The sequence below is a fragment of the Natrinema sp. H-ect4 genome (assembly GCF_041894845.1).
GTDB lineage: Archaea > Halobacteriota > Halobacteria > Halobacteriales > Natrialbaceae > Natrinema.
In genome coordinates this window covers 388630-443906 of the sequence record NZ_JBHDYC010000002.1, presented here as the reverse complement: position 1 = coordinate 443906, position 55277 = coordinate 388630, and the positions used below count along the sequence as shown (strand labels likewise).

General features: G+C 64.8%; 55 protein-coding genes and 1 pseudogene (2 of these 56 only partly in view). 29 read left to right on the top strand and 27 right to left on the bottom strand.

Features of this window, described 5'->3' with window-relative positions; all coding sequences use genetic code 11:
* A pseudogene (locus ACEWFR_RS05115) lies at positions 1-835 on the top strand (topoisomerase DNA-binding C4 zinc finger domain-containing protein); its annotated part reaches 164 nt to the left of the window's first position; the annotation flags it as partial.
* A gap of 72 nt (positions 836-907) precedes the next feature.
* Here ACEWFR_RS05115 and ACEWFR_RS05110 read toward each other — a convergent pair.
* Positions 908-1549, bottom strand: a complete 642-nt coding sequence (locus ACEWFR_RS05110; RefSeq protein ID WP_374060009.1) for a TlpA family protein disulfide reductase — start codon at positions 1547-1549, stop codon at positions 908-910.
* A 261-nt stretch (positions 1550-1810) separates the two neighbouring features.
* On the opposite strand from ACEWFR_RS05110, the gene ACEWFR_RS05105 reads away from it, so the two are divergent.
* Positions 1811-2491, top strand: a complete 681-nt coding sequence (locus ACEWFR_RS05105; RefSeq protein ID WP_374060008.1) for a LysE family translocator — start codon at positions 1811-1813, stop codon at positions 2489-2491.
* A gap of 6 nt (positions 2492-2497) precedes the next feature.
* Here ACEWFR_RS05105 and ACEWFR_RS05100 read toward each other — a convergent pair whose 3' ends face one another.
* Positions 2498-3172, bottom strand: a complete 675-nt coding sequence (locus ACEWFR_RS05100) for an HD domain-containing protein (RefSeq protein WP_098724186.1) — start codon at positions 3170-3172, stop codon at positions 2498-2500.
* A gap of 232 nt (positions 3173-3404) precedes the next feature.
* Between ACEWFR_RS05100 and ACEWFR_RS05095 the strand changes: the two genes are divergently transcribed.
* From ACEWFR_RS05095 to ACEWFR_RS05085, 3 genes are all read left to right on the top strand, one after another.
* Positions 3405-3821, top strand: coding sequence for a cobalamin B12-binding domain-containing protein (locus ACEWFR_RS05095; RefSeq protein WP_374060007.1), 417 nt, complete (start codon positions 3405-3407; stop codon positions 3819-3821).
* A complete protein-coding gene (gene meaB / locus ACEWFR_RS05090) occupies positions 3818-4912 on the top strand; it encodes a methylmalonyl Co-A mutase-associated GTPase MeaB (RefSeq protein WP_374060006.1) in 1095 nt (364 codons plus the stop codon). Before ACEWFR_RS05095 ends, meaB begins: the two co-directional genes overlap by 4 nt.
* A gap of 75 nt (positions 4913-4987) precedes the next feature.
* Positions 4988-5932, top strand: a complete 945-nt coding sequence (locus ACEWFR_RS05085; RefSeq protein WP_374060005.1) for an alpha/beta fold hydrolase — start codon at positions 4988-4990, stop codon at positions 5930-5932.
* 27 nt (positions 5933-5959) lie between these two features.
* On the opposite strand, the gene ACEWFR_RS05080 is transcribed toward ACEWFR_RS05085, so the two are convergent.
* The 3 genes from ACEWFR_RS05080 to ACEWFR_RS05070 form a co-directional block, all read right to left on the bottom strand.
* Positions 5960-6616, bottom strand: coding sequence for a DUF502 domain-containing protein (locus ACEWFR_RS05080; RefSeq protein WP_374060004.1), 657 nt, complete (start codon positions 6614-6616; stop codon positions 5960-5962).
* Positions 6617-6714: 98 nt separating this feature from the next.
* Complete coding sequence (locus ACEWFR_RS05075) at positions 6715-7107, bottom strand: Zn-ribbon domain-containing OB-fold protein (protein ID WP_374060003.1); 393 nt, start codon at positions 7105-7107, stop codon at positions 6715-6717.
* Positions 7104-8273 carry a beta-ketoacyl synthase N-terminal-like domain-containing protein gene (locus ACEWFR_RS05070; protein ID WP_374060002.1) on the bottom strand — a complete coding sequence of 390 codons (1170 nt, stop codon included), beginning with the start codon at positions 8271-8273 and terminating at the stop codon, positions 7104-7106. The genes ACEWFR_RS05075 and ACEWFR_RS05070 overlap by 4 nt, the downstream gene beginning before the upstream one ends.
* 131 nt (positions 8274-8404) lie before the next feature.
* On the opposite strand from ACEWFR_RS05070, the gene ACEWFR_RS05065 reads away from it, so the two are divergent.
* The 3 genes from ACEWFR_RS05065 (at position 8405) to ACEWFR_RS05055 (ending at position 11594) form a co-directional block, all read left to right on the top strand.
* Positions 8405-9472, top strand: a complete 1068-nt coding sequence (locus tag ACEWFR_RS05065; protein ID WP_374060001.1) for a M42 family metallopeptidase — start codon at positions 8405-8407, stop codon at positions 9470-9472.
* A gap of 189 nt (positions 9473-9661) precedes the next feature.
* Positions 9662-9907, top strand: coding sequence for a hypothetical protein (locus ACEWFR_RS05060; RefSeq protein ID WP_374060000.1), 246 nt, complete (start codon positions 9662-9664; stop codon positions 9905-9907).
* A 67-nt stretch (positions 9908-9974) separates the two neighbouring features.
* Complete coding sequence (locus ACEWFR_RS05055) at positions 9975-11594, top strand: SLC13 family permease (RefSeq protein ID WP_374059999.1); 1620 nt, start codon at positions 9975-9977, stop codon at positions 11592-11594.
* A 269-nt stretch (positions 11595-11863) separates the two neighbouring features.
* Here ACEWFR_RS05055 and dpsA (ACEWFR_RS05050) read toward each other — a convergent pair whose 3' ends face one another.
* From dpsA (ACEWFR_RS05050) to ACEWFR_RS05035, 4 genes are all read right to left on the bottom strand, one after another.
* Entirely contained in the window at positions 11864-12433 is a 570-nt protein-coding gene (gene dpsA, locus ACEWFR_RS05050; RefSeq protein WP_374059998.1) for a DNA starvation/stationary phase protection protein DpsA, read from the bottom strand.
* Positions 12430-13011 carry a DNA starvation/stationary phase protection protein DpsA gene (dpsA, locus tag ACEWFR_RS05045; RefSeq protein WP_374059997.1) on the bottom strand — a complete coding sequence of 194 codons (582 nt, stop codon included), beginning with the start codon at positions 13009-13011 and terminating at the stop codon, positions 12430-12432. The genes dpsA (ACEWFR_RS05050) and dpsA (ACEWFR_RS05045) overlap by 4 nt, the downstream gene beginning before the upstream one ends.
* 13 nt (positions 13012-13024) lie before the next feature.
* Positions 13025-13573, bottom strand: a complete 549-nt coding sequence (gene dpsA, locus ACEWFR_RS05040) for a DNA starvation/stationary phase protection protein DpsA (RefSeq protein ID WP_374059996.1) — start codon at positions 13571-13573, stop codon at positions 13025-13027.
* A 237-nt stretch (positions 13574-13810) separates the two neighbouring features.
* The gene (locus ACEWFR_RS05035; RefSeq protein WP_374059995.1) at positions 13811-15238 is read right to left on the bottom strand and encodes a heme o synthase; all 1428 of its coding nucleotides are present in this window, start codon (positions 15236-15238) and stop codon (positions 13811-13813) included.
* A gap of 187 nt (positions 15239-15425) precedes the next feature.
* Here ACEWFR_RS05035 and ACEWFR_RS05030 point away from each other — a divergent pair, with 187 nt between their 5' ends.
* Complete coding sequence (locus tag ACEWFR_RS05030; protein ID WP_374059994.1) at positions 15426-15749, top strand: hypothetical protein; 324 nt, start codon at positions 15426-15428, stop codon at positions 15747-15749.
* A 45-nt stretch (positions 15750-15794) separates the two neighbouring features.
* Here the strand turns inward: ACEWFR_RS05030 and ACEWFR_RS05025 are convergent, their stop codons facing one another.
* On the bottom strand, positions 15795-16094 hold the full coding sequence (locus tag ACEWFR_RS05025; protein ID WP_374059993.1) for a hypothetical protein: 300 nt from the start codon (positions 16092-16094) through the stop codon (positions 15795-15797).
* Between the two features lie 107 nt (positions 16095-16201).
* On the opposite strand from ACEWFR_RS05025, the gene ACEWFR_RS05020 reads away from it, so the two are divergent.
* Both ACEWFR_RS05020 and ACEWFR_RS05015 read left to right on the top strand, forming a co-directional pair.
* Positions 16202-17107, top strand: coding sequence for a DUF3267 domain-containing protein (locus tag ACEWFR_RS05020; protein ID WP_374059992.1), 906 nt, complete (start codon positions 16202-16204; stop codon positions 17105-17107).
* 64 nt (positions 17108-17171) lie between these two features.
* The gene (locus ACEWFR_RS05015; protein WP_374059991.1) at positions 17172-17474 is read left to right on the top strand and encodes a helix-turn-helix transcriptional regulator; all 303 of its coding nucleotides are present in this window, start codon (positions 17172-17174) and stop codon (positions 17472-17474) included.
* A gap of 20 nt (positions 17475-17494) precedes the next feature.
* Here the strand turns inward: ACEWFR_RS05015 and ACEWFR_RS05010 are convergent, their stop codons facing one another.
* The 3 genes from ACEWFR_RS05010 to ACEWFR_RS05000 form a co-directional block, all read right to left on the bottom strand.
* A complete protein-coding gene (locus ACEWFR_RS05010) occupies positions 17495-17665 on the bottom strand; it encodes a hypothetical protein (RefSeq protein WP_374059990.1) in 171 nt (56 codons plus the stop codon).
* A gap of 109 nt (positions 17666-17774) precedes the next feature.
* Positions 17775-18920 (bottom strand): acyl-CoA dehydrogenase, encoded by a 1146-nt coding sequence (locus ACEWFR_RS05005; RefSeq protein ID WP_374059989.1) that lies wholly within the window; start codon positions 18918-18920, stop codon positions 17775-17777.
* Positions 18921-19064: 144 nt separating this feature from the next.
* Positions 19065-19706 carry an SDR family oxidoreductase gene (locus ACEWFR_RS05000; protein WP_374059988.1) on the bottom strand — a complete coding sequence of 214 codons (642 nt, stop codon included), beginning with the start codon at positions 19704-19706 and terminating at the stop codon, positions 19065-19067.
* A 163-nt stretch (positions 19707-19869) separates the two neighbouring features.
* Between ACEWFR_RS05000 and ACEWFR_RS04995 the strand changes: the two genes are divergently transcribed.
* On the top strand, positions 19870-20916 hold the full coding sequence (locus tag ACEWFR_RS04995; RefSeq protein WP_374059987.1) for a phytoene/squalene synthase family protein: 1047 nt from the start codon (positions 19870-19872) through the stop codon (positions 20914-20916).
* A 73-nt stretch (positions 20917-20989) separates the two neighbouring features.
* Positions 20990-21409, top strand: a complete 420-nt coding sequence (locus ACEWFR_RS04990) for a thiol-disulfide oxidoreductase DCC family protein (protein ID WP_374059986.1) — start codon at positions 20990-20992, stop codon at positions 21407-21409.
* Positions 21410-21435: 26 nt separating this feature from the next.
* On the opposite strand, the gene ACEWFR_RS04985 is transcribed toward ACEWFR_RS04990, so the two are convergent.
* On the bottom strand, positions 21436-22725 hold the full coding sequence (locus tag ACEWFR_RS04985; RefSeq protein ID WP_374059985.1) for a hypothetical protein: 1290 nt from the start codon (positions 22723-22725) through the stop codon (positions 21436-21438).
* Between the two features lie 81 nt (positions 22726-22806).
* Positions 22807-23661, bottom strand: coding sequence for a 3-hydroxyacyl-CoA dehydrogenase family protein (locus tag ACEWFR_RS04980; RefSeq protein ID WP_374059984.1), 855 nt, complete (start codon positions 23659-23661; stop codon positions 22807-22809).
* Positions 23662-23818: 157 nt separating this feature from the next.
* Here ACEWFR_RS04980 and ACEWFR_RS04975 point away from each other — a divergent pair, with 157 nt between their 5' ends.
* The 3 genes from ACEWFR_RS04975 to ACEWFR_RS04965 all read left to right on the top strand — a co-directional run bounded on the left by ACEWFR_RS04975 (position 23819) and on the right by ACEWFR_RS04965 (position 26354).
* Positions 23819-24553, top strand: coding sequence for a hypothetical protein (locus ACEWFR_RS04975; RefSeq protein ID WP_374059983.1), 735 nt, complete (start codon positions 23819-23821; stop codon positions 24551-24553).
* A 144-nt stretch (positions 24554-24697) separates the two neighbouring features.
* The gene (locus ACEWFR_RS04970) at positions 24698-25492 is read left to right on the top strand and encodes a class I fructose-bisphosphate aldolase (RefSeq protein ID WP_374059982.1); all 795 of its coding nucleotides are present in this window, start codon (positions 24698-24700) and stop codon (positions 25490-25492) included.
* A 1-nt stretch (position 25493) separates the two neighbouring features.
* Positions 25494-26354 (top strand): class 1 fructose-bisphosphatase, encoded by an 861-nt coding sequence (locus ACEWFR_RS04965; RefSeq protein WP_374059981.1) that lies wholly within the window; start codon positions 25494-25496, stop codon positions 26352-26354.
* Between the two features lie 63 nt (positions 26355-26417).
* On the opposite strand, the gene ppsA is transcribed toward ACEWFR_RS04965, so the two are convergent.
* Complete coding sequence (ppsA, locus tag ACEWFR_RS04960) at positions 26418-28691, bottom strand: pyruvate, water dikinase (RefSeq protein WP_374059980.1); 2274 nt, start codon at positions 28689-28691, stop codon at positions 26418-26420.
* Between the two features lie 104 nt (positions 28692-28795).
* On the opposite strand from ppsA, the gene ACEWFR_RS04955 reads away from it, so the two are divergent.
* Positions 28796-30169 carry an ADP-dependent glucokinase/phosphofructokinase gene (locus tag ACEWFR_RS04955; protein ID WP_374059979.1) on the top strand — a complete coding sequence of 458 codons (1374 nt, stop codon included), beginning with the start codon at positions 28796-28798 and terminating at the stop codon, positions 30167-30169.
* A 12-nt stretch (positions 30170-30181) separates the two neighbouring features.
* Here ACEWFR_RS04955 and ACEWFR_RS04950 read toward each other — a convergent pair whose 3' ends face one another.
* Together ACEWFR_RS04950 and ACEWFR_RS04945 are read right to left on the bottom strand one after the other, a co-directional pair.
* The gene (locus tag ACEWFR_RS04950; RefSeq protein WP_374060061.1) at positions 30182-31075 is read right to left on the bottom strand and encodes a universal stress protein; all 894 of its coding nucleotides are present in this window, start codon (positions 31073-31075) and stop codon (positions 30182-30184) included.
* A 72-nt stretch (positions 31076-31147) separates the two neighbouring features.
* Complete coding sequence (locus ACEWFR_RS04945) at positions 31148-32392, bottom strand: glycosyltransferase (protein WP_374059978.1); 1245 nt, start codon at positions 32390-32392, stop codon at positions 31148-31150.
* A 140-nt stretch (positions 32393-32532) separates the two neighbouring features.
* Here ACEWFR_RS04945 and gap point away from each other — a divergent pair, with 140 nt between their 5' ends.
* The 3 genes from gap to ACEWFR_RS04930 are packed head-to-tail and all read left to right on the top strand — an operon-like array spanning position 32533 to position 35834.
* A complete protein-coding gene (gene gap, locus ACEWFR_RS04940) occupies positions 32533-33606 on the top strand; it encodes a type I glyceraldehyde-3-phosphate dehydrogenase (RefSeq protein WP_374059977.1) in 1074 nt (357 codons plus the stop codon).
* Positions 33607-33640: 34 nt separating this feature from the next.
* Entirely contained in the window at positions 33641-34852 is a 1212-nt protein-coding gene (gene pgk, locus ACEWFR_RS04935) for a phosphoglycerate kinase (RefSeq protein ID WP_374059976.1), read from the top strand.
* A gap of 1 nt (position 34853) precedes the next feature.
* Positions 34854-35834, top strand: a complete 981-nt coding sequence (locus ACEWFR_RS04930) for a sugar phosphate nucleotidyltransferase (protein WP_374059975.1) — start codon at positions 34854-34856, stop codon at positions 35832-35834.
* Between the two features lie 150 nt (positions 35835-35984).
* Here ACEWFR_RS04930 and ACEWFR_RS04925 read toward each other — a convergent pair whose 3' ends face one another.
* Complete coding sequence (locus ACEWFR_RS04925; RefSeq protein WP_374059974.1) at positions 35985-36239, bottom strand: hypothetical protein; 255 nt, start codon at positions 36237-36239, stop codon at positions 35985-35987.
* A gap of 44 nt (positions 36240-36283) precedes the next feature.
* Positions 36284-37456, bottom strand: coding sequence for a hypothetical protein (locus ACEWFR_RS04920; RefSeq protein ID WP_374060060.1), 1173 nt, complete (start codon positions 37454-37456; stop codon positions 36284-36286).
* A 498-nt stretch (positions 37457-37954) separates the two neighbouring features.
* On the opposite strand from ACEWFR_RS04920, the gene ACEWFR_RS04915 reads away from it, so the two are divergent.
* The 3 genes from ACEWFR_RS04915 (at position 37955) to ACEWFR_RS04905 (ending at position 41890) form a co-directional block, all read left to right on the top strand.
* Entirely contained in the window at positions 37955-39808 is a 1854-nt protein-coding gene (locus ACEWFR_RS04915) for an acyl-CoA carboxylase subunit beta (RefSeq protein ID WP_374059973.1), read from the top strand.
* 524 nt (positions 39809-40332) lie between these two features.
* Positions 40333-40683 carry a DUF5658 family protein gene (locus ACEWFR_RS04910; RefSeq protein WP_374059972.1) on the top strand — a complete coding sequence of 117 codons (351 nt, stop codon included), beginning with the start codon at positions 40333-40335 and terminating at the stop codon, positions 40681-40683.
* A gap of 109 nt (positions 40684-40792) precedes the next feature.
* Positions 40793-41890 carry a plastocyanin gene (locus ACEWFR_RS04905; RefSeq protein ID WP_374059971.1) on the top strand — a complete coding sequence of 366 codons (1098 nt, stop codon included), beginning with the start codon at positions 40793-40795 and terminating at the stop codon, positions 41888-41890.
* Between the two features lie 79 nt (positions 41891-41969).
* Here ACEWFR_RS04905 and ACEWFR_RS04900 read toward each other — a convergent pair whose 3' ends face one another.
* The 4 genes from ACEWFR_RS04900 to ACEWFR_RS04885 all read right to left on the bottom strand — a co-directional run bounded on the left by ACEWFR_RS04900 (position 41970) and on the right by ACEWFR_RS04885 (position 45262).
* Entirely contained in the window at positions 41970-42578 is a 609-nt protein-coding gene (locus ACEWFR_RS04900; protein ID WP_374059970.1) for a PH domain-containing protein, read from the bottom strand.
* A 4-nt stretch (positions 42579-42582) separates the two neighbouring features.
* Positions 42583-43275, bottom strand: coding sequence for a PH domain-containing protein (locus ACEWFR_RS04895; protein WP_374059969.1), 693 nt, complete (start codon positions 43273-43275; stop codon positions 42583-42585).
* Complete coding sequence (locus ACEWFR_RS04890) at positions 43272-43757, bottom strand: MaoC family dehydratase (RefSeq protein WP_374059968.1); 486 nt, start codon at positions 43755-43757, stop codon at positions 43272-43274. The genes ACEWFR_RS04895 and ACEWFR_RS04890 overlap by 4 nt, the downstream gene beginning before the upstream one ends.
* A 104-nt stretch (positions 43758-43861) precedes the next feature.
* Complete coding sequence (locus ACEWFR_RS04885; protein ID WP_374059967.1) at positions 43862-45262, bottom strand: NAD-dependent succinate-semialdehyde dehydrogenase; 1401 nt, start codon at positions 45260-45262, stop codon at positions 43862-43864.
* A gap of 119 nt (positions 45263-45381) precedes the next feature.
* On the opposite strand from ACEWFR_RS04885, the gene ACEWFR_RS04880 reads away from it, so the two are divergent.
* From ACEWFR_RS04880 to ACEWFR_RS04865, 4 genes are all read left to right on the top strand, one after another.
* The gene (locus ACEWFR_RS04880; protein ID WP_374059966.1) at positions 45382-45594 is read left to right on the top strand and encodes a hypothetical protein; all 213 of its coding nucleotides are present in this window, start codon (positions 45382-45384) and stop codon (positions 45592-45594) included.
* Between the two features lie 134 nt (positions 45595-45728).
* Positions 45729-46595, top strand: a complete 867-nt coding sequence (locus ACEWFR_RS04875; protein WP_374059965.1) for a CoA ester lyase — start codon at positions 45729-45731, stop codon at positions 46593-46595.
* Positions 46596-46718: 123 nt separating this feature from the next.
* Entirely contained in the window at positions 46719-47975 is a 1257-nt protein-coding gene (locus tag ACEWFR_RS04870) for a Glu/Leu/Phe/Val dehydrogenase (protein ID WP_374059964.1), read from the top strand.
* Positions 47976-48222: 247 nt separating this feature from the next.
* Positions 48223-48990, top strand: a complete 768-nt coding sequence (locus ACEWFR_RS04865) for a DUF6517 family protein (RefSeq protein ID WP_374060059.1) — start codon at positions 48223-48225, stop codon at positions 48988-48990.
* Between the two features lie 88 nt (positions 48991-49078).
* Here ACEWFR_RS04865 and ACEWFR_RS04860 read toward each other — a convergent pair whose 3' ends face one another.
* Both ACEWFR_RS04860 and ACEWFR_RS04855 read right to left on the bottom strand, forming a co-directional pair.
* Positions 49079-50221: an acyl-CoA dehydrogenase family protein gene (locus ACEWFR_RS04860; protein ID WP_374059963.1), complete on the bottom strand. Its 1143-nt coding sequence runs from the start codon at positions 50219-50221 to the stop codon at positions 49079-49081.
* A 58-nt stretch (positions 50222-50279) separates the two neighbouring features.
* On the bottom strand, positions 50280-51452 hold the full coding sequence (locus tag ACEWFR_RS04855; RefSeq protein WP_374059962.1) for a hypothetical protein: 1173 nt from the start codon (positions 51450-51452) through the stop codon (positions 50280-50282).
* A gap of 263 nt (positions 51453-51715) precedes the next feature.
* On the opposite strand from ACEWFR_RS04855, the gene ACEWFR_RS04850 reads away from it, so the two are divergent.
* A complete protein-coding gene (locus ACEWFR_RS04850) occupies positions 51716-52525 on the top strand; it encodes an RIO1 family regulatory kinase/ATPase (RefSeq protein WP_374059961.1) in 810 nt (269 codons plus the stop codon).
* Positions 52526-53129: 604 nt separating this feature from the next.
* On the opposite strand, the gene ACEWFR_RS04845 is transcribed toward ACEWFR_RS04850, so the two are convergent.
* Complete coding sequence (locus tag ACEWFR_RS04845; protein WP_374059960.1) at positions 53130-53564, bottom strand: SPW repeat protein; 435 nt, start codon at positions 53562-53564, stop codon at positions 53130-53132.
* 300 nt (positions 53565-53864) lie between these two features.
* Between ACEWFR_RS04845 and ACEWFR_RS04840 the strand changes: the two genes are divergently transcribed.
* A protein-coding gene (locus ACEWFR_RS04840) for an aldehyde dehydrogenase family protein (protein WP_374059959.1) crosses the window boundary here: on the top strand, positions 53865-55277 show its 5' portion. 273 nt of this gene lie beyond the right edge of the window; 1413 of the gene's 1686 nt are visible here — the first part of the coding sequence; its start codon is at positions 53865-53867; the stop codon falls past the right edge of the window.

The following is a 55277-nucleotide window of genomic DNA, read 5'->3' as shown; positions in this document are numbered from 1 at the left end:
CGCCATCGCGAACGGCGAAGCGACGCTGGCCGACGTGACCGACGAGTCTCGGGAGATGCTCGAGGAGATCTTCGAGAACCTCGCGGACTCGCGCGACGAGATCGGTGACCACCTTCGCAAGTCGCTGAAAGACGACAAGCGCCTTGGACCGTGCCCCGAGTGCGGTGAGGACCTGCTGGTTCGCCGGAGTCGCCACGGCTCGTACTTCATCGGCTGCGACGGCTACCCCGACTGCGAGAACACGCTGCCCCTGCCCTCGACGGGTAAGCCGCTCATCCTCGAAGAGGAGTGCGAGGAACACGGCCTGAACGAGGTCAAGATGCTCGCCGGTCGGCAGACGTTCGTCCACGGCTGTCCGCTCTGTAAGGCCGAAGACGCCGGCGAGGGACCGATTCTGGGCGAGTGTCCGGAATGTGGGGACGAGCACGGCGGCGAACTCGCCGTCAAAACGCTCCAGAGCGGCTCCCGACTGGTGGGCTGTACGCGCTACCCCGACTGCGAGTACTCGCTGCCCCTTCCCCGGCGCGGCGAGATCGAGGTCACTGACGAGTACTGCGACGAGCACGAGCTACCCGAACTCGTCGTCCACAGCGGCGACGAGCCCTGGGAACTGGGCTGTCCGATCTGTAACTACCAGGAGTTCCAGGCCCGCGAGAGCGAGACGGGTTCGGACCTCGAGGCGCTCGACGGGGTCGGCGCGAAGACCGTCGAGAAGCTCGCCGCGGCGGGGATCGAGGACCTCGAAGACCTGACCGACGCCGATCCCGACGCGGTCGCATCGGACGTCGAGGGCGTCAGCGCCGACCGGGTTCGGACCTGGCAGGCGAAGGCGTAGGACGAGACCCGTTTTTCGTCCATCAACCGTTTCAGACCCGCTTTTCGACCTGCTGGACGCCTTCAGCGCTTCTCACGCAGTCTGTGACTCGTTCGCTTCGGATGTAGTCGATTCGTTGGTTGCCGTCCCGTCGTTCGTCTCGAGAACGGGTTCGACGGCCTCGACGATGGTTTCGGGCGGCGCGCGGCCGAGTTCCTCCCAGCGTTTCTCGCCCCGTTCGTCGATGACCATGGTTACGGGATAGCCGACGGCGCCGTAGCGGGCCGAGATATCCCCCGTCGGATCGTAGCCGACGGGCCAGTTGCCGCCGTGACCACGCCACCAGTCCCGCAGTTCGGCCGGTGGCTTACTGTCGGTAGATTGGTAAGTGGCTCCCAGAAACGTGAGGCCGTTGCCATACTCCGCGGCGAGTCGAGAGTGTGCCTCGGCGAGGTTCCACATTTGCGCCTGACAGCTGCCACACCCGGTGACGAAGAGTTCGACGACCATGACGTCGCCGTTGGGGACGGTGACCGCGCTGGCCTCGCTCCCTCGAGCGTCGATCGTCTCGACCGTAACCGGCCCGTCGGAGCCGCCCTCGCGTTCCGATTCGGCGCTGTCGGCCTCGAACGAGGGAATGGCCTCGAACGAGGGAACGCCCTCGAGGAAGAGTCCCCCTGCGCCGGCGAGGACGCCGACGCTTCCAAGTCCGGCGATGATCTCTCGGCGTCTCATGGCCGTCCCACCGTTCGGACGGAACGCAATCGATACCGATAGTACTCCATACGAGACGTACGGGCGTCAGAAACTAAGATGTAACTAGTTATCGAACTGAATAGTACGGTGGTAGACACGGGCACAATAGTCTGTGAGGGCCGTCTACGGCCGTGTGAGAAGAAGGCCCGTTCGAGGTGAGGAGGATCGCAATTCGAGCGAATTCACCGACGGCAGTTCGCTGAGCTTTTGCGCCTGTATCGCTCACTCGAGATTGAAACCGTGACCTCACTCGTCGTCACAGTTCTGGCCGGCGTCTGCTTCGGGCTCGCGCTCGCTGCTCCGCCGGGACCGATGAACGCGATCATCGCAGAGGAGAGCGTCGTCCGCGGCTGGGGAGCCGGTTTCCGGGCCGGCCTCGGTGCGATGCTTGCGGACGCGATCTTCTTCGTCCTCACGCTGGCCGGAATCGTCGCCGTGATCGACCGCCTTTCGGGCGTCCGTCCCGCGCTGTATCTGGCCGGGGGTTGTCTCATGCTGTACTTCGCAATCGGCGCGATCGACGAGGCCAGAACCGCCACGTCGTTCACCGACGCCGGTCGAGCCGCCGCCTCGGGGTTCAGGAAGACGCTCGTACTGTCGTTGACCAACCCCTACCAGATCGGCTTCTGGCTCACTGTCGGCGTCGGCCTGCTCGAGCCCGGAACGCTGGACGTGCTCGCTCACGCCCCGGCGGTCGGGCAGGCGCTCGAGGGTGCGCTGGTCGTCCAGACCGGGTCACCGGCGCTGCTGGTCGGCTTCTTCGGCGGCGTCGCGTGCTGGATCGTCGCCTATCCGGCAGCGCTGGTCGCGGCGGGGCGCCGCGTCGACGCCTTCGCACCTGTAATCGCCGTGCTGAGCGCCGTCGTCCTCGTCGGGTTCGGACTGGTGTTTCTCGCGATGGGCGCGGTTCAACTCGTCTGAAGACGGTTACTCGCCTAGCGCGGCGATCTCGTCCTCGAGCCACTCGCTGAACCACTTGACGCGTTTCAGGCGCTGGTGGGCGATGCTCTCGGCGGTCTCGCTCTCGACCCGCGAGGCGGCGTCGTAGCCGCGCTCGAGGACGCGCTCGATCATCTCGTCGCACTCCATGTGCGTGCGGGCCTCATAGCCCATCCGGAGCAACATGAGGGCGGTGCCGTTCGCGCCGACCTTGTCGAGCAGGTCGGCTTCGATGAGACACTGCGTCTCCAGTGCGAGGTCGGTCAGATCGCCCTGATGGGAGTGGTGTTCGATGGCGCGACACACCTGCTGGACGAACGATTCGGGGTACTCCCCGCGCGACTCGAGGTACTCGCGGGCGACGCGAGCGCCGGCCTCCGCGTGGAGTTCCTGATCGGTCTCGAGTTTGGCGACGTCGTGAAAGAGGGCGGCGACGCGGGTGACGTCGGTGTCTGCGCCCTCCTTCTCGGCGATCTCGACCGCGAGATCGACCACGTTGAGGATGTGGTTGTGCCGGTATTCGGCGGAGTGCCAGGGATACCAGCGCATCCGACCGCCTTCCTCTTCTTTCTCGACGCTCGCGGCGAGATACTCGAAGACGAAGCCCTTCATTGCCTCGAACTCGGCGTCGGCCACTCGCGTTTCTTTTATTTCAACGCCCACGATAGATCCCTCCGCAGCAGACGAATGATAGTCATTACCGGAATGTTCGGTCGTTTCGCTCTTTAGCCTTTGGTTCGGAACGGTTTCGTGATAACGTGACAGTTACGACATGAAGAACGGTCGACCGACCTCGCACTCCCCGAATCGCTCCCGTCTCGAAATCCCATCGCTGCGCGTCGGATACGAACTATTTTCCGTTAAAGTCAAACGGTCGGCTCGGAAAGGTGTGGGTATGAGCAGCGAACAGGAAGCGGAGTCGATTCGGTGTCTCGTCGCCAAAGTCGGCCTCGACGGCCACGACCGCGGGGCTCACGTCATCGCCCGCGCGTTCCGAGACGCCGGCTTCGAGGTCATCTATTCCGGACTGCACAAAGCCCCCGACGAAATCGTCCAGGCCGCGGTGCAAGAGGACGTCGACGTCCTCGGCATCTCCATCCTCTCGGGGGCCCACGACACCCTCGTTCCGAAGATCATGGACGGCCTCGAAGAGTACGGTGCCAAAGACGACACGCTCGTCCTCGCCGGCGGCGTCATCCCCGACGAGGATCGGGAGGGACTCGAGGAAGCGGGCGTCTCGGCGATTTTCGGCCCCGGCACCTCGATCGAGGAGACCATCGAGTTCGTCCGCGAGAACGTGCCCCAGCGATGAGCGTGGACCCCGACGACCGGGCGCTGCTCGAGGCGCTGCTGGCGGGGGAACACCGCGCGCTCGCCCGGACCATTTCGAAAATCGAGAACCGTTCGCCGGGGTATCGCGATCTGGTCTCGGAACTGTACGCCCACACGGGGAGCGCCGACGTGATCGGCATCACTGGCTCGCCGGGCGCGGGGAAGTCCACCCTGGTCGACAAACTCGCCGAAGCCTACCGGGATCGGGGGGAAACCGTCGGGATCATCGCGATAGATCCCTCCTCGCCGTTTACCGGCGGGGCCGTACTGGGCGATCGGATCCGGATGGCCTCGACGGTGGGCGATATGGACGTTTTCGTCCGGTCGATGAGCGCCCGCGGCACGCTCGGGGGTCTCTCGACGGCCACCGCGGACGCCGTGAAGGCGATGGACGCCTTCGGCAAGGACAAGATCATCATCGAGACCGTCGGCGCGGGGCAAAACGAAATCGACATCGTCCGCACCGCCGACACCGTCGCCGTGCTCGTGCCACCTGGCTCCGGCGACGACATCCAGACGCTGAAAGCCGGCATCCTTGAGATCGCCGACATTTTCGTCGTCAACAAGGCCGACCGCGACGGGGCCGACCGAACCGTTCAGGAACTGCGAGAGATGATCCACCTCGGCGACGGGAGCGACCCCGCCGGTGGCGGTGGCCATCACAGCCAGGAAATCATCGACGCCCACGACGACTGGGATGGGGAGCCGGACGAGGACGACGAGACCGACGAGGGCTGGACGCCGCCGATCGTCGAGACCGTCGCCATCCACGGCACCGGTGTCGACGAGTTCATCGACGAACTCGCAGCCCACCGGGGCCACCTCGTCGACTCCGGCGAGCACGCCGAGCAGGTACGCACGCGCTACGCCGAGGAGATTCGCACTCTGCTGCGCGAGGATGTCCACTCGATGCTCGAGGAGGAGCTCGCCGCTGCCGGCGGGATCGACGGCCTCGCCGAGGCCGTCCGAAACGGCGAGACCGATCCGTACACGATCGCTAGCGACGTACTCGAGCCCGTCGAAGACTGCCTCGAGGACCTCGAGACCGACACGCACGTAAACTCACGATAGAGCGCTCGCTCGCATCACCGTCCCCAACACGTTCTGAACCCGAAGTCTAAGGCCGTCGCCGTCGTACGGTCCCCCATGAAAGCCCGAACAGTCCTCGGTGCAGCGCTCGGAACCGTCGGCGGGGCCGTCGTCGGTAATCACCTCCTGAAACGGCGCGCCGGCGACCTCGAGAGCCCGCTTCCCGGTATCGAACGAACGTATCGGTGGCGGGGAATCGAGTCGACCTACACCGTTGCCGGCGATCCGAACGACCCCGATATGCTCTTGCTCCACGGAATCTACGCGGGTGCGAGCAGCCGCGAGTTCGCGCCGATCATGGAACAGTTGGCCGACGACTACCACGTCTACGCGGTCGACCTCCCCGGCTTCGCCCGATCGGAGCGGCCGCCGCTGATCTACTCGGCATCCCTCTACGCCGAGTTTATCCGCGATTTTGCGGCCGACATCACCGACGAGCCGATCGTCGTCGCGTCCTCGGTGACCGGCGCGTTCGCCGCCGACGCCGCCGACGAGACCGATATTGAACGGTTGGTGTTGATCTGTCCGACCGAGGAGACGAGCGACGCGCGACCGTGGGTCCGTACCCTTCTGCGGACGCCCATCGTCGGAACGGCGCTGTATAACCTGCTCGCGAGCAAGCCGTCGATCCGGTACTTCTACGACCGCGACGGCTACTACGATTCCGACCGCATCGACGCCGACGAAGTCCAATACGCCTGGGACAGCGCCCACCAGCCCGGCGCGCGCTACGCCCCCGCTTCCTTCGCCGCGGGTACCCTCGACCCCGAGTTCGACCTCGCGACGGAACTGGCCGCCCTCGAGACGCCGACCACGCTCGTCTGGGGCCGCGATGCGGAACTCGTCCCGCTCCGGGAGGGCCGCGATCTCGCCGAGGCGGCCGACCTCGATCTGGTCGTCATCGATTATGCGACCCAACTACCACACGCCGAACACCCCGACACGTTCGTCGAGTACCTGAGCGCGGAACTCCCGCGGGCCGGTATCGGCGTCGACGAGTAGCCGGCCGTCTCCGCCGGCTTCGATCCCCTACTTCGGGACGTTCTCGATCGCCGTCGGTGTGACAGCTGCTTCCTCTCGTTCGTCGCCCATGCCGGTCGTGACGATAAGGCGCATCCCGCGGCGCACGCTCATGTCGATCTCGTGAACCTGATCTTCCGGAAGCAACACCAATCGGCCGGCGGTCGGGTTCGGGCTGTTCGGCAGGAAGACGTTGTAGGCGTCCTGCCCGGCCACGTCCTCGACCGTCCGCGGGCTTTCGCCCGTGACGAGACCGATCATGTAGACGCCCTCTCGAGGGTACTCGACCAGCACGACGCTCTCGTAGCCCGTCTTCCGCTCGACGAGCGAGTCGGCGACCTGACGAACGCTCCCGTAGATCGTGCTGACCAGCGGCACGACGTTGACGAGCCGACCGATGTTGCCGAACAGGTGGCGTCCGACGCTCTGCTGGGCGAGAAAGCCCAGCAGGACGATCGCAGCGACGATCAGGACGACGGCCAACAGTTGCGCGACGACTTCGACGTTTCTCGTGTACTGCGCCAACCCCGCGGCGCGAACGACCGGCGTGACGAACTGCAACGACCAGTTGACGAGAAATCGAAGAATGTACAACGTGACCGCGAGCGGCGCGACCAGAATCAGTCCCGCGACGAAGCTGCTCTTGATACGAGATGAGAGGGTCATAGCATGTCGTACTCGCCGAAGTAAAAATAGCCTCTGGCGACCGAAAGAAACCGCGCGTCAACCGATCGTCGCGACGCCCCCGATCGAACGGGAACCGGTTACACCGGCTGGAATCCGATGACTCGCTCGCCGGTCGTCTCGGAGACCGTGATCTCGAGTTCGACCGTCATGCCGGTCTCGACGTCTCCGGGGTCCACACCGACAACCTGTCCCGTGATCCCCACTGAGCCGAAGTCGGCAATGGCCGTCGCGTACGGAGCGTCCTCCTCGAAAGCCGGCGTCGGAACGTGCGTGACGGTGAACGTCTGGACCGCGCCGGTCTCGGGCAGTGCGACCTCCTCGAGGTCGGTCGAGCCGCAGTCGGGGCACACTCGTCGCGGCGGCAGGGAGCCGTGACCGTTGGCGCACTCGAGGGCGTAGGCCTCGCCGTCTTCGGCGGCGTCGAGCCACTCGTCAAAGCCGGCGTCGGCGGCGGATTCGGCGTCGCTCATCGATCCGTCACCTCCAGAACGTGAACGGTCGCGCTGGCGACCGTGCCGCCCGCGTTGTGGGCGACGCCAGTCGTCGCGCCGTCGACGTGTTCGCTGTTGGGATGCTCGCCGGCCAGGAGATCGGTGACTTCGGCGATCTGGGACGCGCCGGTCGCGCCGACGGGATGACCCTTGGCCTTGAGCCCGCCCGAGAGGTTGATCGGCGTCTCGCCGTCCGCCGTCGTCCGCCCGTCGCGGGCCGCCGAGATCCCCTCGCCGATCGGCTCGAGATCTAAGGCCTCGAGCGCAAGCACTTCGGCGATCGTAAAGCAGTCGTGGACCTCCGCGAGGTCCACGTCGCCCGCGTCGACACCGGCATCGGCGTAGGCCTCTTCGCCGGCCTCGCGCGCGGCGGGCGAGCGGGCGAGGTGTTCGCGGTCGTGCAGCGCCATCCGGTCGCCGCCCTGTCCGGTGCCCGTGATCGCAACGGGTGCCTCGAGATCGTGCTCTTCAGCGTAGGACTCGCTCGTGAGGACGAGCGCGGCCGCGCCGTCCGAAATCGGACAGGCGTCGTACAGTCCGAGCGGCTCGGAGACCGGCGGGGCCTCGAGGACGTCCGAGACCTCGATCGCGCTCTGGTACTGGGCCTTCTCGTTGGTTAGGGCGTTCGCGTGATTCTTGACGGCGATGTGGGCCAGATCCTCGTGTTCGCCGCCGAACCGGTCGAAGTAGGCCTGGGCCATCAGCGCGTACGCGCCGGGGAAGGTCACGCCGGCCCGCACCTCCCAGAGGTCGTCCGCGGCGATCGCGAGCGCTTCGGTCGCGCCCGCGGTACCGAGATTGGTCATCCGTTCCGCCCCGCCGACCAGCAAGACATCGTTCTCACCGTTTCGGATCCGTTTGACGGCCTCGCGGACGGCGGTGCCACTCGAGGCACACGCGGATTCGTAGCGGGTCGCGGGGGCCTGTACGCCCGCCGCTTCGGCCATCAGCGGTCCCTGATGGCCCTGATGTTCGGAGAGTTCGCCCATGAAGTTGCCGTAGAGGACGGCCTCGACGTCGTCTCGAGGGACGCCGCTCGCTTCGAAGGCCGTGATGCTCGCTTCGGCGAAGAGATCGCGGCCGGTCCGTTCGGGGCTGTTTCCGAACGGCGTCAGCCCTGTTCCTGCTACTCGTACGTCACTCATAGACACAGGTAGCAGTTGGATCCGTTAATACTCCGCGGTTACGGATCCCTCCTCACGTTCGGTGATACGTCAGATGGAGTGACGGTCGCTCTTTCCGCGGCCTTTTATGAGAAGCCGACGCAGTTCCGAGCATGACATCCGTTCCGTTCGATCTGGATCTCCTGACGGAACTCACCGAGACAAGCGGTGTCCCCGGCTACGAGGATCGCGTTCGCGACCTCGTCGTCCGAGAACTCGAGGAGTCCGTCGACCGCATCCGCACCGACGCGATGGGCAACGTCGTGGGAACACTCGAGGGCGAGCGCGACTATTCGGTGGCCGTCGCGGCTCACATGGACGAAGTGGGGTTCATGGTGCGCCACGTCCGCGGGAACGAGGACGGGTACGGCTTCGTCGAACTCGACGCGCTCGGCGGCTGGGACGCTCGCGTCCTCAAAGCCCAGCGGGTGACGATCCACGCCGAGGAGGAGGACATCCCCGCGGTCATCGGTTCGCCGCCGCCGCACACGTTGGACGAGGACGAACGCGAGAAAACGGCTGAAGTCGAGGACGTCGTCGTCGACCCCGGCCTGCCCTACGAGGATCTCGAAGAGCGCGTCTCCCCTGGCGACCTCGTCACGATGGCCCAGACCACCGAGCGCGTCGGCGAGACGATCACCGGCAAGGCGCTGGACGATCGGGTCTGTCTGTTCGCCATGCTCGAGGCCGCCCGCCGATTGACGGACCCGGACGTGACGATCCACTTCTGTGCGACCGTCCAGGAGGAAGTCGGCCTCCGGGGCGCTCGGACGTTGGGCGTCGATATCGACCCCGACCTCGCGCTCGCGCTGGACGTCACCGTCGCCAACGACATCCCCGGCTTCGACGCCGGCGAGCGCGTCACCGAACTCGGCGACGGCACCGCGATCAAACTCAAGGACTCGAGCGTCATCACGAACCCCAAACTCCACGGCCGGCTCCAGTCGATCGCCGACGAGGAGGGAATCGACTACCAACTCGAGATCCTCCCCGCGGGCGGTACCGACACGGCGGGCTTCCAGCAGGCGTCCGGCGCGAAACCGGTCGGTGCGATCTCGGTTCCGACCCGGTACCTCCACACCGTGACCGAGACCGCCCACGTCGACGACGTCGCAGCGACGATCGACCTGCTCGAGGCGTTTCTGGCGACCGAAGACGGGGAGTACGACTACACCCTCTGAGCCGGCTCGGGCGAAGTGATCGCGACGGCCCGTCCACTGCTGTCGTAGCTGGAGGTGGACGATGACCGGTGAGGGATCGACGGCTCGAGACGGTTCGGTCCGTTCGGCGCGACGAACGCGGCGAGTATCGGCAGTGCCTGACGAAGCACATTTCAACGACGCCTCTCATTTCACTCGTACCTGACTATCATGGACGTTTCCGACGGCCTGGATCCGGACGTGGTCTCTCCGCTCGCGTGGCGACTCCTCCGGGTCGCGGCCGGATACGACCAGCGGGCGGTCGAACGGGAAATCGACGAACTCGTGCAGGCTCATCTCTCGATGCTCGAGAGCGGGAGTCGGTCCCTGTCTCGCTCCCGCCGACGGACGCTCCTGGAACTCTACGGCTCCGAACTCACTGACGACCAGATACGAGCGATCGTCGACCACTTCTAGGTCACGGTACGGCGCGTTCGCGAATGAAAGCGCTTAAGAATACTAGTGATAATCTCCGTCTGTATCAATGATACATAGACTGTTGGGTGGCCCAAATGGCCGAATAACACAATTTCTCCTCGCAGTGATCGGGTTGGTGGCGATCGCGGCCGCACCCTCCCCGTCGGGGCTCTCGACGACGGGGCAGTACGCCATCGCGACGATGTTCTTCGCCGGCTTTCTCTGGGTGAGCGGCGCACTCCCGCTGGCGGTCACCGCACTGACGATTCCGGTGTTGTTGACCGGGACCGGCGTCTACGACACCATGGACGCCGCTCTCGTCGGGTTCGCCGATCACATTATCTTCCTATTTCTGGCCGGGTTCATGCTGGCGAACGGGATTCAAAAGTACGACATCGACCGACGAATCGCGCTGTACGCCATCGCCAGGATGGGAAGTTCACCGCGGCGATTGATCCTCGCGATCATGGTCGTGACCGCCGTGTTATCGATGTGGGTCTCGAACACCGCGACAGCCGCGATGATGACGCCCATCGCGATCGGCGTCCTCACGCAGGTGCTCGACCGGGACGATCTCGTGTCGGCGGGGGAATCGGCCCGAGATCCCGAGGCGGCCGAAACGGCCGCCGACGGCGGGGCCGTCGAACGGACGGCCGAGTTCACAAATCTCCAGATCGGGATGCTCCTCGGCACCGCCTACGCCGCGAGCGTCGGCGGCGTCGGAACGATCATCGGCACGCCGCCGAACGCCATCCTTGTCGGCCAACTCAACGCGATTCTGGACTACGAAATCGGATTCGCCGACTGGTTCCTCATCGGCTTCCCGGTCGTCGTCGTGACGCTCCCGCTCGTCTGGTTCGTCCTGACGTACGTGCTGTATCCGCCGGAGATTCCGGAAGTCGAAGGGGCTCGAGCCACCGCCCGCGACCAACTCGAGGCCATGGGCGAACTCGATCCCCGCGGAAAACGGGTGGCAGCAATATTCGCCGTGACGGCCGGGCTCTGGATGCTCGGCGGCCTCGGCGAGTTCTTCGAGCCGTACCTCTCGAGCGTCTGGCTGACGACGCTGTTCGGCGGGGACGGAATGACGGTCTTCGGCGTCGAGGGCCACCAGGGGCTGCTCTACTACGTGATGGTCGGGGTCGCCGCGATTCCCGCGCTCGTGTTGGCCGATACGATGGAGTGGGACGAACTGGTCGACATCGACTGGGGAACGCTGTTGTTGTTCGGCGGCGGTATCTCGCTCGCAAACGCCCTCGCGGACACGGGCGCGACGGAGTGGATCGCGGATACGGTGTTCGGCGGTCTCGTCGGTGCCCCTATCGTACTCGTCATCGGTGCGGTTGTCCTGGTGGTCATCTTCCTGACCGAGATGACGTCGAACTCCGCGACGACCAGCATCATCGTTCCCATCCTGATCAGCCTGGGGAGCGTCTTCTCGGCAACGCTCGGGCTGACCGACTTCTCGACCGCGCTCTTTCTCTCGGTCGCCGGTGCGATCGCTGCCAGTTTCGCCTTCGCGCTCCCGGTTGCGACGCCGCCCAACGCCATCGTGTTCGGCAGCGGCTACGTCAAGCAGCGCCACATGCTCCGGACGGGGCTCGTTCTGAACGCAATTATGACCGTCGTCCTGACGGGGCTCATCTGGTTCCTCTTTACGTTCGTCTGGCCGCACTTGCTGTGGTAAGCGACCGAAGACGGTGGCACAGTCGCTCGGAATCGATCGAGCGCTCCTCGAGTAGTGGCCCAAAATGCGTGTTTTATTCTCCGGAAATAACGCCGTTGAAATCCCATCTCTCACACATTTGGATCAGCAAAAGACCGATACACGGGGGTGTATCAGGACGTGTTCTTTCGCACACCGAACCAACCGTCGGTGACCTCAGTCCCGAGTATCGGCGGGAACGGTATACTGGCTGATAACGCGAATGCCGTGGGGATTACCCCCGAACCGATTCACCCGGTCGCGTCGCGCAGAACGAGCGTCTCGTCGGCGAGGTATCGATCGAGGACGTGCGCGTCCGCTTCGAGTGTCTTCAGGTGACGGCGCAGGAGTTCGCTCGTTGCCACATCGCCGAACTGGTCCGCCAGTGCGATATGTTCACGCCACTGCACTGCGAGCGTCGCGTACCCATCGAGGTCACGCTCGAGCGACGAACGGATGTCGTAGTGATGGGCTTCTTCGATGAACATCGGCGCGTGTTGGCGGATACCCATCGGCCCACAGGCCGGAACACCGCCGAGCGCGGTGATCCGAATAGCGATATCGTCAGTCATCTCCGTGAGCCGGTCGGCAGCAGCCTCGAGGAAGTCACCGATTGGCCCCGATTCGGCTCCCTCGACGAGCCAGTAATGCTTGCGAACCTGATTGAAGAGGATGTACAGCCCCGATATTTCGCTGTTCAAGGCTGTGACCAACTGTTCAGCCACGTCCCGTTCGAGACGGAGCGCATTGTCGGCTACCGTCCCCCACTCCTGACGGACGTGAGACGGGTCCGGTTGTCGGAGGTGTGGTGTACTCGTCATCGTTCCCGCAGCACCGCCGCCCGAACGAGCGTCTCATCTTCGAGTAATTGCTCGATGACGTGGGCGTCCGCTTCGAGGTCTTCGAGGTGGTCACGGAGCAGTTCGGCCGTCCCCGGATCACCCCTTTTTTCCGCGAGAGCGATGTGTTCGCGCATACTGACGATCAGGGTCGCATACCCCTCGAGATCACCGTCCAAGGAGGGACGAAGGTCGTAGAGATCCTCGGCCTCGAGGTGGACTTCGGCCCGTTCCTGAATCGTCGGCGGCGTATTTGGCGGAATCCCCCCGAGTTCGACGATCCGAATTGCGAGATCGTCGGTAACCTCGCGAACGCGCTTGTAGGCATCCTCGAGGAAGGCAGCGACTTCCTCGTGTTCTGCACCTGCAGCGGTCCAGTAATGCTTGCGAAGCAGGTAGAACAGATTGAACGATCCTGCGTGGTCGATGCTCAAGGCGTCAACGATTACCTCGGCGTCGGCGCGGTCGACCCGGAGTGCGTTCTCCGCGATGGTACCCCACTCTTGACGGCGCTCGCTCGTCTCGGGCTCCCGAACGAGTCGGCCTTGTTTCTGTGCCATTTGGGTCACCCGTTCAGTGAGTGGCACTTTCGAGGACGAGCGTGTCGTCTTCGAGGTAGTGTTCGAAGTGGTGACCGTCTTCCTCGAGCGTGACGAGGATCTCGCGCAGCATCTCGCCGGTCGCGGGATCACCGAGGTTCTCGGCGAGTTCGATGCTGCCGCGCATCGACTCGATGATCTCGCCGTACATCTCGAGGTCGTTCTCGAACATCGTTCGGATGTCGTAGACGTCCTCGCCCTCGAACTCGACGGTCGCGCGCTCCTCGAGGTTCGCCGGGCCCGCGACGGGGACGCCGCCCAGCGCCTGCGCGCGCTCGGCGATCTCGTCGGCACCTTCTTCGACGTGTTCGTAGGCCTCCTCGAGGAACTCGTGAAGCGGCAGGAACTCCGCACCTTCGACGACCCAGTGGTGCTTTTTGAGTTGGTGGTAGAGGACGTACGAGTTCGCCAGTTCGGAGTTCAGTGTCTCGACGATCTGTTCGGCTTTGTCCTGATCGAGCCGGAGCGCGTTTTCGTCGACGGTGCCGGCCTGTTGACGGACGGTCGTCTCTTGGGAACTCATCACATGGGGGTAGTCGCTCGACAGCCTTATACCTTTCAGGCGTCGCACATTTTCGGGAGACCTAAATTCGTTTTGTAGACCCAGTGACATCAGTCTTTAAACCGACTCAACGGGACATTCGGCACAGCGGAACTGGAAGAACCGAACGCTCCGTACTGGAGCACCCCTCTGTACTCAGCAGACCACTTTTGGCAGTTATCACGGAGGCCGTTGGACACAACGGGAGAGACAGCCGGTTCAGAACGCGAGCGCGTCGACGAGGATCGCGACGAGCACGGCCCCGAGGAACGCATTCGAGGCGTGGAACGACCGGAACGCGGCGGCCTCGGTCCGCTCGAAGTGGAGGCGAACGGCGGCCCAGAGGAAGATTCCGCCGAAGACGACGACTGTTCCGGCGTACAGCGCGCCGAGTTCGGTGATCCACGCCAGGGCGATGGTGCTTACGAACGTCGCGGCGATGTAGTAGAGGATGTGTTTGCGGGTGACGGTCTCGCCCCGGACGACCGGCATCATGGGAAAGCCGCCGCGAGCGTAGTCGTCCTTGTAGGCCAGCGCGAGGTTGTAGAAGTGCGCCGGCGTCCAGAGGAAGATGACGCCCGCGAGCGCGAGTCCGGGCCAGCCGATCTCGTTCGTCACGGCGGCCCAGCCGATCAGCGCGGGCAGCGCGCCCGCAGCGCCGCCGATAACGGTGTTTTGCACCGTGTTCGGCTTGAGCACCAATGTGTAGACGACGCTGTAGAACATGATCGCGGCCAGGCCGAGCGCCGCCGCCAGCCGATTGATCGTCAGGAACGCCCCGAGTGACAGCGCGGTCAGCCCGAGTCCGAACGCGAGCGCGTTTCGGACCGGGATCAGGTCGACTGCCAGCGGTCGATCCGCGGTGCGGGACATCTTCTGATCGACGTCGCGCTCGAGGACGTGGTTGAAGGTCCCGCTCGCGCCGATCGCGAGGACGCCGCCGCCGAGCGTCGCGACGATGGTGTAGATCTCGAGTCCGGGGCCGGCGGCGAGCGCCATTCCGGCGGCGGCGACCAGACAGAGCAGCCACATCAGCCGCGGTTTCATCATTTTGAAGTACGCGAAGGCGGTGAGCCGTGCGCGGGCCAGGCGACTCGAGGGGAGCGTGCGCTCGGACGCGGCCGGGACTTCCTCATCGAGGTCCGCGAGCGGTTCTGGCGAGTCGCTGGCGTCATCGTCGCTCCCGGTCGCAATCTCGAGGTCCCACGCGAGCGCGAGGACGACCCCCGAGAAGATCACGAGGCCGAGCGCGAGGTGGAGTCCGGGGAGGATCGCGGCGGGCCCGATCGTCGCGGTGACAGCACCGACGCCGACCTGAACGATGTAGAGGAGGGCGGCGACGACCAGCACCGCTCGGACCTTACTCGAGGCGTCACCGAGGATCGCGGCGAGGGCCGTCGCGGTAACGAGCAGGCCGACGACGACAGCCGTGAGTCGGTGGGCCCACGCGATGGCGAGTTCGGTCTGGCTCAGCGGGTCGACGGGTGCGTGACAGGTCGGCCACGTCGAACACGACGCGGCCGCGTTCGTCAGCGACGTCGTCGCGCCGACGATCAACAGCAGGTAGACGCCCAGCGCGGTCGCTGTGAGCAGTGCGGAGAAGCGGCGTCGCGTGCCGATCGGGCGGGGAAACGACTCTGTTGCCACGGCTTTTCTCGTCTACACCCTTCGACTCCGCGTATTTATGGCTCCCGCTTCTTCCCGCTTGCAGCGATTTTTCCGCACATTGAACCGGTCACGAGGAGTGTACTGACAGCCATCGGTATCGCCGTCGGCGCCGCAGCAGTCGAGGGCCGCCCGAAGAGGGATTTGGCCGGCCCGCATAGTGGGCAGCGTGTCCGGTGACTCACAGGGGCAAGTCCCTGCGATCGATACTCTCTCCGGAGCGAGCACAGCCACTGGAGAGCCCGAACTCGACGTGCGTGATGAGCCGCCGGCCCGCTGTCCCTACTGCGACCGACCGTTTCGGCGAGCGCGCTACGAGTCGCTCCACCGCGGCCTCGAGCACCGCGACCGACTCTCGGAGCGCGAACGCGCGACCGTCGAGCGGGCCGTCCGCGAGGAACGCGCGGAGACGCGCCGCTTTCGGCTGTACGCGCTCGGCGTCCTGGTCCTGCTGTACTTCGGACTGCTGATCGTCGCCGCGTTCGTCGTCTAATACGGACTGTTGTACGTCATTCGAGTCTCGCATTTGTCGTCCAACTCACATCCCCATATCGTCGGCCGCGTCCGGAATCGGAAGGTCGTGTGGCGAGACGCCGAGCAACTCTCCGACGTGATCGAGGGCCATATCGAACCCGTAGTAGCGCTCGAGTTCGTCGCCTTCGGCCGTCGGCCGTACTTTCAACATCGCGTACCCGTCGCGGTTCTGGGCGATTGCAGCCGTAGAGCCGGTTCTGACGCCGTCGGACTCCATGCGCTCGAAGGAGAGGATGCGTTCCGTCTCGGTTTCGTCGTAGGTGGCCCTGATACCGTCGGCCTCGGCCGTTCGATCGTCGGTCATGCGGAAAACTCGCTGGGCGACCACCGGGAAGCTGTCGGTTCTGATCGGCAGCTCGTGGGACAGCGAACATCGACACCGATTTTTCGGTCGCCTTCGAGAGTCGCCACGTGAGCCGTTCCGAGCCCTCCACAGCCCGCCGACCGCTCGCGGCATTTCGACTCACGCGAGCGGTCACGCTCCAGTGGCTCGTCGTCTCCGCGGTCGGATTCTTCGGCTTCGCCTACTGCTTCGGGCACGTCCTCGCGTGGGTTCGTGGGACGTCGCTCGAGCCGATCGTGATCGCGCCGTCCTCGCCGCCGACGGTGGTCGGTCTGATCGCCGTCTCCCTCGGACTGCTCGTCTGCGTGGTCGTCCCCCACGAACTGCTCCACGGGGTGTTCATGGCTCGCTACGGCGACGCCCCGAGCTACGGCATCGGTCTCTCGTACTTCGTGTTGCCGTACGCCTACGCCGAAACGAGCGGCGCGAGCTACACCCGGAACCAGTTGCTCGTCGCCCTGCTCGCGCCGTTCGCGGTGATCACGACCCTCGGACTCGCCGCGATGGTCGTCGTTCCGTCACCCCTGTTGATCGTGCCGCTGGCCGCGAACGCGGCCGGCTCGATCGGCGACCTTTGGATGGCCGCCGTCCTCTGTCAGTACCCCGCCGACGTTCGCGTCGGGGACCCGCCCGGCGGCGTCCAGGGGTTCGGAATCTACGGCGCTGACGACCGCTCCGTCAGCCGGCTTCCGGGCGCGCCGCTCCTTGCACGGTTTCTGACCGGGAGCGTCGGAACCCTCGCCGCGATCGTGATCTACGCGCTGTTCGCCGTCCTCCTCTCGCTCGCGGTCGGCTCCGGCGATGTCGTCCTCGGCGATCCGGAGAGTGGCTGGCTGCTCTTCCGTCACGACCGCCACCCCGACGGTACTGCACTCCTCGAGATCGGCGACCGAGCGCTGCTCGCCGCGGCCGCGCTCGGTGGGATCGCGTGGACGATCGTCGCGACCGTCTGTCGGCAACTCGAGCGCAACTGAGTCGGGACGTGCGAGCGAGCACCGAAACCGTAACGCTCGAGCGTCTCTCGGACGCACCTCGAGTATGAGCAAGTGGCTCCGGAGCGGTCGCCGTCGGGACATCTGTTTCCTGCTCGTCGCGGCCGAGGAAGGCGAGCTACGCGGCCAGCAGTTGAAATCGCGCCTCGAGTCCCACTACGACGACCGGCTCGATCCGAAATCGTTCTACGGCTCGCTGTCGGCGCTGGTCGAGGCGGGCTTCGTCGAGAAACGAACCGAGGGACTGCACGACATCTACGCGCTGACCGAGGCGGGCGACCGACGGACGCGCGAGCACGGAGCGTGGGTTCGGGAGTGTCTCGAGGACGGCGACGAGTCCGTCAGGTAGGTCGTGGAGCACCGTATCGGTCACTCGAGGGATGGGTTTCTGATAAGGTGGACGGCCACGTACAGTGGGATGGCGAACAGCAGTCCGAAAAGTGGGACCATCGCAAAATCGACGTACTTCCCCTCAATTGCGAACGTCATCACGATCAGCGTATACGCGATGATCGCGAGGAACAGCTCAGTTCGGTCCATGCGCCCACTGTACGCTCTATTGGTGTAAGCGTACTGTACTAGGATTCCCGGAATAAACGCTGCCGGCAACGGATCGCGGCGGCCGGCGCTCGAAAGGCGGGCTGAGAGGCTATTCCTCGAGCAACTGGTCGCCGATCGTGTTGCGCAGCACCTCGCTGGTGCCCTCGTAGATCTCGTTGAGCTTGGCGTCGCGGTAGAAGCGCTGGGCGGCGAAGTCCTTGGTGTAGCCGTAGCCGCCGTGGATCTGGATCCCTTCGTTCGCGACCTCGCGGCTCACTTCGGAGGCGTAGAGCTTCGCCTGGGAGGCGTCCTTGATGTAGTCCTCGCCGCGGATCTTCTTGTCTGCGGCCTTGTGCATGAGCATTGATGCGGCCTGAATCTTCGTGTCCATGTCCGCCAGCTTGTGCTTGATCGACTGGAACTCGCCGATGGGCTGACCGAACTGCTCGCGCTCGTTCGCGTAGTCGCGGGCCTCCTCGAAGGCCGCGCGGGCGATGCCCACACCGCGGGCCGCGATCGTAATTCGGCCGCCGTTCAGGGTCTTCAGCGCGTGGACGAAGCCGTCGCCCTCCTCGCCGAGTCGGCGCGATTCCGGGATCCGGAGGTCGTCGAATCGGAGCTCTGCGGTCGGACAGCCCTTGTCGCCGAGCTTGTCCTCCGTCCCCTCGACGATGAAACCGTCGTCCTCCTCGGGCCGAACGATGAAGGAGGAGATTCCCTTGTTGCCCGCCTCCGGATCTGTTTTCGCGAAGAGCGTGACCGTATCGGCTACGGAGCCGTTCGAGATCCAGAGCTTGCCGCCGTTGATCACGTACTCGTTGCCCTCTCTCGTCGCGGTGGTGTCCATCGCGGGGACGTCGCTCCCCGCACCCGCCTCCGAGAGCGCGAACGCGCCGATGTCCTCGCCCGCCGCGACGGGGGTCAGGTACTCCTCCTTCTGGGACTCGTCGCCGAACTCGTAGAGCATGTTGCCCGCCAGCGAGGTGTGAGCGGCGACGATCGTTCCCAGCCCGCCCGAGCCCCGAGCGATCTCCTCGAGACCGATCGCGTAGGAGTGGTAGTCCAGCCCGGCACCGCCATACTCCTCGGGGAAGGGCATCCCCATCAGCCCGAGTTCGCCCATCTCGCTGACGAGATCGGCGGGGAACTCGTCCTCGTGGTCGATTTCCTCGGCGACGGGGATGACCTCCTCGTCGACGAACTCCGAGACCATATCTCGAATCTGTTGCTGCTCGGCCGAGAGTGCGAAATCCATATCACGGAATTCGAGACCTCCCTCCTTTATTGTTCTCTCTTCGATGAATTCGTCTCGAGACCCTGTCAAAAACGAGAGGATCGTAGCGGAGATCGGGACTACTCGTGACTCGGCTCCGATCCACCGTGTCTATCCGCTCGTCGCTCAACTCGAGCCGATCGCCTCGAGCGCGGCCTCGATCGACTCCTCGCCCGAGAGAATCTCGAACGTCTCGCCGAAGACGGGCTCGAAGTCGATCGCGGTCACGAGCGTTCGGGCGACGTCTTCGCGAGGAATAGCACCGTCACCCAGCTCGAGGCCCTCACCGGCTCGAATTTCGCCGGTGCCGGGTTCGTTGGTTAGCTCGCCCGGCCGCACGATCGTATAGTCGAGGCCGCTGTTGCGGAGATACTCGTCGGCCTCGGCCTTGGCGATCAGGTAGTCCCGAAGCGCCTCGGGTCCTGATTCCGGGTCGTCGGCACCCATCGAACTCAGCATGACGAAGCGGTCGACGCCCGCCGCGCTCGCCGCGTCGATCAGTTCGATCGCGCCGTCGCGGTCGACGCCGTAGACATCCTCGCCGCCCGAACCAGCCGCGAAGACGATGGCGTCACAGCCCTTGACTGCGTGGTCGACATCTCCGGTCAGGTCTGCCACGACCGGCTCTTCGCCCAGTTCAGCCATCTCGTCGGTCTGGGACTCGTCGCGAACCATCGCTCGAGCGGTGCGATCGCTCGCGCCGAGGAGTTCCGTCACGTGCTGTCCGACCTGCCCGTGCGCGCCGGCGATGAGTACGGATTCGGTCACGATCACGGCTTCGCGTCGTTCCGTGATACCGGTTTTGTCGGGAGTCGCCGGGTCGTAGTTGACCGCGTCCGCGGTCGATGGCTCCTTCGGTTGGCCACCGATCGGAAGAGCACGCCGCGACCGCGGTGTTTTTCCCCGATGGTCACCAAACTAACTCGAGTAGATGACCACGGGCCAGCCCGAACCCCCCACTGACGCCGATCTTGAGTGGTGTTACGACGCGGTTCACGGCGTTTCGCGGACCTTCTCGATTACGATCGACCGGCTCGAGGAGCCGATGTCGAGACACATCTGTGTCGGCTACCTTCTTTGTCGAATTGCCGACACGATCGAGGATGCGGGCCATATCCCGCCGGACGCACAGACCGAACTGCTCGCGACGTACGATCGACTGCTCGATCCGAACGCGGATGGCTCCGTCTCGGCGTTCATGGACGACGTCGAGCCGTGGATTCCCGAGGAGCGAACCGACGACTGGGACGTCGTCGCCGAGACACCTCGAGTCCTGCAAACGTTCGAATCGCTCGAAGAGGAGCCCCGCGAAATCATGCGCGAACCGGTCCGCGAACTCGTCGACGGAATGGCGATGTTCACCGACCGCTATGCGAGCGAGGGCGGGTTACGCCTCCAGACGATCGAGGAACTCGAGGAGTACTGCTGGTACGCCGCCGGCACCGTCGGCACCCTGATCACCGGACTGGTCGCCCGCGGCACGTCGCAGGAACGGGCCGACGAGATGCGGGGGAACGCGCGCTCGTTTGCGCTCCTCCTCCAGCTGGTCAACATCGCGAAGGACGTCGAGTCCGATTACCACGACGAGAACAACGTCTACCTCCCCGCCGAGTGGCTCGCGGCGGAGGACGTCGATATCGAATCGGTGACCGACGAGGACCACCACGGCGGCGTCACGAACGTCATCAAACGGGTGACGGGCCGCGCCGAACGCTACCTCGACGACGCCCACCGCTACCTCGAGGTCGTGCCCGAACACCACGGCAACCGGCTCTCGGCGTGGGCGATTCCCTACCTGCTCGCGGTTGGGACCCTCCGAGAACTGCGCGAACGCCCCGAAGACGTCGTTCGTGAGGGCGACGTCAAAGTGTCTCGAGCGGAGGTGTACGCGCTCCTCCAGCAGTTCGAGGATGGCGTCTCCCGCTCGCGACTGGACGAACTTCGCACCAAGATGGCCGAGCAACCGCTCCACCAGTAGCAGCGACCGATGCAACGCGAGCAGCCAGAGATCGACATGTTGACTTCGGACCAGTTCTAACGATCGAGTACCAATGAGTTCGGATATCCCGGACGGGCCGATCGTTCTTTTCGACGGCGTCTGCAACCTCTGTAACGGGTTCGTCCAGTTCATCCTGCCCCGGGATACCGACGGAACGTTTCACTTCGCTTCGCTCCAGTCCGATATCGGCACGGAGTTGCTCGCCGAACACGGGCTACCCACCGACGAACTCGAGTCGATCGTGCTGATCGAGGGCGACGACTGTTACGTGAAGTCGTCCGCAGTCATTCGCATCGCGCGGCTCCTCGGCGGCGTCTACGCGCTGCTCGGCCCGACTCGATTCCTGCCGCGCCGGCTCCGAGACCGGGTGTACGACTTCGTCGCCGCCCGCCGCTACCGCTGGTTCGGCAAGAAAGAGCAGTGTGCCATGCCGCCAGCGGACGTGGACGTGAACGCTCGGTTCCTCGAGTAAGACGGGGATGAGTCACGATTTGCGGGTCAATCGGTATCGATAGCCAGCCGCCGACCGAGCAGCGCGAGCGGGTAGCCGAACACGGCGACGCTGGCGACCCACGGGAGCAACAAGAGGCCGTAGACGGCCGGCCCGTATCCGAGGACGGAAACGGGAGCGACCGCCGCGATGGCGGCGATCGGCGTGAGTGCGGCGACTGCGATAAGCGCAACCGCCGTCCGCCCGCGTTCGGCGGCGTGCCCGATCGGGAGACAGAGCGCGGTCGCCAGGCCGAACAGCGCGGGAAACGCGTACACCGGCGGCCCAGCGAGCAGGAGGGTGACCCCTGCGGCGGCGACCGTCGCGAGCACCGACAGACCGACGAACCCGCGAGTCTCGAGTCGCCCGCCGACCCGCCCCGCCGCGCTCCCCAGCAGGGCGTACCCGATTCCGAGCGAAGCCAGCGCGACGGCTCCCGGCGCGAGTCCGTTACCGGTCGACACCGCGCCGACGACGAGGAAGCCGCCTGCGCCGAGGACGCCGACGACCACGATCAGCCGCTCGAGCGTCGTCGCATCGAAGTCGGTAACTCCCCAGTCGATGCGAGTGATCGCGATTCCCACGATTCCGATCAGTAGTCCGGGAACGAGCCCGCCGCTGACGCCGTGGGAGAGCGCCGTCGGGCCGGTATCGAGGCCGATCGTCGCGTAGCCACTCGCCGTCCCGAGGACGCCGCCGCTGCCGTAGGTGACGCGCGTCTGCCTGTCGAAGCCGCCGCCCCGAGTCCACGTCGCGGCGTTGCCGTCGACGCTGGCACGGGCTGGTCGGTTCGTCACGGTCGTCCCCTCGGGCGTGTGGATCGTTACTCGGTCGGCCGCCAGCCCGTAGCGGGCGTTCGACGTCCCGACGGCGAAGTAATCGACGAGCCAGGTATCGCCGACGCCCCGTCGAGCGACGCCGTCGACGGCGTAGTTCACGACGACGGTCTCGTTCTCGAGTACCGTCTCGACGGATCGAACGTCGCCGTCGGCGGCGTGATAGCGCGTCCACGCGTCGTCGACTGCGGCCTCGAGCGCGGTCGTATTAGTCCGGTAGCGCTCCGCGGCCGAGTCGGTGACCGGAACGCGCGCCTGCCAGCGCGAATCGCCGTCGTCGTCGACGTAGATGTCGAGCGTCCCGGGTTCGGTCGAACCGTCGATACCGCGCTCGCCCGCGAGTCCGTCCCCGCAGACGCCACAGAGTTGGGTCGGCGGGGGTGCGCCGGCAACGGTTGCGACGCCGGCGACTCCGAGGAGGGCACAGAGGAGCACAGCGGCGGCGAGTCGGACGGTTCGCATCGACTCGGGCTACGGATGTCTGGTGGAAATAAATTGCGTATAGTTGAGGTTTTCTCGTCCCGAACGAGCCCCGCGATTCGGCTACTCGTACTCGTAGAAGCCCTCGCCCGTCTTCTTCCCGAGGTCGCCGGCCTCAACCTTTCGTTTGAGGAGGTAGGCGGGTTTGTAGCGGTCGCCCAACTCATCGTGGAGCGTTTCGGTGGCGTGGAGGCAGACGTCCAGTCCGATGTGATCCGCGAGAGTGAGCGGCCCCATCGGCACGTTCGTTCCGAGTTCCATCCCCGCGTCGATATCGGCTTTCGTGGCGACGCCCTCGTCGTAGGCCCGAATCCCCTCGTTGATCCAGGGCATCAGGATACGGTTGGTGACGAAGCCCGGCTTGTCGTCGGCCTCCCAGGTCGTCTTCTCGAGGTCCTCCGCGAGGTCGTGGGCCAGCGCGGTCGCCGTCTCGGTCGTCTTCTCGCCGACCACGATCTCGACGCCCTCCATGATCGGGACGGGGTTCATGAAGTGCAGGCCGATCACGCGCTCGGGGTGCTCGAGGTCGGCCGCGATCGAGGTGATCGAGATCGTGCTCGTGTTCGTCGCCAGCAGGATGTCTTCGTCACAGATCCGCTCGAGGTCGGCGAAGATCTCCCGCTTGATGTCTAACTCCTCGAGTGCGGCCTCGACCACGAGGTCGCAGTCCGCGAGGTCCTCGAGGAGCGTCGTTCCCTCGATCCGGTCGCGGATCGTCTCGGGGTCCGATTCGAGGCTTTCTCGATTTGCGAGTCGCTCGAGGCTGTCGTCGATGGTGTCGAAGCCGTTCGCGACGAACTCCGATTCGATGTCGCGCATCACCACGTTGTAGCCGTGCGTGGCGGCGACCTGTGCGATACCGCTGCCCATCGTGCCTGCGCCGACGACGCCGATCCGGTCGATTCGTTCGCGAACCATACGGACGCTTCCCCCGTTGGAGCCGTAAGCGTGCCGGTGAACGGTACGTCGCACCGTGGAACACTCGGTCGGGACAGAACGAACGGGTATCGGGTCAACGGGCCGAGGATAAGTTTCAAGATGCGAGAGTGTGAGCTACGGGTATCCGGTGGATCGCGTGAGCAAGAAAAACGTCGCCAGCGACGCGGGAACGGGGACAACGAGTGAGGACACGACCGACGAGACCGGTGTCGTCGATATCGGAATTACCGTTGACGTTAGCGGCGACGACTCGAGTATCGACGGCGACGCCGACGACGCCATCGAACTCGAGTTCGACGAGGGAGCGAGGGACGAGGCGGCTGAAGCGGCCCACGAGCCCGAGACGGCACCCGATTCCGTGCTCGAGCCCGCCGAGCGTGAGGCCCTCGAAACCGTCGATATCGACACCGACGCGGTCGCGGAAAAGGAATACTCCTATCGCCTGTTACTGGACGAAGGGGTCGACGAGTCGGTCGCCGATGCCCTCCGACGGCGGTTCTCGCTGCCGTGGTCGTTCGAATCCGACGGCGACCTCGAGCGCCGCTCGAGCGAAGTCCGCGGGCTCGGCGACGCCGAGCGCGAGTGGATCGCCGTCAGCGGCGACGAGGACTGGCAGGCCTTCGAATACGACCACACGGAGCCGATCTCGGTTGGACGGGAGCGACCGACGGAGCGTCCGTATCCGGAGCCGACGCCCGTCACGGCGGTGGCGGGTGTCGGTCCCGACGACGCCGACGCACTGGCTGAGGCCGGCGTCCGCTCGGCGGAACGACTGGCGACGGTGGACGCGATGACGGTCGCACGCCTCCTGGATCTGAAGGTGTTACACGTCCGAACGTGGCGTCACAACGCGCGCGAACTACTCAAGTAGTTACTTTCGACGGGGGAGTCGAAACGAATTGTCCGTTTTTGACACGACTGGTAGACGATGCGGGCTAAAATTACTACTTTTGTATGCAATTTCTATAACCCGGATCATCAGAGATTTATAGCGGCCTGTTGGACCGTCTAACAGATGATTCCGATCGACGACTCTCCGATCGTTCGCGACGGCAAGTCACTGATTCTGGCGATGGACCACGGGCTCGAGCACGGCCCCGTCGACTTCGAGGCAGTCCCGGAGAAACTCGATCCGTCGACGGTCTTCGAGACGGCGACGCACGACGCCGTCTCCGCGATGGCCGTCCAGAAGGGGGTCGCCGAGGGCTACTACCCCAGCTACGAGGACGATGTCAACCTCCTGCTGAAGCTAAACGGCACGTCGAACCTCTGGATGGGCGAGCCCGACTCGGCAGTCAACTGTTCGGTCGACTACGCTGCCGAACTGGGTGCTGACGCCCTCGGCTTTACCGTCTACGGCGGCTCGAATCACGAGATCGAGATGGTCGAGGAGTTCCGCGACGCCCAGGAGAAGGGCCGCGAGTACGACCTCCCGATGGTCATGTGGTCGTACCCGCGCGGACAGGGAGTGAAAAACGATACCAAACCCTCGACGATCTCCTATGCGACCCGACTGGCCCTCGAGCTCGGCGCAGACATCGCGAAGGTCAAGTACCCCGGCAGCAAGGACGCGATGGCCCACGCCGTCAAGTGCGCCGGCGACATGAACGTCGTCATGTCCGGCGGCTCCAAAACGTCGGACTACGAGTTCCTCTCGCAGGTCGAGGCGGTCATCGACGCCGGCGCGAAGGGGCTGGCCGTCGGCCGCAACGTCTGGCAGCGCGAGGACCCGACACGGCTACTCGACGCGCTCGAGGAGGTCATCTACGAGGAGGCAACCGCCGACGCCGCGCTCGAGGCTACCGAATAGGATGACGGTGTCCGATCCAGCCGTCGAAGACGTCGTAGCAACGATCGGCCGCTCAGCGACCGAGATCCGACAGGGGCTGATCGGTCGCCGCGGGACGGTCGACGAGGAGAACCCCAGCGGCGAGATCCAGGCCGAAGCCGACGTCTGGGCAGACGAACTGCTCGGCGATCGGCTGTCGTCGATCGACGGCGTCGGCCAGTACGCGAGCGAGGAGCGGTCCGAGATCATCGATACCGGCGACGAACGGGTCTACGTCGCCGTCGATCCCCTCGACGGCTCGTCGAACCTGAAATCGAACAACACGATGGGGACGGTGTTTGGCATCTACGACGAACCCCTCCCCGCTCCGGGCTCTGCGCTCGTCGCGTCCGGCTGGGTCCTTTACGGCCCGATTACGACGATGGCGTGTGCCCAGGACGGCTCGGTCACGAAGTACGAACTCACCGGCGGCGAACGAACGGTCGTCGAGGAAGACGTCACCCTGCCCGACGATCCGCTCGTTTACGGCTTCGGCGGCCGGGTTCCCCACTGGCACGACGACTTCCGGGAGTACGTCCGCGTGATCGAGTCGAACCCCGATCACAAACTCCGGTACGGCGGTGCGATGATCGGCGATGTCAATCAGGTGCTGACCTACGGCGGAATCTTCGCCTACCCCGCCCTCGAGGACAACCCCCGTGGAAAACTCCGCCTGCAGTTCGAGGGGAACCCGATCGCGTACCTCATCGAAGCGGCCGGCGGTCGCTCTTCCGATGGGAGTCAGTCGATTCTCGAGGTCGAACCGACCGACCTCCACGACAGGGTGCCGCTACACGTCGGCAACGCCGAGTTTATCGATCAGCTCGAGGACGCGCTCGAGTGAACGACGGCTGCGAATCAGCATTTTCGAGGTGGAGCCTCCGGTAAACCGTTACAGCGGACCGTATCAGCTTTCGTGTTCCGCGACCGTCAGAATCGTCTCTACCGCGACGTCCGGCGAGACCGAGATCGAGTCGATGTCGGCCTCGAGCAGGAACTCGGTGTACTCGGGAATCGTCGAAGGAGCGTCGCCGCAGATACCGACCGGACGGTCGTGGCGGTGGGCCGCCTCGATCACCGAACTGATCGACCTCGTCACAGAGTCGTCGGTCTCGTCGAATAGTGGCGCGAGTTTCTCCGAGTTCCGATCGACGCCGAGCGTGAGCTGCGTGAGGTCGTTCGACCCGATCGAGAACCCGTCGAACAGTTCCGCGAACTGATCCGCGAGAACGATGTTCGAGGGCAGTTCTGCCATCACGTAGACATCCATCTCGTCGGTCGAGAGTCCGTACTCGTCCATCAGTTCGAGGACGCGCTCGCCTTCCTCGGGCGTTCGACAGAACGGCACCATCGCGATCACGTTGTCCAGTCCCACCACCTCCTGGACTTGGCGAAGCGCCTCACACTCGAGCCGAAACGCCTCCCGGAACTCCTCGTCGTAGTACCGAGAGGCGCCACGCCAGCCGAGCATCGGGTTGGCCTCCTCGGGTTCGTACTTCCAGCCACCCTCGAGATTGCGATACTCGTCGGTCTTGAAGTCGCTGAGCCGGAAGACGACATCGTTCGGGTAGAACGCGGCGCCGATCTTCGCGATTCCCGTCCGAAGGGCGTCGATGAACCGCTCTTCCTCGCCGCGCTCGAGCAACTCGAGCGGGTGGTAGCCGACGTGAGAGGTGACGATGAACTCCTCGCGCGCTAGACCGACGCCGTCGACGGGGAGGGTCGCGAGCGCGAACGCCCGACCGGGATCGCCGAGGATCAGGTTGACGTCGGTGTCGGTCTCGGGGAGGTCGTCCACGGCCTCCTCGTGGATTTCGTACTCGAGTTCGCCTTCGTACACCCGGCCGGTGTCCGTCGAACAATCGACGGTCACGGCATCGCCGTTCGACAGCGCGTCGGTCGCCGTCCCGGTGCGAACGATTGCGGGAATGCCCAGTTCCCGGGAGACGATCGCGGCGTGGGACGTCTTTCCCCCTCTGTCGGTGACGATAGCGCTCGCTCGCTTCATGACCGGCACCCAGTCGGGGTCGGTCATCTCGGTGACGAGCACGTTGCCCTCCTCAACCTGATCCATCTCCCGCTGGTCGGAGAGAACGCGGACTGTCCCGCTCGCGATCGCGTTCCCGATCGCGACGCCCTCGAGGAGTGGTTCGTCGGTTCCCTCGAGACTGTACGTGCGGAGGACGTTCCCCTCGGCCGCCCCGTGGACCGTCTCGGGTCTGGCCTGGACGACGAACAGTTCGTCGAGGTCGCCGTCGACCAGCCACTCGACGTCCTGTGGCTTCCCGAAGTGTTCCTCGATCCGCGTCGCGTACGTCGCCAGCTCCTCGATTCGGTCGTCTGAGAGCGCGAACTGTTCCCGCTTTTCTTCCGGCACCGACTCGAGTTTGGTGCCGCCGTTTCGGCGAACCATCCGCTGGGACTTCCCGCCGAGTTCCTTCTCGATGATCCCGGTGGTGGGTTTGAAGACGACGTACCGGTCCGGGTCAACGACGCCTTGGACGATCGGTTCGCCGAAGCCATAGGCAGCCTCGATCGTGACGACCTCGTCGAATCCGGTGTCGGGATCGAGCGTGAATAGGACGCCCGACGAGGCCAGGTCGGCCCGCCCCATCTTCTGGACTGCACAGGCCAGTTTGACGTCGAAGTGGTCGAAGTCGTTGTTCTCGCGATAGGCGATCGCACGATCGGTAAACAGCGAAGCGAAGCAGTGTTTGATCGACTCGATCAACTCCGTCTCGCCAGCGACGTTCAGGAACGTCTCCTGCTGGCCGGCGAACGACGCCTCGGGGAGGTCCTCGGCCGTCGCGGAGCTCCTGACGGCGACCTCCGGGTCGGCGATCCCGAATTCGTCGCCCAGTTTGGCGTACCGCTCGAGGATCGCCGACTCGAGTTGCGGCGGCATGGACGCCTCCGAAATCGTGCGCCTGATCCACTCCCCGCGACGCTGGAGGTCCGCAATGTCGTCGACATCGAGTCCGTCGAGTTCCGACTCGATTGCCGCGTGTATCCCCGTCTCTTCGACGTAGTAGTCGTACGCCGACGCAGTCGTCGTGAAGCCGGGCAGGACGGGCACGTCGAGGTTGGCGAGTTCGCCGAGGTTCGCACTCTTTCCGCCGACGGCGTCCGTGTTGTCACCGCGTAACTCTTCCAGCCACCGGACGAACGTCTCTCGTGACATCGGTTCGTCACTCGGACGACGAGCACGGCAATAAGTTCGCAGGGGACGACGGACGGCACAGGCACCCCAGGATTATCCCGCTGCGTCTGGGAGAGAACCGTACCATGCAGGACGCCCACGCCCAACTGGAGGCGGACATCGCCGTGCTCGAGGATCTTCCGGTGTTTGTCGCGTACAATGCGAACGTCGACGCGATCGTTCGGGTCGACGAGGACCTGGAGTCGTTCCTCGACCGACCCTCCGATCCCGGGGTGGACGTTCCCCCGAGTCCGCTGAAGTCGAAACGAGAGCTCGCGGCGGCGATCGCACACACAATGGCGGCCGGCCAGGGCGACGAGATCGCGATGACCGATTCGTTCGCGACGATCCTCGAGTCCGAACTCCCCCCGGACAGCCAGCAGATGGGCGGCCAGGCGGGGATCATGACCAACCTGCTCACCGCGCTGGGAACGGCCCCGATCACGTACACGTACCTACTTTCCGAGCGACAGTCGTCGATGTTCGAACACCCCGAAGAGGTTCGGTATCCGACCGTCGAGGACGGCCAGGTGAGCTACGTCCCACTGCCCGAGGCCGTCAACACGGATCGAACGAAGCTCAACTGGGTGTTCGAGTTCAGGGAGGGTGACGAATGCTTCGGCGTGACTGCGACGGAAGACACCCGCTTCATCGCCGCCTCGAGACCACCGGAGTTCGACCTGACTGCCGGCGAACTCGACGAGGCGATCGACCAGGTCGGCGAGGACGTCGACGGAGCCCTCCTCGCCGGGTATCACAACCTCACGCCCGACCACGTAGCGGACGGGTACGAGGAGACACACCGCCACGCACGTGAGGTCATCAACCGACTCCGGTCGGGGAACGACGTCGACGTCCACATCGAGTACGCCGTCACCCACGACGACGACCTCAGGGAGAGCATGTACAATTTGATCTTGCCGGAGGCGAACGTCGTGGGTGCTGATACGCACGAGCTGACGATGCTCCACGACGACGCGAGCCTAGCGGTTGTGGCGGCCCCTCCGTCGGAGGCGACGACGTTCGAACCGGACGAGATACTCGATCACTACCGGATGCTCGAGGCGGTTCGCGAGGAACTCGGCATCGACTGCGTTCAGTTACACGCCATGGAGTATCACCTCGCCGTGATGGAGTCGTACCACTCGCCGGAGGCCCTTCGACGGGGCCTCGAGTTCGCCGCCGTCAACGCTGCGGCCAAAGCGGCCCGCGGGGAAATCACGTCGCCCGACGACCTCGAGATCGGGCTGGAGTACGAGCCCTCGGCGATGGGCTGCGAGGCGATTGAATTGCTGGCGGATCACCTCGACGAGACGACAGAGGACGGGGTCCTCGAGGCCCCCACGGTCGCCGCCTGCCCCAATCGCGTCGTCGACGAGCCGGCGGGCACGGTCGGCATCGGCGACATCGTCTCGTCCTCGAGTTTCATCCTGGAACTCGCCGTAACCACCGACCGGTAGTCGGCGACGGCATCACGGCGGCTCGGCGCTCACCGGCACGCAAAACACCGGCACCTCCGCCTGACGCACGACGTTTTCGGTGACGCTCCCGAGGAACCACTGACCGATCCCCGTCCGGCCGTGGGTTCCCATGACGATCAGGTCGACGTCGTGTTCGGTCGCGGACGCGGGAATCTCGATCACCGGAGAGCCGGTCACGGTCGATCCGGAGACGCTCACACCGGCGTCCTCGCCGCGCTGCCGTACCTCGTCGATCGCCGCTTCGCCCCTGTGCTCGACGGACTCGAGAAGATCGTCGAACTCTCGGGTGTCAGCGAAGCGGTCCGTGTCGATCGAGTAGAGCGTGTGTACCGACGACTCGAGTCGACTTGCGAGTTCAATCCCCCACTCGGTCGCGATCGTTGCCCCGTCGCTGCCGTCCGTCGGCAAGAGGAGTCGGTCGAACGTGACGTCGTTGATATCGGGTTCGCCGGCAGTCGGTGGGACCGCAAGCACGGGCGTTCGCGCCGTTCGGAGGACGTTCTCGGTCACGCTTCCGAGAAGAACCCTATCGAGCCCCGTGCGGCCTTTCGTCCCCATCGCGATGACGTCGATCTCGCGCCGGTTGGCGTACTCCCTGATCGACTGGAACGGCGTTCCCTCCCTGATCCGCGTCGTGACGTCGAGGTCGGCGTCGTACTCCGCGGCCAGCCCTGCGATTTCCTCGACCGCTTCCTCGGCCTCCTCCTCGAGCGGTGGCCGTCCTGACTCGTCGAAATCCGCCGTCGAGAGTCGGGATTCGACGACCGACAGGATGTGGAGGTCCGAATCCGTCCGCGACGCGAGCGCGATCCCGCGTTTCGCACCTGTGAGCGCCCCGTCGCTGCCGTCGGTCGGTATCAGTATCGATTCGATAAACCGGCTCATTGGAGAGTCCTGCATCGCTTCACCGGCTCGGCGGTTAATTGTGTGGGGGTGGTCGGCCGGTCGGTATCGCTATCAGCGGTCACGTTTCAGCGTCTCGACAAAAACCTCGAGGAGAGCCACGAGTTGACGAGGGAGCAAGAAGCGTTTGCGAACGTGTTCCCGGGCGTTCGCGCCGAACTCCGTTCGTCGTTCATCGTCCTTGAGGAGCGCGACGATCCGGTCGCCGGCGGCCGCCGCGTCGTCCGGCTCGACGAGGTAGCCGTTCCGGCCGTCCTCGACCTGCAGCGGGATACCGCCGACCGTTGATCCGACGACCGGCGTGCGCTTCCAGAGTGCTTCCGAGACGACGAGTCCGAACCCCTCGCGTAGGGATTTCTGGACGACAACGTCCGATAGCCGCTGGAGGGCATTGACCGTCGTGTCCGGGAGATCCGTCAGGACGTGGACGTTCGGATCGTCGACCGCCTCGTTGGCGACCTGCTCGTATAGCTCCAGCCCCTCCGGATCGTCGCCGGCCATCCCACCAGCAAGCACCAACTGGAGCTCCGGAACGTCCTCGTGGGCACTTCGATACGCCTCGAGCGTTCCGAACTGATCCTTCCAGGGATCGAAGCGCGACACCTGTGTTACGATCGGCGCGTCGAACGAGAGCGGATCCAGTCGGTCCCGTTCGGTCGCTAGCTCCTCTTCGTCGAGTGATCGGTTCTTCTCCGTCACCGGATCGATCGACGGGTAGACGATGCTCGTCTCCGGAACGTCGATTGCCTCCGCGTACGCGGAGCGGCTGAAAATCCCGTGATCGATCCGATCCACGTACGCCGACACGAACGTGCGGTACTCGTCGGCCGGGTCGGTGAGATCGACGTGACACCGCCAGACGATCGGCGCGTCCGGCAGCCGCTCCGCGAGTCGCTCGAGCATGCCGAGCGGCTGTGGATCGTGAGCGACGACAAGGTCGTATTCGTCCTCGATCTCGGCCGCGTTCCGTGCTGTCACCTCTCGATAGGTCGCTTTCATCTCGTCGGTCAACGGCTCGCCGCTCCCCTGGAGGCCGTTGTGTATCGCCTTGGTGACCTCGAAGAAGTCGTCGTCGGCGTCCATGACGAGCCAGTCGGTGTCGATACCGAGGTCGTTGCAGACCGGCACGATCGAACGGAGCAGTTCCGCGACCCCGCCGCCGGTCGCCGTCGAATTGACGTGGAGGATCCGGACATCCGAAAGCGCCTCGGCGAGCGAACGAAGTCGCTCGAGGCGGTCACGTTCCGTTACGGCGGCGTACGCGTCGATCGATCGGTCCGGTAACGAGGGAGCGTGCATCGTCCGTACCCGTTCGGACGACGACGACGCTCGTATCAGTTGGGGATCCTTCGGGCCGAAGCGGTAGTTAGAAGTTCTGTACCTCTCGATTCCTGACGTTCGGGGGGAACAAATTTACCCGGACGTGGTGACGTCCGACCATGAAATTAGATACCAATAGCGGCGGTTCGGAAGGCGACGAAACGCTTCGAATCGGGCTCAACGGCTTCGGACGAGTCGGACGGAGCCTCCTGCGCGCGTCGCTGACGGACAACGACGTCGACATCGTGGCGATCAACGACGTAATGGACGACGACGACATGGAGTATCTGCTCCGATACGACTCGGTCCACGGCCGGCTCGAGGGGGGTTCCCGTCGTGGCGACACCCTCTTCGTAAACGACCAGGAGTTCCAGCTCCGCTCCGAGCGCGAGCCGTCGGAGATTCCGTGGGACGAGTTTGAGGTCGACGTTGTCTTCGAAGCGACCGGGCTGTTCCGGACCCGCGAGGAGGCCGCCCAGCATCTCGAAGCCGGCGCCGACAAGGTGATCATCTCGGCGCCGCCGAAAGGCGAGAAGGAGGTCCCGATGTTCGTCTACGGCGTCAACCACGAGGAGTACGACGGGGACGACGTCGTCTCGAACGCCTCCTGTACGACGAACTCCGTCGCGCCGGTTCTACAGGTCCTCAACGACGAGTTCCACGTCGTCTCCGGCCTCCTGATGACCGTCCACGCCTACACCGGCAGCCAGGGACTCGTGGACGGCCCCATGGACAAGCGACGGCGCGGCCGTGCCGCCGCCGAGAACATCGTCCCGACGACGACCGGAGCTGCGGGCGCGACAAGCGAGGTTCTGCCCGCCTTCGAAGGGAAGCTTGAGGGGATGGCGATGCGGGTTCCGGTCCCGAACGGCTCGATCACCGACATCACTGTCAACATCGAAGAAGAGGTGGAGCGAGACGAAGTGCTCGACGCGATCCGAGCAGCGGCCGACGACAGGTTGGCCGGCGTCCTCGGCTACACTGACGAAGAGATCGTCTCACGGGACATCATCGGGCTGCCGTTCGCCTCGTACGTCGATCTCGAGTCCGTGATGGTCGCGGCGAACGATACGGTGAAAGTGCTGGCCTGGTACGACAACGAGTACGGCTTCTCGAATCAGATGATCGAACTCGCGAAGCACGTCGCGAGGGCATCACGGAGCATCGACACCGGACGGACCGTCGTCCACTGACGGGAACGAGACACGCGAGCACCAGACCCCAGACATGACCACGTTTCGACCAATCGACGACCTCGAGCCCGGCCAACGACTCCTCGTCCGGATCGACGTCAACGCCGCCGTCGAGGACGGTACCGTACAGGACAGTCGTCGCTTCGCCCGCCACGCCGAAACGATCCGCGAACTGCTCGCGGACGACCACGCCATCGCCGTGCTGGCCCACCAGGGCCGGCCTGGCGAGGACACGTTCGTCTCGCTCGAGGAACACGCAGAGATCTTCGCCGACCACCTCGACCATCCCGTCGCGTTCGTCTCCGATACCTGCGGCGAGGAGGCGCTTTCGGCGATCGACGACCTCGAACCGGGCGACGTGCTCCTCCTCGAGAACGTCCGGATGTGCGACGGGGAACTCCCCGAAGAAGAGCCGGAGACGAAGGCCAAGACGGACCTCGTCCGGACGCTCGCCCCGGAGTTCGACGCCTACGTCGGGGACGCGTACTCGACCGCGCACCGCTCACACGCCTCGATCGTCGGTTTTCCACACGTTATGGACGCCTACGCGGGTCGTGTAATGGAACAGGAGTACACGGCGATCACGGCCGTCCGCAACCGGGCGTTCGATGGCCCGGTCACGATGGTCCTCGGCGGGACGAAGGCCGAAGACACGATCCCGATTGTCGAGCAACTCGACGACACCGTCGACCGGTTCTGCCTCGGTGGCGTCGTCGGGGAACTCTTCTTACGGGCCGACGGCCATACTGTGGGCTACGACGTCGCGGATACCTCGCTCTTCGATCACCAGTGGGACGACTATCGAGATGACCTCGAGCGCATCCTCGAGGCCTATCGCGACCGGTTGCGCCTCCCAACCGATCTCGCCTGCGAGGACGATGACGGCGAGCGCGCGGAGGTGGCAGTCGAGGGAACGACCAAGGAACGACCGTTCCTCGATGTCGGTGCCGAGACGGCCGAGCGCTACGCCGACGTTGTCGCCGACTCCGCGGCGGTGTTCATCAAGGGGTCGCTCGGCGTGTTCGAGGACGAGCGGTTCGCCGATGGGACCGTCATGGTCCTCTCCGCGACGGCCGAGGCCGACTGCTTTTCGGTCGTCGGCGGCGGCGACACCGCCCGCGCCGTCGAACTTTACGATTTCGACGAGAACGACTTCTCGCGCATCACGATCGCCGGCGGGGCATACGTTCGCGCGCTCACCGGCGATCCGCTCGTCGGCGTCGACGTACTCAAATCCCATCACTGAGATGACTGGACCCACCACAGCCGTCGTCCTGGCCGGCGGCTACGCGACCCGACTGTGGCCGATTACGAGGCATCGACCCAAGATGTTCCTCCCGCTCGGCGAGACGACCGTCATCGATCGGATCTACGCCGAACTCGAGGGCCTCGATCGGATCGACGAGGTCTACGTGAGCACGAACGAGCGGTTCGCCACTGACTTCGAGAATCACCTCGAGGACACCCCGTACGACAAGCCCCGCCTGTCCGTCGAGGAAACGGCACACGAGGACGAGAAACTCGGCGTCGTCGGGGCGCTCGAGCAGTTGATCGACCGGGAGGGGCTTGACGAGGATCTGCTGGTGATCGCGGGGGACAACCTCTTCGACTTCGCCATCGAGGATTTCCTCCACTATTTCGACCGACGGGACGGGCCGGCGATCGCCGCCTACGACATCGGCTCTCGGGAGCGGGCAACGTCCTACGGCGTGATCGAACTGGACGACGAGCGCGTCGTCGGCTTTCAGGAAAAGCCCGCCGAGCCGGAGGGTTCCCTCGTCTCGATCGGCTGTTACGCGTTCCCCGGGGAGACGCTGTCGCTGTTCACCCCCTACCTCGAAGCGGGGAACGATCCGGACGAACCCGGCTGGTTCGTCCAGTGGCTCCAAGACCGGGTGCCGACCTACGCCTACACCTTCGAAACCGCGTGGTTCGACATCGGTACCAGGGGGAGTTACCTCGACGCCGTTTCTTGGTACCTCGGCGGTGAGTCCCGTGTCGCCGATTCGGCGACCGTTCGGGAGAGCGCCGTCAGCGATGACGTCCACGTGATGCCGGGCGCGACCCTCGTCGACACCGACGTCGAACGGTCGGTGATCTTCCCGGACGCGGAACTCGAGTGCACGACCGTTTGCGATTCTATCGTCGACGAGGGAGCCAGAATCAGCGGGTTCGACCTGGAGCGCGCCCTAATCGGTGCCCACACTCGGATTCCCGACGACCGGTAAGGGACGAGGCCTCGAGTCACGTCCCCCGCGGAACGCTCCTTATACTGTCGGACAAAACGGATCACACATCGATCGAACTCGAGACACTGCCGCCAGCGGCGACAGGCGTCAAGACACGATCGAGTGTTCCCGTACTGTTGTCCGACAGTATTACGCTCCATCGTCGGCGGTCGTCGACGCCCACCAACCGCTCGTGATCGACACGTAGACGCTGACGCCGAGCAGTAGTGCTCCGTAAAACGCCCACCGCGGCCAGGCGGTCTCGAGGAACCACAGCGTCAGGAACAGGACCCACAGCGAGACGACGAGCAGGTCGACGAGAATGCGCAGGCCACCGCTCGTGACGGCGGTGATGACCCGTCGAGCGCGTCCGGTTCTCGAGGTACGAGGGGTATCGTTACTCATGCTGCGTCGGTCGGTCGTATCGGCGCGGTGTGGTTTGTCGGCGATCAGAAGTGGTAGCCATGTTGTTCGGTCAGTCGATAGGCCCCGACACCCCAGACGTAGCTCTGTCCGGGCCACCAGGTGCGGGCGTTGTTGAAGCCCGCAATGAGAACGTCCTCGTCCTCGCCCTCCGGATCGCGGTGATAGCTCACGGAGCCGCTGTCGCCGTCGGTCAGGTCCATCTCGCCGCCCCAGCGGATCTGTCCGCGGCGACAGAACTCGTCGGTGAAACAGGTCACCGCGTCGATCCCCTGAATCTTCCCCGTCGTGTGGCCGGACAGCGCGCCGACTTTCTCGAGTTCCGCGTCCCGGGCGACGAGATCGGCGAGGCCGAACTTGGTAAACTGACCGCGAACGCGGGGTTGCCTCGGCGCCTCGATCCGGCTGGTGGGCTCGACTCGGCCGGTCGGCTCGACGGCGGCGACGTCCTCGGCGGGATGAAAGTGTGCGACGGTGCCCAGTTCGATGGCGTCTCGCTCCTCGCGAGGAAGGTGGAGTGTGCCGTCGGTTGCGTCGTGGTCGTCCATGAACGCGTGTTCAGCCGTCACGAAAAACTGGCGCTGCCCGTCGGGGTGATACAGCGCCGGCCCGAGCGTCGCCATGCTTGAGGGGGTTTCGCAGGCGACGCCGCTCGGGACTCCGCCGTCCGGGATGGTATCGGCGAGTCGCGGTTCGCGGTGCTCCGGACCGTTCTGAATATCGTCGACATCGATGATCGTTTCGGCCTTGATATCGATTCCCGCGGCGAGTTCGCCGACCATCTCGGAGACGGAATGGCCGTCGCCCGAGACGCCGACGGAGACGGTGGCGGTCCCGCTCTCGTGGTCGCCGGGAACGACTGCGCTGCCGAGATAGCCGGTAAAGGCGATACGCGCCAGCCGTTGATTCAGTTCGAAGGCGGACTCGACGGCGGCGTACCACTCTGTGGGGACCGTCCGGGTTCGTTCCCGTATCGACCAGGGATCGTCGGGGTCCTCTCTGACGAGGGCCGTGACCACGGGCACCTCGCCGTCGTCGGCCGCGAGGAAGTCGTCGACGCCGAGCCACGCGGCCATCCCGAGGGCGTACCCGCCGCTGACGAGGGTCCGAAGGAACGAACGCCTGTCCATTCCGCGATCGATTCGGTCTCGAACCGTTGCGAGTCGCTGAGTTGACTGCTCGGTGTGCGCCTCGGACATGTCGCGATACTGATCCTCGCTACTGTCCCGTTCCGCCACTGCAACCCGTCGAACGGACCGATCGCAGGCGTCGCGCCCCGAATGGACCGATCGCAGGCGTTGCGGAACGGGATCGGTAACCGTCGAAATAAACGCCGAAATCGAGCAAAGGGGTTCTGCCTGCAGGTGCCGCCGACGGAACTGCAGTCACCGTCGGCGACGGCAGCCGGATATAATGACTGCACGACTGAACGCGAGCGTTCGTGACACGCGGCCGATCAGTATCGTCTGTCTCCGTGTTGGTGACCGCGGAGGCACGACGCACTCTCGATCGGTTCGCGCCGCGACCGCGACGCATCCTCCTCATCCGCTCGCGGTGACCTCCGGATCGGTGGCAATCGAGCCGGCGCGAACCGCTCTCTCCTCCGACTGTACCGTCAGCGTTCCCGAGCCGATCGGCCCGCAACTCGAGCACGCCGCGGCGAAAACGGTATCCCGCCGCCCGACACAGGTGGGAGCATGCGAGTTCGTATCGCGGCTGGTGCCGCCGACGACGAAGCGGTGGCGATCGCTACCGCTCTCGCCGAACACCTCGACGAATCGGTCTCGGTGTACGTCGGCGACGAGACGGAGCCCACGGCGGTCCACGACCTCGAGGAAGACGCGGTCGCACCGACCGACGGCGGTCCGACCGCGCGGAACGATGAGCGCGATCGACCCGACGCCGATCGTAGTGACGCCGATCTCGGACCGACCGAACGCGAGGAGCGCCTGTGGGACGAGATCGACGACATCCTCGAGGGTGGCCCCGAGAAGTACAAAGAGCAACTTCCCGAGCAGGGGAAGCTGTTCGTCCGCGACCGGCTCGAGCTGTGGTTCTCCGGCGATGACAGCGAGTTGCGCTTCGAGGACGGTACGTTCGCGGCGTTCGACGACTGGCATCCCAGCGGCGCGGGGACCGACGGAGTGGAAGACACCGATCGCAGGGATAGCGCTGACGGAAACGGCGACGACGGCGATCGACTACCGGCGGACGGGCTCATCACGGCCGCGGCGACGTTCGAGGGGCGGGACGTCCACGTCATGGCCAACGATTACACCGTCAAACGGGGCAGCATGGCTGCCAAGGGTGTCGAGAAGTTCCTTCGGATGCAACAGCGCGCGCTCAAGACGGGCAATCCGGTGTGCTACCTGATGGACTCCTCGGGCGGCCGGATCGATCAGCAGACCGGCTTCTTCGCGAACAGGGAGGGGATCGGGAAGTACTACTACAATCACTCGATGCTCTCCGGGCGGGTGCCACAGATCTGCGTGCTCTACGGTCCTTCGATCGCCGGTGCGGCCTACACGCCGGTCTTCGCGGACTTCACGATTATGGTCGAGGGGATGTCCGCGATGGCGATCGCGTCCCCGCGAATGGTACGGATGGTCACTGGCGAGGAGATCGACCTGCAGGAACTCGGCGGTCCGCAGGTCCACATGCGGGAGTCGGGCTCGGCGGACCTGATCGCGAGGGACGAGGAACACGCGCGCGAACTGGTGGCTCAACTGATCACCTACTTGCCGGACAACGCGGACGAGAAACCGCCGAAACGGGAGCCGACGGCACCCGAAAAATCTCCCGACGGAATCGATGCCATCGTCCCCCAACAGCCGAACAAGGGGTACGACATGACCGACGTGATCGACCGGCTCGTCGATGAGGGGTCGTACTTCGAGTTACGACCTGATTACGGCCCGGAGATCATCACGGCCTACGCTCGGATCGACGGCCGCCCGGTCGGTATCGTCGCCAATCAGCCCGCCCACCGCGCCGGCGCAATCTTCCCCGACGCAGCCGAGAAGGCAGCGGAGTTCGTCTGGAAGTCGGACGCGTTCAATATTCCCTTACTCTACCTCTGTGACACCCCCGGCTTTATGGCCGGCTCACAGGTCGAGAAAGAGGGCATTCTCGAGCAGGGAAAGAAGCTGATCTATGCGACCTCGTCGGCGACGGTCCCCAAACAGACTGTCGTCGTCCGCAAGGCCTACGGCGCGGGGATCTACGCGATGGGTGGCCCGGCCTACGATCCCGAGAGCGTCATCGGTCTCCCGTCGGGCGAGATCGCCATCATGGGTCCCGAAGCGGCGGTCAACGCGGTCTACGCCCGCAAGCTCGCCGAAATCGACGACCCCGAGGAGCGCCAGCGGATGGAAGAACGGCTCCGCGAGGAGTACCGCGAAGACATCGACGTCCATCGGATGGCGAGCGACGTGGTCATCGACGAACTCGTCCCACCGAGTCGGCTTCGCGAGGAGTTGGCCGCTCGCTTCGACTTCTACGCTGATGTCGAGAAATCTCTGCCGGACAAAAAACACGGGACGATCCTCTGATACGGACTGCCATCACTGTGTACTGGCGCGCCCACACAGCGGGTCACAGGTGCGCCGGAACCGACGGACAGTAGTCCATACGAGCGGTATCGACCGACTCGAGCCCGACGGGATTCGGCGGACGGCTCGAGGACTCCGCCGGTCGCGTTGCCTCCGCGGACGCGAAGGGGCGTCCCTTTAGCAAATTCCTGTAAAATATCGCACTACTCGGCGCTGCAGTCGCCTTCTTCGAGCGCGTACGCGAGAACTGACGGACCGCTCGAAACGGTATCCGTTCGAGTCTCGCGTCGGACGGCAATTCCCGTTGTCGGGTAGGCCGTGATTGACACGGATACCGTCCAGTGAACCGCTCGTACACCACTTCACACCCGCTTGCGGATCCGCTCTCGCTCGAGTCGAGCGACAGTTACGATGACTTACCGCCGGCGGCTGCCGGCCTATGCCTGACATAACAATACATCGAATGCTGGAACTGGCGCGTACTCCCAGTGGTACGGCTCCGGTTCAACTCCGGGAGGGAGGCTATGAGCTCCGAGGGCGCGTTCTTGGGCCGCCGACTGCCCGGCGACGTCACGCCGGTCGACCTCGAGCGACTGTGCTGGGCGTTCGTCGCGCTCGCCCTGATCGCGGACGTCGTGACGACGTTCGTCGGCCTCCACCTCGGACTGGCCGAGTCAAACCCGGCCGCCCGCGGCGCGATCGAGGGGTACGGTCTGGCCGGGATGCTCGCGCTGAAGGCGTTCGCGATCGGTGTCGGCCTCGTTTGTCGCCCACTCCTCGAGCAGGCGTACCGTCCGATCGTCCCGGCGGGGCTCGCGATGCCGTGGCTGATCGCCGCGATGGTGAACCTGTACATGATCTCGCTCGTTCTCTGATCGCTCGATGGTCTGACTAACGAGCGCCGGCGGTTGCGTCGCGGAAGAACTGCGCTCGTTCGTTCCACGCGTCTCCGAGTTTATACCGGATACCGGCAGAAGTGACGCTATGGTTCGCTATCGAACGTCGACTCGACGACAGTGGCTCCGTCGCGGGACAGCACTCGGCCTCGTCGGTCTGTCAGGCTGTCTGAATCCGTTCGCTGACTCAACGGGCATCGAATTTCCACCCGGGCTGAGTGCCGACGGCGTCGACGATCCCGACGCGCTTCTCGAGGCGCACAGGGAAGCTGTAACAGCGTCGTCTTTTACCGGCGAATACGACCGTCAGCTCGCCGTTGATGTCCCGGAGGTCGATGACTCCAGAGAATCACCAGTGACGATGGACGCGTTCGATATTCGAGCCGAACCGAGCGCAGAACGCGTCGTGCGATCACGGCGCGGAGGCAGTCCCACCCCCTCACTGGAACGGATGGTCTACATCGACGGCGACTATCGAGCGACCGATTATCCGGGTCCCCTCACACAGGAATCGGCAGCGGACCTCATCGAGGACTCGCTCGAGCCGATCGGTGACTGGCTGCTCGAGGCCGTCGCTGAATACCGTGGAACGCGATCGAACGAGACGGATCCTCTTCACGAGTACCGTCTGTCGGGAATCGATTCCGACCTGATCCCGCGAGGGTTTCCGGACGGTGAGACCGACGGTGACGGACTCGTTCTCGTCGACGAGACGGGGCGCATCCATCGGTATCGAACGACACAGAGCGGGCAAAACGACGAGATCACGATGGAGCTCAGAATCGAATTCGAATTCGGCGAGTTCGGAGAGACGACCGTCGAAGAACCCCCGGGGGTCGATGCGGTCGGGCCGGACGGCCATCAGGTGATCGAGCCGGGAACGCGGATCGAACTCGAGGCACGGAACGACTGGGTCGCCGTTGCGCCGCCGAAGATCGAGGGATTCGAGAACCCGCCGTTCGCACTCGAAGCGGGTGAGTCCTACGAAATCGGATGGACTACGGGAGACGGGAGAACACACAACCTCGAGATCGTGGATGCAGACGGGACTGTCGTCGGCGATCTCGCGACCGAGCGGATCCACGGGGAAGACGGCGAACAGTGGTTCGAATTCACTGCGAGCGAAGAGATGGCAGCGTACAACTGTGGGCCGGACGGTGCGACGGGAACGATCGCGGTCTACTAACTCGAATCGGACGGATCGATGCCGTCGGAAACTGTCGTCCGTTCGTGGCTGTGTACGGCCGGTCGCGGATCCCTCGCGATCACGAACGCCGCTCTGTGACGCGTCGCCACTCCCGAACCTCCTCGAGGATCGCGCCCCACTGCTCGGGTCGGCCCGGAATCTCGTCGCCCGTCAGGCGCTCTCGTTCGGCCTCGAGTCGCTCGCGGATTCGCGCCGGCTCCTCGACGTTCCAGAAGGCGAGTTCCGAGCCGCTGGCCGTCTCGATCGTGACGGTGCCGTAGCCGACGAGCCGGCCGATCGGGTCCTGTTCGACGGTCGTGTTCTGGATCCGCTCGAGGGAGACGGTTCGGACTCGGATCCCGAGAACGCCGTGGCGGGTCGCGGCCACCGAATTCGTGACGACGAACGCCGTCCGCGAGACGCGGGCGTACTGCCACAGCGCCGGCGCGACGACGATCGGAATCCCGACGACCGCGAGGGCCGGGAGCACTTCGGTGACGACCGCGGCCAGCACCGCCACCGTTCCGACGAGTGCGAACGCCGCCCACGGGAGCACGGTCTGGATTCGTGGGCTACCCCGCCAGCGGATCCGCTCGCCGCCCTCGGACTCGAGCGGGAGCCAGTCCGGGACCGCCGTCGGATCGCCAGGAGCGGCCGTTGCGTCGGACGACCCTCCCGACTCCGCCACTGAATCAGATGGATTCGTCCGTGTCATACTCGTTTCTCCGTCGATCATCTTTCCGATCGCCCGCTCGATTGTCGCTCCGGGTGGCCGCTCGATCGTCGCTTCGGTCGGCCGTTCGATCCGTGGTTCCGTCGGCGTCGCCACCGTTCGCTCGAACGGATCGGTCGTCCTCGACGGCCTCCCGAATCGCCCGTAGTTCGGTGAGGATCGCCGCGAGCGTGTCCTCGCTCGAGTGGCCGTCCGCGGGCTCGCCGCGGTTGCGGTCGACCCGTTCGCTGATCCGTTGCTGGACGGCTTTCGGGTCCGGTACGGATTTGAAGGCCATTTCGACGCCGGAACCGCCGGCGGTGCTGACCTCGACGTTCCCGTAGCCAAAGTGGGCCCCAAGGGCGCTCTGGCTGTAGGAGATGTCCTGTACCTTCTCGTGTTCGATCCGCTTGACGTCCCGCGAGAGCACGCCGGTCTTCGCGTACAGCGCGCGATTCGTCACCACGTAGTGGGTGTTGGTCACGCGGAGGTACTCACTGACGATAATAATAATTCCAATCAGGACGATCGCAAGCGGGATTCCGATCGCGAACGCCGGAATGAGCGTCCGCCGGTCCGGGCCGCCGGCCCAGACGATTCCTTCGTCGTCGTCCAGCGAGAGCCACTCGAGGTCAGCGGGGTCGACGCCGTCGGTTTCGAGTTCGGAACTCATCGCGCGTCCTCTCCGTCGTCGGCCGCGCGCTCGCGTTTCAGCGAGAGCACGGTCCGGTCGAACTCGCAGACGAGGGGTTCGTCCGGATCGTTCGCTTTGAACGCCTCGACGTGCATGGTGACGATCCCGCGCTCGCCGTCGCTGGTCTCGCGCTTGTCGGTAACCGTCGACTGGGCTCGGATCGTATCGCCGTGAAAGACCGGGTTCGGGTGTTCGACGTCGTCGTAGGAGAGATTCGCGACGATCGTTCCGTCGGTCGTCTCCGGGATCGAAACGCCCACGGCCAGGCTCATCGTGTAGAGGCCGTTGACCAGCCGCTCGCCGAACTCGGTGTCGGCCGCGAACTCCCCGTCGAGGTGGAGGGGCTGCTGGTTCATCGTCATGTCGCAAAAGCGCTGGTTGTCACTCTCGGAGATCGTCCGCCGGCGCTCGTGGGCGATGGTCTCGCCGACGGTGAACTCCTCGTAGTACAGTCCCGTCATAGGTCCGGAGTCACACAGTACCTACAAAAACGTGGTGTCGCGCTCGAGGCGAAAACCCGGTGTCTCGCTTGAGCGCCCCGCCGTCGCCTCGCGATCGATCGGCGTTACTCGACCATCCCGGTCTCCTCGCCGGCGTCCTGCTGAACCCAGATCGTCTTCGTGTTGACGAACTCCCGGATCCCGTGCCGGGAAAGCTCTCGCCCGTAGCCCGAGTCCTTCACGCCGCCGAAGGGGAGTCGGGGATCGGACTTCACGAGTTCGTTGACGAACGCCAGCCCCGACTCGAACCGGCGGGCGACGCGCTCGCCGCGCTCGAGGTCGTCCGTCCAGACGCTCGCGCCGAGCCCGAACCGGGTGTCGTTGGCCTTCTCGATGGCGGCTTCCGCATCGGGAACCCGGAAGACCGTGGCCACGGGGCCGAACAGTTCCTCCTGATCCGCGGGCGCGTTTTCGGGAACGTCGGTGAGCACCGTCGGCGGGTAGAACGCGCCGTCGCGATCCATCGGCTCGCCGCCGAGTTCGAGTTTGCCGCCCTGCTCGAGCGTCTCCTCGACCTGTTCGTGGAGATCTTCCATGAGGTCCTCGCGGGCCTGCGGGCCGATATCCGTCTCCTCGTCCATCGGATCGCCGACGGTCTGTTCATCCATCGCTTCGGTGAATCGGTCGACGAACTCGTCGTAGACCTCGTCGACCACGATGAAGCGCTTGGCCGCGATACAGGACTGGCCGTTGTTAATGAGTCGCGCCTGCACCGCCGTCTCGACGGTTTCGTCCATCGGCGCGTCCTCGAGGACGACGAAGGGATCGCTGCCGCCGAGTTCGAGGACGGTCTTTTTGAGTTGGCTGCCGGCGGTCTCGGCGACGGCCCGGCCCGCCCCGTCGCTGCCCGTGAGGGTGACGCCAGCGATGCGGTCGTCCTCGATCACTGCTCCGATCTCGTCGGAACTGATCAGCAGCGAGGTGAACGCGCCCTCGGGGAAGCCGGCCTGCTCGAAGACGTCCTCGATGGCCCGCGCGCAGCCGGGGACGTTCGAGGCGTGTTTCAGCAGACCGACGTTGCCCGCGGCGAGATTTGGGGCGGCAAAGCGGAACACCTGCCAGAAGGGGAAGTTCCAGGGCATGATCGCCAGTACCGGCCCCAGCGGCTGGTAGGCGACGACCGTCCGCGCGCTCTCGTCGCTCGCGATCACCTCGTCTTGCAGGTGTTCGGCGGCGGTCTCGGCGTAGTAGTCACAGAGCCACGCGCACTTTGCGACCTCGTCGCGGGCCTGACCGATGGGTTTCCCCATCTCTTCGGTCATCAGTTCGGCGTAGTCGTCCTCATTTTCCCGCAAGACCTCGGCCGCTTTCGCTACGAGTCGCTGGCGCGTCTCGATCGGCGTCTCGCTCCACTCCTCGAAGGTCTCGCTCGCCCGCCGAATTCGTTCGTCTCGCTCCTCGTCCGATGTCTCCTCGAAGCGATCGATCACAGCTCCTGTCGCCGGATTGGTACTCTCAATGGACACGTAGCGACCGACCACGACGAACCGCTTAGTACGAAGGGCTGCCCACTACGGGCGTCATGGTTCGTCACGGTCGTTCGTCTCACACAACTCCTATTCACGTCGAGCCCCTAGCAATGACAATGTCAGCCTACACATACCGCGACGATCCACACCCGCCGCCCGATCGGCAAAAGATGGTCCTGTTCTGCCCCGAATGCAGTCACGAGGGCCCTCTCCCCGACGACTGGGATATCGCGACGACCGGGAGTGATCGACTGCTCGTCTGTCCCGACTGCGGAACGACCATCGACCGGCGGTCGCGGCCCCGCTCTGATCTCCTCGAGGCGACGTAACTCGAGTCGACCCCACTCGCCCCGTCCCAGTCGTCTCGCTTCGATTGTTTCGTCTCACTCGTCCGTTTTCTCTCGTCGCTCGCGCTCGAGCCAACGACTCAACGACTTTGTCCGTGGACGATCAACCGAACGGTATGGCCCGCAGAAGCGTTCTGTTCACCCCCGGCGATCGCCCCGAAATGTGCCGCAAAGCGCCCGAGTCCGGCGCGGACGTCATCATCTTCGATCTCGAGGACGCCGTCGCCCCGCAACGCAAGGCCGAGGCCCGCGAGGCGGTTCGAGACGTGCTGTCGGATCCCGATTTCGATCCCGACTGCGAGGTCTGCGTTCGGGTCAACGCGATCGACGCGGCCGCGGGGACAGCCGCAGCGGACGATCTCGAGGAGTTGCTCGATGACGGCGAAGACGCCCTCGAGAGCCTCATGCTCCCGAAAGTCGACTCGCCCGACGACGTCCGTGCGCTCGTCGACGAACTCGACGACCACGACGCGTCCCTGCCCGTCTTCGCACTGCTCGAGAGCGCGGCCGGGATCCTCGCTGCAGCGGAGATCGCGGCCGTTCCCGCGACCGCCGCGCTCGCGTTCGGCGCGGAGGACCTCGCGGCGGATATCGGCGCGACGCGGTCCGCGGAGGGTCTCGAGGTGTGCTACGCACGCGAGCGGGTCGTCCTCGCCGCGGCCGCGAACGATTGCGCGGCGATCGACACCCTCGTCACCGACTTCGAGAACGAGGAGCGACTCCGCGAAGACGCCGACCGCTCCGTTCGATACGGCTACGATGGCAAGCTGGCGATTCACCCCGCACAGATCGGACCGATCAACGAGGCGTTCACGCCGTCGGCCGAGGAACGGGAGTGGGCCGACCGCGTGTTCGAGGCCAAACGCGAGGCCGACGCCGAGGGGCGGGGCGTCTTCGCGGTCGACGGCGAGATGATCGACGCGCCGCTGATCGCACGCGCCGAGCGAATCCGAGACCGGGTCGAGGCGGCCGAGGAACGGTGACCGGCGGAACGGCGACCGAATGGCCAATATAAAAGGCAATTATGCTGAGATGGTTGGATGAACGACGTATTCCGTGATAGATATTCGCTACGCTTATCCCCCGGTCGCCAAAACCATCGGTGTATGAGCGAGGATGTCAACCCATTCGAGAGCCTGCAATCGCAGATAGACGATGCTGCAGCCGTTCTCGACGTGGGCGACGACGTGATCGAGCGGCTCAAACATCCCGAACGGGTCCTCGAGACCAACCTCACGATCGAACGCGACGACGGAACGCTCGAGCGGTTCACGGCCTTCCGCTCGCAGTTCAACGGCGACCGCGGCCCGTACAAGGGCGGCATCCGGTATCACCCGCAGGTCTCCCGCGACGAAGTCAGGGCGCTGTCGGGCTGGATGACCTACAAGACCGCGATCGTCGACATTCCACTCGGTGGCGGCAAGGGGGGCATCGTTCTCGATCCGGACGACTACTCCGAAGCGGAACTCGAGCGGCTCACCCGCTCGTTCGCGAAAGAACTGCGCCCCCTGATCGGCGAAGACCGCGATATCCCCGCGCCCGACGTGAACACGGGCCAGCGGGAGATGAACTGGATCAAAGACACCTACGAGAGCCTCGAGAACACGACCGAACCGGGCGTCATCACGGGCAAGGCGCTCGACTCCGGCGGCAGCGAGGGCCGCGTCGAGGCGACCGGCCGCTCGACGGTGATCGCCGCGCGCGAGGCGTTCGACTACCTCGACAAGGATCTCGAGGGCGCGACCGTCGCCGTACAGGGCTACGGCAACGCGGGCTGGATCGCCGCCAAACTGATCGACGAGATGGGCGCGACCGTCGTCGCCGCCAGCGACTCGTCGGGCGGTATCTACAACGCCGACGGCTTCGACCCGGTCGCCGCGAAAGACCACAAGAACGAGACCGGCAGCATCGTCGGCTACGCGGGAAGCGAGCAGGAGATCACGAACGAGGACGTGCTCACGCTCGACGTCGACCTGCTGATTCCGGCCGCACTCGAGAACGCTATCGATGCTGACCTCGCCGAAAACGTCGAGGCGGACGTCATTTCGGAGGCCGCAAACGGGCCGCTGACCCCGAAAGCCGACGAGGTCCTCGAGGAGAAGGACGTCTTCGTTATCCCGGACATCCTCGCGAACGCCGGCGGCGTCACCGTCTCCTACTTCGAGTGGGTGCAGAACCGCCAGCGCTTCTACTGGTCGGAAGAGCGCGTCAACGAGGAACTCGAGACGGTTATCGTCGACGCCTTCGACGCGCTGGTCGACACCTACGAGCGACACGACCTCGAGAATCCCAGAACTGCGGCCTACGTCGTCGCGATCCAGCGCGTCGCCGACGCGTTCGCGGAAGCCGGTAGCTGGCCCTGATAGCGACCTGAAAACCGTTTTCGCGACTCGAGCAGTAGTTTCGGGGAGCGCTTTGCCGTCCGTTCCGTCGACTCGTTCGTTCCGTGGGAACCTGCCGAAATTGTCCGGCGTGTTCGATGCAGTGACTGCCAGCCGCCCGCATTCGCTCTGAATGCTACTGGAAAAACACTTCCATATTGACAGACAGTCGTCGTTCCAATAAACACTTACCACCTGAAACACCACATGGTGGGAAATGGATCGACAACTGAATCGACGGAGCGTCATCGCGGGCCTCGGGGTCGCCGGCCTCGCGAGCCTGTCGGGCTGTCTAGGATTGATTGGAATGGCCGAACACGAGTCCTCACCTGCGGGCGTCGAGGCCGCCGCCCGCGAGGAAACCGGCTACGAGCAAACCGAGATCGAGGAGCTCTCCATCGAGCGCGACGTCGGTCCCACGAACGAGACCGTCACGGTCCTCAACCACATGACCAAACACGAAAAACAGGTGAGTCTCCTGGGTCTCGGCGAGCGGCGCGCTGCCATCTACAACGTGTTGACGACCCCGCAGGTCAGCATCTTCGGGCGAGAACTCAACCCCGTCGGGGAGATGTCGACGCAGGAACTCATCGACCTCGTCAGGAGCAACTACGACGGGATCAATGACATCTCCCACGAGGGAGATAGCGACGTCACGATCCTCGACCAGTCGACGACCCAGTCGCGGTTCACCGCCGACGCGACGTTCGACGGGCAGCAACTCGAGGTCGACATCCACATCACCGAAGCCGTCGAGGCCGACGACGACCTGCTCGTGACCATCGGCGTCTATCCCCGGGACCTGCAGAGCCAAGAGCGGCCGAACATCACGACGCTCACCGAATCGGTGACCACCGACGTCGATCCGGACGACTCGACCGGCGGTTCCGGGGACGGCGAAAATGGCAACTCGAACGAAAGCGATGACGGCAGCGGTGACAACAAAAGTGACGACGGCAGCGGCGACAACGAAAGCGACGACGGCGTCCTCGGGTAACGCCGTCTCGAGCGAGAGTTTCTATACGGCCTCGAGACGGCCGATCGGCCGGTACCCGCGACGCGTGTGACTATCTAACCGCGTGCTCTCAGAGCCCGAGTTCTCGACCGATCACCAGGTGCTGAATTTCGCTGGTTCCCTCGCCGATCTCCATGAGCTTCGCGTCGCGGTAGAACCGCTGCGGGGCGAAATCGGTGGTGTAGCCGTACCCACCCAGTACCTGGACGGCGTCCTCGGCGACCTCGCGGGCGGCCTCACTGGCGTCGAGTTTCGCGAGGGCCGATTCCTTGGTTACCGGATCGCCCTGATCGTATTTCCGGGCGGCCTGGCGGGTGAGCAGTCGCGCTCGTTCGGTCTTGCGGTACATATCGACGATCGTGTCCCGAATCGCGTCGAACTCGCAGATCGGCTGGCCGAACTGCTCGCGCTCTTTGCTGTAGGCCGTCGCGTGTTCGTAGGCTCCCTGTGCGAGCCCCGTCGAGAGCGCGGCGATCGAGATGCGGCCGCCGTCTAAGGTCTTCTTGGTCTGTTCCCAGCCGTCACCGTCCGCGCCGAGCAGGCGATCGTCGGGGAGTCGAACGGCCTCGAGCGAGATCTCGCAGGTCGGCGAGGCGTTGAGCCCCATCTTCTCCCAGGTCGTCGTCACCTCGAAGCCGTCGTCCTCGCGGGGATCGACGATGAACGTCGAGATGCCGTCGTAGCCCGCGTCGGGATCCGTGACCGCCTTGACGAGGATCGAGCCGGCCTCGGAGGCGTTCGTGATGAACTGTTTGGTCCCGTCGAGCACCCACTCGTCGCCCTCCTTTCTCGCCCGGGTATCCATGTCAGATGCGTCGGAGCCGCTGTCGGGTTCCGTCAGCGCCCAACCGCCGACGTATTCGCCCTCCGCGAGCGGGCGCAGCCAGCGCTCTTTCTGTTCGCTCGTGCCGAACAGTTCGATGGGTTTCGAGGCGAGGGAGGTGTGGGCGACGTAGGAGAGCCCGATCGCGCCGGAGACGCGACCGAGTTCCTCGGCGACGATCGCGTACATGAGCGTATCGCCGCCGAGACCGCCGTACGATTCGTCGATCGGAACGCCCATCATGTCGAGGTCGGCGAGTTGCTCGAAGATTTCCGCGGGGAACCGATGCTCGTCCTCGATCTCCTGGGCGATCGGCTCGATCTCGGTCTCACAGAAGTCCCTGACGGTCTCCCGGATCATCCGGTGTTCGTCGGGTAGCTCGACGGGCATATGCGATACTTGCCGGGGCGAGGAATAAACGCACCGCCGACCGCGAACGGGCCGACCGCTACCAGCCGCGGTCGTCGTCAGACTCGCTCGAGTCGGTGTCGTCCCGCGAGTCGGTGTCGTCCCGCGAGTCGGTGTCGTCCCAACCGGTGTCGTCCTGCGAGACGGTGTCGTCCGTATCGTTCCACCCGTCGTCTCGAGACTGGTCACGGCCCCACGGATCGGACTCGTCGTCCCGACCGCGCCCGTCCTCGTCGGGACCGTCGCCATCGGAGTCCCAGCCAGCGCTCGCTCCGCCGGTACGGTCCGGCCCGCCGTCGCGGACTGCCGCTCGCTGCTCCGGGATCAGATCGAGTGCCGAGTCCGTGTCGCCGAGGACCAACAGTGCGTAGTATCGCAGATACGTGACGACCGGCACCTGAATCAACGCGCTGAGGATGATGAGCAACGGGATGAGCAACACGAGGACGAGCAGGTTCACGAACGGGATGAGCAGGAGGATGAAGAAGAGAATCAGGAACGGAATCAACAGCACGACGAGGAGCATCATCGTCGCGAAGCCGATGACTAGCTGGAGCACCCAGACGAGCAGGAAGTAGACGACGTACTCTTTCCAGTTTCCGGTCAGTGTCGGCCAGAACCGTTTCCAGGCGGCGAGGACGCCGAGATCACGCTCGAGCATCGTCGGTGCGACGAAGACGGTGGTGAACCGATCGACGATGGCAAAGCCGAGCACGACCGGGATCGCGAACAGTACTAACAGGCCGATCAACCCCCACGCGATCCCCTCCGAAGTCGACAGCACGATCGCGACGAGGGGAACGCCGAGGAGAAGCAACGTGATCAGCCCGAGTGCGACCCGAAATCCGAAGAGCCGAGCACCGCGGCCGACGTTGCGCGACGTGTAGCGACGAACGTGCACCTCGCCCGAACGCAGCGACTCGAGCAGCGTGAATTCGAACAGCGAACTCACGAAGAGAAAGCCGAGCCCGATGACGAGAAGAATCGCCCCGATTACGATCAGTATCGGCAGCCACTCGGCGAAATCGACGCTCGTCACCGGGTCGGTTCCCGTCTCCGAGGGCGTTCCGCCGCCGCCGAATCCGCCGCCGGAGAACGACGATCCGCCGAATCCGGTACCACCGACGAAGAAGACGATGAGCGCTAACTTGAGCCACATCCAGGGACGGACCGGCGTCAGGAACTCTCGAGTCACGTCGATAGCGTCACTCAAATCGTCGATCGCAAACATTTCCTTCAAATAGGATGTCTCGAGTGTTAACCTTGTTGTTCTGTCAATAGTCGTAGTCGTACGATCGGCAGCGAATCGCGCTCCGAGTCCGGACCCGGTGCTCCAGTCCGGACCCGGTGCTCCGAGCCCGGACCTCCCACACGGGCCCGGAACCCGCCCACGGAACGCCGACCGCCGAACGCGGGACACGTCCGGCCGGTAACAGTTCGGGACGCATTTAACGCCGACGCTCCTGACTGAAACGTATGGACATCCGCCGGCTCGCGCGAGGGACCGTCGAGTGGAGCCGCATCGAGCGCGTCGTCCGGACGCTGGCGGACCGCTACGACCGCGAGTGCGTCCGCGTGGAGTTTCTCGAGGCCGACAACTGGCTCTCAACCCCGTGCGTTATCGACGACGAGTGGTTCGTCAAGATCGTCTCCCGGCAGAACGCCCTGGTTCACGCAGTGTTGACGACCGGTCGGAACGTCGGCGCGTTCTCTTCCGGGACGGAGGGGTTCTTCGATCGGTTCGACACCCCCCGCGAAATGGTCGAACACGAGTACGATGCGACCGAGCGCATGCAGGAGATCGGCGTCAACGCGCCTCGCCCGATCGACGCCTTCGAGGTCAACGGGCTCGGCGTGCTCGTCCTCGAGTATCTCCCCGAGTTCGAGTCGCTCGACGACGTCTCGGACAATGCCGTCGCCGAGCGAGCCCCCGAACTGTTCGCGATGCTCGCCACTCTCCACGAGCACGGGCTCGCCCACGGTGATCTACGGGCCGAAAACATTCTGCTCTGTGACGGCGAGTTCTACTTCATCGACGCGACCAGCGTCCACAAGGACCGCGCAGACGAGACGACCGCGTACGATCTGGCCTGTGCGCTGGCCGTCCTCGAGCCCCGAATCGGTTCCCGAGACGCCGTCGACGCGGCCGCAACGGTGTACGACCCCACGAAACTGCTCTCGGCGCGGGAGTTCCTCGATTTCGTCCGCCTCCGCCCCGACCACGAGTTCGACTCGACGACGCTCCGCAGCGAACTCGAGAAGGCGGCCGATCTCGGCGAGCAGTAACCCGCGTTCGAGTCGGCCTCGAGTGAGGAGGGGCGGACTGGACAGGGCCTCGAGCCGTCGACCGAGGAGATGACGGAGGCGGGTGCGGAGCGGCATCCGGATACCGGGGAGGCCCCGCCGGAGGGGGACCGGACCGTCACGAAAGACCGCGGCGAAACGGAGGATCGATAATCGGGCGTGTAGACGGATCGGCACGTTTTGATGGAATCACGTGAGACAACCGTCCTGCTACCGTGGCACCAGGGAATCGCCACGCCCTCCCCAACCGATTCGCTCGCTCCTACCGTCGCTCGCTCATCCGCTGGAAGACGCAAAGCGTCTTCCAAGCAGTCACTCGCTACACTCGTGACGACCCCGCACGGCTTCAGGCCGCGGCTCACAATCCGTTCGCGGTTCCCTCCGGTCACCGCTCACAGTACGAGGCCGTCACTTCGTTCAGGCCTCGCAATTCGCCGCGGCCCAGCGCGTGCCACCGCACGCCGGGTGATCGATCCGAAGTGATCTCGAGTCGCTCTCCCTATTGCATCCGGCTGTCTCGAAAAACGTGAGTTGTCGGCTATCGCTGCTCGAGAACGTTGACCGAGCGAAAAAACGTCGTTCGAATTCAGGCGCGGGCTCGCGTTTGTTCCGGCGTGTCGGCCTTGTTGTTGACGTAGGCGTTGTAGGCCGAGAGGGCGGCGACGAGCAGGCCGGTGATCGCGGTCCCGGTCGCGAGCGTACTGCTTCCCATCTCGATAAACGAGGGCGAGATGAGCGCCCACAGCCCGAGCAGGACCGCGAGCGATGCGACGCCGACGCTCGCCAATCGGTCCCTCGAGAGGCGGACGAAGTTGTAGCCCGCGGCGAGGAAAATCGCCGTTCCGACGAGGGTGTCGTTCCAGATCGCCGCGTCCGTGGCCTCGAAGAGGAACGGCGAGGCGACGAGGTAGAGCCCGAGCAGTGCGACGAGGGCGCTCAGCCACTGCATCGCGTCCGTGTTCAGGGAATTGTAGTCGGTCCGGGTATCGCGGCCGGTTTCGGTGTTCGGTGTGTCACTCATTTGTTACTCACACTGAGGTAGCGGCCATTCGAGCAAAACGTGCGTGCCTGCAACTGTCGGGAAATTCGCCGGCTGGAATTTCTGCGTCGGTGGCAGTTCGGGACTGTTCGTTGCTCGGTCGGCTCTCCGAGTCAGCTATCGGTCGATCCACGACGCGCTCGAATCCCGAGGAATCGTCCGTGTTCGCGCGTTTCTCACGAGCGAATGAACGGTGAGGGTTTCGAGTATCCAACCCTGCAGTCCGTTCGTGAAATGTGAACTACCAGCAGGATTTTCACCGTGCCCGCCGTTTCATCTCGTATGAGCCAGCAACGCACCGAACGGGGACGCGGCCACTACATCGGTGGCGAGTGGACCGACGGAAACGGCGCGGAACGCGGTCCCGCCGGCGATCGGACGCAGCCCGACGCCGGACGGACGTTCGAGAGCGAGAACCCCGCGACCGGGGAGCCGCTGGCGACCTTCCAGCGCGGGACGGTGGCCGACGTCGATGCCGCCCTCGCGGCCGCCGAATCGGCCGCCGAGGAGTGGCGCTCCCTGTCCTACATCGATCGCGCGGAGTACCTCTGGGACATCTACCACGAACTGCGGGACCGCCACGACGAGTTAGGGAAAATCGTCTCAAAGGAGTGTGGAAAGGAGATTTCGGAGGGAAAAGCCGACGTGACCGAGGCCTGGCACATGGTCGAGTGGGCGGCGGGCAACGCACGCCACCCCCACGGGGACGTCGTTCCGAGCGAGATCGGTAGCAAGGACGCCTACATGCGCCGGAAGCCACGAGGTGTCGTCGGCTGCATCACGCCGTGGAATTTCCCGGTCGCGATCCCGTTCTGGCACATGGCCATCGCCCTGGTCGAGGGCAACACCGTCGTCTGGAAGCCCGCCGAGCAGACCCCGTGGTGTGGCCAGATCATCGCCGAGATGTTCGAGGAGAGCGGGATCCCCGACGGCGTCTTCAACATGGTCCAGGGCTTTGGCGACGCCGGCGCGGCGATCGCGGACGACGAGCGCGTCGACACCGTCCTCTTCACCGGGTCCGCCGAGGTCGGCCACGAGATCGCCGGCAAGGTCGGCGGCGAACCCGGCAAACTCGCGGCCTGCGAGATGGGCGGCAAGAACGGGATCGTCATCACCGAGGAAGCCGACCTCGACATCGCCGTTCACGCCGCGATCATGTCGAGTTTCAAGACCACGGGCCAGCGCTGCGTCTCGAGCGAGCGCCTGATCGTTCACGAGGATGTCTACGACGAGTTCAAGGCCCGATTCGTCGACATAGCCGAGGACATCGCGGTCGGCGATCCGCTCGAGGCGGACACGTTCATGGGCCCGGCCATCGAGGCAAACCACGTCGAGAAGATCCGCCGACACAACGACCTCGCCCGCGAGGAGGGTGCGACCGTGCTGGTCGATCGCTTCGAACTCGCGGACGAGGAGATTCCGGACGGCTCCGAAGACGGGGCGGCCACTGCCGTCCCAGAATCGCAACGCGATTCTGCGGGCACATCAGAAACACAACGTGCTTCTGAGGACGCCGATGGTGAGCGTAGCGGCAGCTACGCGAACGGCCACTGGGTCGGCCCGTTCGTCTACGAGATAGACTACGAGTCCGACCTGCGCTGTCTGAACGAGGAGTGTTTCGGCCCGCACGTCGCCCTCATCGAGTACTCGGGCGATATCGAGGACGCCGTCGAGATTCACAACGACACTCCCTAC

Excerpts from the sequence above, each read along its gene's own strand:
- ACEWFR_RS05055 (WP_374059999.1), top strand. The coding sequence starts at position 9,975 with ATGATACATAGACTGTTGGGTGGCCCAAATGGCCGAATAACACAATTT.
- meaB (WP_374060006.1), top strand. The coding sequence starts at position 3,818 with ATGAGCGTGGACCCCGACGACCGGGCGCTGCTCGAGGCGCTGCTGGCG.
- ACEWFR_RS04910 (WP_374059972.1), top strand. The coding sequence starts at position 40,333 with ATGAGCTCCGAGGGCGCGTTCTTGGGCCGCCGACTGCCCGGCGACGTC.
- ACEWFR_RS04880 (WP_374059966.1), top strand. The coding sequence starts at position 45,382 with ATGTCAGCCTACACATACCGCGACGATCCACACCCGCCGCCCGATCGG.
- ACEWFR_RS04965 (WP_374059981.1), top strand. The coding sequence starts at position 25,494 with ATGACGGTGTCCGATCCAGCCGTCGAAGACGTCGTAGCAACGATCGGC.
- gap (WP_374059977.1), top strand. The coding sequence starts at position 32,533 with ATGAAATTAGATACCAATAGCGGCGGTTCGGAAGGCGACGAAACGCTT.
- ACEWFR_RS04980 (WP_374059984.1), bottom strand. The coding sequence starts at position 23,661 with ATGGTTCGCGAACGAATCGACCGGATCGGCGTCGTCGGCGCAGGCACG.
- ACEWFR_RS04870 (WP_374059964.1), top strand. The coding sequence starts at position 46,719 with ATGAGCGAGGATGTCAACCCATTCGAGAGCCTGCAATCGCAGATAGAC.
- ACEWFR_RS04895 (WP_374059969.1), bottom strand. The coding sequence starts at position 43,275 with ATGAGTTCCGAACTCGAAACCGACGGCGTCGACCCCGCTGACCTCGAG.
- ACEWFR_RS05085 (WP_374060005.1), top strand. The coding sequence starts at position 4,988 with ATGAAAGCCCGAACAGTCCTCGGTGCAGCGCTCGGAACCGTCGGCGGG.
- ACEWFR_RS05080 (WP_374060004.1), bottom strand. The coding sequence starts at position 6,616 with ATGACCCTCTCATCTCGTATCAAGAGCAGCTTCGTCGCGGGACTGATT.
- ACEWFR_RS04945 (WP_374059978.1), bottom strand. The coding sequence starts at position 32,392 with ATGCACGCTCCCTCGTTACCGGACCGATCGATCGACGCGTACGCCGCC.
- ppsA (WP_374059980.1), bottom strand. The coding sequence starts at position 28,691 with ATGTCACGAGAGACGTTCGTCCGGTGGCTGGAAGAGTTACGCGGTGAC.
- ACEWFR_RS05015 (WP_374059991.1), top strand. The coding sequence starts at position 17,172 with ATGAGCAAGTGGCTCCGGAGCGGTCGCCGTCGGGACATCTGTTTCCTG.
- ACEWFR_RS04905 (WP_374059971.1), top strand. The coding sequence starts at position 40,793 with ATGGTTCGCTATCGAACGTCGACTCGACGACAGTGGCTCCGTCGCGGG.
- ACEWFR_RS05095 (WP_374060007.1), top strand. The coding sequence starts at position 3,405 with ATGAGCAGCGAACAGGAAGCGGAGTCGATTCGGTGTCTCGTCGCCAAA.
- ACEWFR_RS05075 (WP_374060003.1), bottom strand. The coding sequence starts at position 7,107 with ATGAGCGACGCCGAATCCGCCGCCGACGCCGGCTTTGACGAGTGGCTC.
- ACEWFR_RS05060 (WP_374060000.1), top strand. The coding sequence starts at position 9,662 with ATGGACGTTTCCGACGGCCTGGATCCGGACGTGGTCTCTCCGCTCGCG.
- pgk (WP_374059976.1), top strand. The coding sequence starts at position 33,641 with ATGACCACGTTTCGACCAATCGACGACCTCGAGCCCGGCCAACGACTC.
- ACEWFR_RS04995 (WP_374059987.1), top strand. The coding sequence starts at position 19,870 with ATGACCACGGGCCAGCCCGAACCCCCCACTGACGCCGATCTTGAGTGG.
- ACEWFR_RS04890 (WP_374059968.1), bottom strand. The coding sequence starts at position 43,757 with ATGACGGGACTGTACTACGAGGAGTTCACCGTCGGCGAGACCATCGCC.
- ACEWFR_RS04845 (WP_374059960.1), bottom strand. The coding sequence starts at position 53,564 with ATGAGTGACACACCGAACACCGAAACCGGCCGCGATACCCGGACCGAC.
- ACEWFR_RS04925 (WP_374059974.1), bottom strand. The coding sequence starts at position 36,239 with ATGAGTAACGATACCCCTCGTACCTCGAGAACCGGACGCGCTCGACGG.
- ACEWFR_RS04970 (WP_374059982.1), top strand. The coding sequence starts at position 24,698 with ATGATTCCGATCGACGACTCTCCGATCGTTCGCGACGGCAAGTCACTG.
- dpsA (WP_374059998.1), bottom strand. The coding sequence starts at position 12,433 with ATGACGAGTACACCACACCTCCGACAACCGGACCCGTCTCACGTCCGT.
- ACEWFR_RS04955 (WP_374059979.1), top strand. The coding sequence starts at position 28,796 with ATGCAGGACGCCCACGCCCAACTGGAGGCGGACATCGCCGTGCTCGAG.
- ACEWFR_RS04860 (WP_374059963.1), bottom strand. The coding sequence starts at position 50,221 with ATGCCCGTCGAGCTACCCGACGAACACCGGATGATCCGGGAGACCGTC.
- ACEWFR_RS04920 (WP_374060060.1), bottom strand. The coding sequence starts at position 37,456 with ATGTCCGAGGCGCACACCGAGCAGTCAACTCAGCGACTCGCAACGGTT.
- ACEWFR_RS04990 (WP_374059986.1), top strand. The coding sequence starts at position 20,990 with ATGAGTTCGGATATCCCGGACGGGCCGATCGTTCTTTTCGACGGCGTC.
- dpsA (WP_374059996.1), bottom strand. The coding sequence starts at position 13,573 with ATGAGTTCCCAAGAGACGACCGTCCGTCAACAGGCCGGCACCGTCGAC.
- ACEWFR_RS04850 (WP_374059961.1), top strand. The coding sequence starts at position 51,716 with ATGGACATCCGCCGGCTCGCGCGAGGGACCGTCGAGTGGAGCCGCATC.
- ACEWFR_RS04950 (WP_374060061.1), bottom strand. The coding sequence starts at position 31,075 with ATGAGCCGGTTTATCGAATCGATACTGATACCGACCGACGGCAGCGAC.
- ACEWFR_RS04915 (WP_374059973.1), top strand. The coding sequence starts at position 37,955 with ATGCGAGTTCGTATCGCGGCTGGTGCCGCCGACGACGAAGCGGTGGCG.
- ACEWFR_RS05065 (WP_374060001.1), top strand. The coding sequence starts at position 8,405 with ATGACATCCGTTCCGTTCGATCTGGATCTCCTGACGGAACTCACCGAG.
- ACEWFR_RS05010 (WP_374059990.1), bottom strand. The coding sequence starts at position 17,665 with ATGGACCGAACTGAGCTGTTCCTCGCGATCATCGCGTATACGCTGATC.
- dpsA (WP_374059997.1), bottom strand. The coding sequence starts at position 13,011 with ATGGCACAGAAACAAGGCCGACTCGTTCGGGAGCCCGAGACGAGCGAG.
- ACEWFR_RS04875 (WP_374059965.1), top strand. The coding sequence starts at position 45,729 with ATGGCCCGCAGAAGCGTTCTGTTCACCCCCGGCGATCGCCCCGAAATG.
- ACEWFR_RS04985 (WP_374059985.1), bottom strand. The coding sequence starts at position 22,725 with ATGCGAACCGTCCGACTCGCCGCCGCTGTGCTCCTCTGTGCCCTCCTC.
- ACEWFR_RS05110 (WP_374060009.1), bottom strand. The coding sequence starts at position 1,549 with ATGAGACGCCGAGAGATCATCGCCGGACTTGGAAGCGTCGGCGTCCTC.
- ACEWFR_RS05005 (WP_374059989.1), bottom strand. The coding sequence starts at position 18,920 with ATGGATTTCGCACTCTCGGCCGAGCAGCAACAGATTCGAGATATGGTC.
- ACEWFR_RS04930 (WP_374059975.1), top strand. The coding sequence starts at position 34,854 with ATGACTGGACCCACCACAGCCGTCGTCCTGGCCGGCGGCTACGCGACC.
- ACEWFR_RS05070 (WP_374060002.1), bottom strand. The coding sequence starts at position 8,273 with ATGAGTGACGTACGAGTAGCAGGAACAGGGCTGACGCCGTTCGGAAAC.
- ACEWFR_RS05025 (WP_374059993.1), bottom strand. The coding sequence starts at position 16,094 with ATGACCGACGATCGAACGGCCGAGGCCGACGGTATCAGGGCCACCTAC.